Raw genomic sequence first — 57,671 nt, forward strand, 5'->3', positions numbered from 1 at the left:
AACGCCAACGCCAACGCCAACGCCAACGCCAACGCCAACGCCAACGCCAACGCCAACGCCAACGCCAACGCCAACGCCAACAAATTGTGCATTAACTTATGATCAATGGTTACAACTAAAAATGGGAGATAGTCTGGCTCAAAGCAATACTAAGCTAGGATGTAATGGAGTATGGAAATCCGATACTGTTGTCGCAAATGGAGTCACCCAAAGTAACTATTTATGGGGTGAACTGACTAAAACTAATAGTGTTTCAGCAAATTTTCAGAATAATCGGATAACAGGTAAAACCTTTGTACCAGAACGACAACCAGAATCTAGCTGCTTCCCAACAGGTGCTGCTCTCAATCAAATAAAAACCGGTTTAAATCGTGGTGAAGTAGAACAAATTATTGGCTGTAAAGGTCAAACAGGCAATAGTCTTTCAGTTTCAGATAATACAATACAAACAAGCTATAACTGGGGAACTGCAAGCAAACAATTTCTCGTGTTAAATTTTGACAATAATCGATTAACAGGACTTTCTTATAACAGCTCAAATCAAAACTCTAGCTGTGAACCAAACCAATCTGCATGGAGCAATATCCGCATCGGTGACAACTATCAAACAGCAATGACTAAAATTGGCTGTGAGGGGATTTTACTGAATATTACGGATGTCGGTAGCACACCAAAACTCACCTATCACTGGGGTAATTTAATCAACCAGAACTATGTTCAACTTGGTTTCAGTAATGGACAAGTCACAACCAAATCATTTACTCCTAAATCTGGTAGTGTCTCAAGTTGTACACCGACAACAGAACAATGGATGAACGTGAATCTAGGTTCCGATTACAATACAGCAAGAAGCCAATTGGGCTGCGAAGGCGTTTTACAAGGCGCTGTGGCTGTGAGTAATAGTGAGTCTAAGCTTACCTATAATTGGGGGCGTGTTGGGTCACAATTCACACTATTTAGCTTTGATAATGGTAGTCTTTCTACTAAATCCTATAATAACTCAACACAGCGTTTCAACTGCGAACCTACTCAGCAACAGTTCAATCAAGTACAAATTGGTCAATCTATAAGTCAGGCTACATCTTATTTTACTTGTGCTGGCGCAATGAATAGCATGATACAAGTTTCAGCTAACGTAATCACCCGAAGTTATTCATGGGGACAAATTACAAAAACCAACTTTGCTTTAATTAATACAGATAACGATATCGTAACAGCGAAAAGTTTCCATCCTAAATAACCAGATTGCCCTTTGCATCATCTAGATGCAAAGGGCTTGTTTGTTGAGATAAAAATCAACCATGCAATTTTTCAACAATCGACTTCACACGTTTTGCATAAAGTTTCGCTGTTTCCAAGTCCCCTGTCGGAATCTCATCGGTACTCGCATCCGATGGTGACTGAACCAGCAATCCAACCGAGCCACCTAAGTTGTTTACATCTTCACGTTTTGCATCTTTGGTATTGGCTGGTAATAACCCCAAACTCACCCAAATACCGCCATGCTGAGAGGCCAAGGTTTGCAATTGAATCAAAGTCACTTGCTTATCACCATTCAAACTCGCGCTGTTTGTAAAACCTGCAAAGACTTTATCTTGCCAACCACGGGTAAACCAGATTTTTGAAGAAGCATCAGCAAATTTCTTAAATTGCCAAGGGGTTGCCGCCATATACGTCGGTGCGCCAAAAACAATACCCTGTGCATCATTCAAAGTCTGCCAGTCTTGCTCTGTGATCTCACCATTCTGATCAATTTCAATCAAAGCTGCATCAATTGCACCTGCAAAAGTTTCAGCAACCACTTTGGTATGGCCATAGCCAGAGAAATATACAACTGCAATTTTTGTCATGGGATTATCCAAAATTTTTCAAAAGTTCGATTTAATGATATATTTTAGAAACTAGGTGTCAATTAGTTACCTATTGGTAACTACGGGCATCATATTGTAGAAATGAGGGTTGTCGCCATGAATCAGGCATTAAAATATGATATTTATCAACAACATTGTCCTGCTCGTTTATTTTTTGAAAAAATTGCAGACAAATGGGTTTTATTGATTATCAATACACTCGCCCGAGATACCCAACATTTCAATTTACTCAAAAAGAGCATTCAAGGCATCTCACCTAAAGTATTGTCACAGAAACTAAAAATGCTGGAACGTGATGGCTTTATTCAAAGACAAGTACAAGATACGGCACCGATTCGAGTCGATTATTCACTCACCCCACTCGGTCTGGAAGTTGCAGAAATGGCGTACCAACTCAAAGATTGGGCTGAAAGTAACATCGAACAAGTAATATACGCTCAACAACGTTTTGATACGATACAGCAACAACAATTCGAATAATTTCGTGAGATGCATATGTACCCACAGCCTTTGATTGCGGTGGCCGATGTCGAGAAAACCAGCCTGTGGTATCAAACGGTACTGGGTTTAAAGAGCGGACATGGTGGCAGAGAATATGAACAATTGCTGTTTGAGCAGTGCATGGTGCTGCAATTGCATCAATGGCAAGCCCATGACCACTCACATATCGGAGACCCGAAACGGGTAGTTGGTAACGGCGTTTTACTTTGGTTTGAAAGTACTCAATTTGATGAGATTGTAGAGAATTTACAAACCCATCAAGTCGAAATTTTAGAAGGCCCCAAATACAATCCCAATGCACATCACCGAGAGATTTGTTTTAAAGATCTGAATGGTTATACGTTGGTTGTGGCCAGCCCGTATGGTGATCTCTAAGCTGCGAAACTAGAGTTGTTTAAAACCTTGTTGTCGCCACGCCTCATAGACAATCACGGCAGTTGCATTCGAAAGGTTTAAGCTTCTTGAATTTTCCGCCATCGGCAAACGAATCCATTGCTCTTGCGGGAACATCAAACGCACCTGCTCTGGCAGACCACGGGTTTCAGGCCCCATCAACAAAGCAACTGGGCGATTCAGATTAACCGTATGCGGTGTCGCTGTCCCTTTGGTGGTAAGCGGAAAGACATGCTCAACGCCTTTGGTTTTTAAGTCGGCAAGACAAAGTTCGATATTGTCCCAGATTTGCATTCTCGCCCACTCGTGGTAATCCAGACCTGCACGCTTCAACTTCTTATCATCCAGCTCAAAACCCAATGGTTTGACTAAATGTAGCTGCGCACCTGTATTGGCACATAAACGAATGATATTACCTGTATTCGCTGGAATCTCAGGCTCATATAGAACGACATGAATCACAAATTTTCTCTACTTTAAAATCTCCCCTAGCCCCTCTTTAAAAAAGAGGGGGACTCCTCCCTTTTTTAAAGGGAGGTTGGGAGGGATTGCCATTTTAACTGTTCACGTAGACTCACCACTTCACCAATAATGGTTAAAGTCGGCGCCACGATCTGATGTTCAGATACTTTGGTTGCGATGTCTGCCAATGTACCTACCACCACTTTTTGCTCAGGGGTAGTACCTTTGGAAATTAAGGCCACAGGCATGCTTGGACGCTGGCCATGGGCTATCAATTGCTCACAAATACGTTCCAAACCGACCAGTCCCATATAAAGGACTAAAGTTTGGTTTTCGTAAACCAGTTCATTCCAAGGTAACTCAGGTGAGCCTTCTTTTAAATGCCCTGTCAGGAAACGCACACTTTGCGCATAATCACGATGCGTTAGTGGAATACCCGCATAAGCCGAACAACCTGAAGCTGCGGTAATCCCCGGCACAACTTGGAACGTCACATTGGCTTCCACCAACTCTTGAATTTCCTCTCCACCACGCCCAAAGATAAAAGGATCACCACCTTTTAAGCGGCATACACGTTTACCTTGTTGCGCATAATCTACCAATAAGGCGTTGATACCATCTTGTGGAACAGAATGATTAGAACGTGCTTTACCCACATAAATCTTTTCAGCATCACGGCGACACAAATCTAGAATCGGTGCTGACACCAAACGGTCATAAATCACCACATCGGCTTGTTGCATCAAACGTAAGGCTTTTAAAGTCAGCAGTTCTGGATCACCCGGCCCTGCTCCCACCAGATACACCTCACCTTTCGGCGCAGTCCATTCTGTTAAAGCCTGCTCAATCAGATCATTGGCTACATCGATATTATCATTGAAAACCTGTTCTTTCAGCGGGCTGGCATACAGGTTTTCCCAGAAGACACGGCGTTCGTCTGGATTGGCAATTTTGGCTTTGACTTGCTTACGCCACTGGCCTGAAAATTCAGCCAATTTGCCCATACCATGCGGCACAATGGTTTCGATCTGAGTACGTAGCTGTCTGGATAACACGGGTGATGCGCCATTGGAAGCCACCGAGATTACCAAGGGCGAGCGATCAATAATCGCAGGCACCATAAAGCGACAATGCGGAATATCATCAACACTATTCACCAGCAGATGACGCTGTTCACACTGTTCAAATACACTTTTATTGACTTCGGGCTGATCTGTCGCAGCAATCACCAAGCGATAAGGCATTGACAAAACATTTTCAGAAAAAGGCGCTTGAATATATTGCCCTGTCGATTGCTCAACCAGTTGGCGTAATTCAGGAAGGATGTCTGGTGCAATCACATCGACGATTGCACCAGCTTTGACGAGCAGGCTTGCTTTGCGGTAGGCAATATGCCCACCACCCACAATCAGACCACGTTGCTGCTGCAACTTTAAAGAGATTGGGAAAATTTCCACATCACGCCTCTATATTTTCAATCTGACTGAGCTCAAGCAAAAACGATGCACACACATTCGATGCAAAGTTTAGTCGATATAGCTAACACCGCCCATATATGGACGTAAAACTTCTGGAATCTCGATTGAACCATCAGCACGTTGATAGTTTTCCATCACCGCAAGCAAGGTACGACCCACCGCTAAACCTGAACCATTCAAGGTATGCACCAATTCGATCTTCTTCTGATCGACACGGTAGCGTGCTTTCATACGGCGTGCTTGGAAATCGCCCATATTTGAGCAGCTTGAAATTTCACGATAGGTATCTTGGCTTGGTACCCAGACTTCTAGGTCATAGGTTTTAACTGCGCCAAAGCCCATGTCACCACCACAGAGCAAAATCTTACGGTACGGTAAGCCCAATGCCTGCAAAATACCCTCTGCGTGTGCAGTCAATTCTTCAAGTGCCTGCATAGAGTGCTCTGGTTTCACGATTTGCACCATTTCGACCTTGTCGAATTGGTGTTGGCGAATCAAACCACGGGTATCACGACCATAAGAACCTGCTTCGCTACGGAAACATGGGGTATGTGCAGAATATTTCAGTGGTAAACGATCAGCATCAATAATTTCGTCACGAACGAAGTTGGTTACTGGCACTTCAGCCGTTGGAATCAGGTAATACTCTTTTTCACCTTGTAGCTTGAATAAATCTTCTTCAAACTTAGGCAGTTGACCTGTACCACGTAAGCTGTCTGCATTGACCAAATATGGGACATAAGCTTCGGTATAGCCATTTTTAAGCGTATGTGTATCCAGCATGAACTGAGCCAAAGCACGTTGTAAACGCGCCAAAGGACCTTTCAAAACACTGAAACGTGAGCCTGTTAATTTGGTCGCAGTTTCAAATTCCAGACCACCCATCATTTCACCAAGGTCGGTATGATCTTTAATCTCGAAATCAAATTGACGTGGTGTGCCCCATTTTAAGATTTCAAGGTTATCGCTTTCATCTTTACCAAAGGGAACAGATTCATCAGGCAAGTTTGGAATCGCCAATGATTTTTGCTCAAGCTCGGCTTGCAACTCAGCTAAAGCCACTTCCGCAGCTTTAATCTCATCACCAATGGCTGCCATACGCGCCATGATTTCAGAAGCGTCTCCACCCGACTTTTTGATTTGACCGACTTGCTTGGCACCCGCATTACGCTCAGCTTGCAAGTTTTCAGCTTTGGATTGCAAATCTTTACGGCGAGCTTCTAAATCAGCCCACTCTTGCACATTTAGCTGAATACCACGTTTTGCCAAAGCAGCGTTGACCGCTTCGATATTATTTCTAAGTAATTTTGGGTCGATCATAATCAATCATGAATAGAGAAAAAAACTGGCTATAGTGTAAGGCTTTAACCTAAAAAAATACAGCGATTGGCAACAAAGTCTCAGCATCTACACCTGAGATGTAGATGCTGGAGAAGAACTAGTTTGGATCTTTAGGCAGGCTCGGTAAATATTCCGCCTTCACAAACTGTTTGGCAGCATAATATGGCAACGTCAATTCACTCATGCCTTCAGCATAGGACGCCAGTTCATACAGCGGATAAACAAATACGATACCATTCACACCATAATAATAGTTATCGCTGACCTGGAGTTGCTCTTTCTTGATGCTATGGTCTTCGAGCCAGTTTTGATTGGATGCATACAGTTCATCACGCAGTTTGGTATTCATATCAGGCTTGAGCAATTCACTGACCGTGATATGTTTTTTATTGCTCAAATCAAAATTCACAAATTCTTGATGTGACATACCATGTGCCGCCCCCGCAGAGTAGGAATAAGTCTGGATCGCAAAAGTCGCTAGATTATAATTTTGCCCAATAAAACGCACATAAGTACTGCTTTCACTTTGCGATGGCTCATCCGCTGGAACTTTTACTTTTTGATCCGCAATATTGGAAAATGCATTTGGCTCGGCCTTTTTCATTCGGTTTACGAAATAGTCATCAATCCATTTCTGATTAGTTTCAACTGTTTGTAAATCATAAGTAGTGCAGCCATCCTCTAGACACACTTTTTGTTTTGGCAGTTTAACCGCCACGACTTTTGCATGAATCAATGGAATATCCACTTTTTCCGTTGTCGCTGAACTGTCCTTTTTGGGTTGGCAACCCGCAAGTGCAACAACTGTCAGAATTGGGAGCAGTGGAATCATTTTTGATAATTGTGAAGTCTTCATCGTCATGCAAGTCTCTGATGTTTTTCTTCACTATACAAAGCCTTGCCCAGAGATGAAATTAAAAAATGTATCCAGAATTCGCCCAGAAAAAAAGCCGCAACAGTTGCGGCTTTTTAGAGGAGGCAATCGATTACTGATCAATAATATCGGTGCCTTTAGGTGGGGTAAAATTAAACACCGAAGCTGGAATCGGCTGATTCACTTTCAGGTTGCTAAAACGCACATAAGTGGTCTGACCTAAAGAGTCCTGTAATACCATCAAGTTTGGCGCTTTATTCGCTCCAAAACTAATGGTCAGACTTTGGAAAGCCCCATCTTCCTGTTTTGGATACAAGGTGTAATACAACTTGGTGCGGTCAGGCTGAGTCACACGATATGTTTGCATGATCTGATTGGTATTACCTGACAACAACAAGGCAGGCGTATTGGCAATTTGGTCATCCAGACTTTGACGTACCGCTTGCTGTAAGTCTGGATCATAAATCCACACCACTTTACCTGTAGTCACGATCGTTTGTTTTGCCGGACTCGTGGTCTCCCAATAGAACTTCCCGGGACGTTCAACTTTCATCGTCCCCTTAAAAGCCTGATTCATATGTTGAGCAGTTAAACCCTTTTTTTGTACTGCTTTATTACTGGTTGCCACTTTTGTGGTTTGTTCAAAATCTGCGGTGAATCGTTGCAAGCCAGATAGCTGTTGAACCAAACTGGTCGTGGCTTGCTGGGCCGATGCAGCGACTGGTGCAGCGAAGACCTGACTACTCACAACAGGAGCAAGTGTCATTGCACTTAACGTTGCAGCATAAGCCATTTTTTTTACGAAATTCATAAAAACAACCTTCTATCAGATTTCTACTGGTATGACGACATCTTACTGTTTTTGATCATTAAAAAAATGAAGAAAAGCAATGATTTTGTGTAATTCGTGTCGCAAAGTTCTGCATTATGTATGAAGTTACAGCCTTTATGTAGAGATTGTAAGAACGAAAATTAACTTTTCGACCATTCACCAGTGGCATTCGTCAATGTCCGATCAGGGAAAATTATTGATCAGCTTGAATCTAGACGAATCATCAACATTTGCTAAGCTAAAAACCAATGATTTTAACCTGTATCATTCATGAAAAGTCTTGCCTTTATCCATCGCAATGACACTCGATTTGCGATTGGTGATTTTTATCCAGCTCTTTCCGTGTTTTCTTATCAAGAGCTGGGCAATACCACCTCCCCCTTTTTATTGCTAGATCACCTAGGGCCAGGGCGCTTGGCGCCAAAAAGCAGTAAAAAAGGCGTGAATGAACATCCACACCGTGGTTTTGAAACGGTGACATTTGTGTTTGCGGGCGAACTACAACACCAAGACTCAACCGGGCAAGGCGGAATCATCGGCCAAGGTGATGTGCAATGGATGACTGCAGCCTCTGGCATTCAGCATACAGAACATTTTAGCCCTGCCTTTCGTGAACGGGGCGGATACTTTGAAATGCTGCAATTATGGGTCAACCTTCCCGCAAAAGATAAGATGTCTCCACCGCGTTATCAAAGTTTATTGAATCACACCATCCCTAAAGTACCACTCGAACAAGATGCAGGCTATGTGCGGATTGTGGCGGGACAGTTTCAAAATATTCAGGGCATAGCACAAACATTTAGCCCGATGCAGGTCTTAGACGTTCATTTAAATAAAGGGCATCCGTTAATACTTCCTGCCCAGCATGGCGACAGCACTTTAATTTATCTCCGTAAAGGTAAGCTTCAATTCACTGAACATGAAGACATTTTGGAAGAACAAGCCTTAGCGGTAATGTCGAGCTTTGATACCGATGTTTCAATTACGGCATTAGAGGATAGTGATCTGTTATTTTTATCTGCACCACCCTTGCAGGAGCCGATCAATGGACATGGCTTTTTTGTGATGAACAGTTATGCGGAAATTTTACAGGCCTATGAGGATTTAAAAAGCGGGGCTTTCGGAAAATCTTAAAACCAATACATACTGCAAAAATCCAGTACATATAAAAAAACCCGCTAAAAGCGGGTTTTTTCGAACTATTAAAACTTAAGCTTCAACAGTTACATAGCGACGGCCAAATTGACCTTTCACTTCAAATTTTACTACGCCGTCAGCAGTAGCAAATAAAGTATGGTCACGGCCCATACCAACATTTGCACCAGCGTGGAATTCTGTACCACGTTGACGAACGATGATGTTACCAGCAGTTACAGTTTGACCACCGTAAACTTTAACACCTAACATCTTAGGATTCGAATCACGACCGTTCTTCGTCGATCCACCGGCTTTTTTAGTTGCCATGTCTATTTACTCCTCGTATTAGCCTGCGATACCAGTAATTTTCAACTCGGTAAACCATTGACGGTGACCTTGTTGCTTACGGTAGTGTTTACGACGACGCATTTTGATGATGCGGATTTTGTCGTGACGACCATGGCCAACTACTTCTGCAGTTACTTTTGCGCCAGCTACAACTGGAGCACCGATTTGAATGTTGTCACCGTTAACAACCATTAATACGTCATCAAACGTAATAGTCGCGCCAGTTTCAGCTTTCAATAATTCTACTTTAAGGGTTTCACCCTCAACAACACGGTGCTGTTTACCACCGCTTTGGATTACTGCGTACATAATGTACTCCAACTTGCCCGTGTCGTCGTGTCGATAAAGGGATATACCGATCTTAAGACGAACGCCACTGGGGTTATACAAGGGGACAAATTTTAAGTGAAAATTGATCAAACAACAAGTGATTTTACATAAACATATGGATATCGTTAACTTGTTTGAATTTTTGAGCAAAATCAATTAGATTGATGACGAACTGTTTTGATTGCTTCTGATCAAAATTTGAAATACATTTAAAAAAACAAATTGCAACTATAACAAGCTGTGTTTTTACAACGCCATAATTAAAGTGATGGCATTCGGTGGGAAACTCCCTTTTCTGTCTAAATTAAGACCAAAAAACTCACCATCGTGTCTTAAATGACGGATTACACAGTCTGTATAACTGTTAAGTGGCCGATTAATTGATACACTTGGCAACATTACCCACCTATACGAGGTTTTTCTTCATATGGTTATCGATTTTAAGCAAGACATTCTCTCCCCTGTTGCGACAGATTTTGCTGCGATGGATCGCCTCATTAATGAAGGAATTAGCTCTAAAGTCGGTTTAGTGATGAGTGTCAGCAAGCATGTCGTAGAAGCAGGCGGTAAACGTATGCGTCCGATCATGTGCTTACTCGCTGCGCGTGCCTGCGGTCTAGCCAATATGCAACAAGCACAACACTTGGCAGCCGTGATTGAAATGCTACATACCGCGACCTTGGTGCATGACGATGTCGTAGATGAATCGAGCCTACGCCGTGGTCGCCCCACTGCAAACGCAACCTGGAACAACCAGACTGCTGTTTTGGTCGGTGACTTTCTGATTTCAAGAGCTTTTGATTTATTGGTCGATTTAAATAATATGACCTTATTAAAAGATTTTTCAACAGGAACCTGTGAAATCGCAGAAGGTGAAGTATTACAGCTGCAATCTCAGCACCAGCCAGAAACCACTGAAGAAACCTATTTAAGAATTATCCACGGTAAAACCTCCCGTCTATTTGAGCTCGCCACCGAAGGCGCAGCCATTTTGGCAGGGACGGAAGAATATCGTGAACCTTTGCGTCGCTTCGCAGGTCATTTTGGTAATGCCTTTCAAATTATTGACGATATTTTAGATTACACCTCTGATGCAGAAACATTAGGTAAAAATATTGGTGATGATTTAATGGAAGGCAAACCGACTTTACCGTTAATTTCAGCATTAGCTCATTCAACTGGTGATGATCACGAGATCATTCGTCGTAGTATTGCAACGGGTGGTGTGGAGCATTTAGATAAAGTGATTGAAATTGTTCATCACTCAGGTGGCCTAGATTACTGTCAAAAACGTGCACAACAAGAAACGGATGCCGCTTTAGAGGCGTTAAAAGCGCTACCAGATAATGAATATCGCCAAGCACTGATCAATTTGACTTTAATGGCTTTACATCGACTACAATAATTTTCTGACTATCTATGCAATTAACTGTATCTGATCTTTTTTTAAAAATGCAGGAACAGCTTGATCAACCTCAAGCTGTTCTTGATGAACAACTGCTGATTGAACTGGTCAATCGGATACGCCCAAAAAATTCCAATGATGCAGATGAAGTCAAACAACGTATTCATGCGTTGATCAAAATATTATTGCTGACACCAACATCAGCAATTCTCGTACAGAATTTTTTACTGAAACTGATCAGCCAATATAAACAGATTAGTTTATATGCCGATAGCGGCATTCTCTCGCTGGATGGCTTCTGGAATCAGTTAGGACAACGTTTAGGCGCACATTTCCTTCCTTTAGTCGAAGATGGCCAACAACTCAAAACCTTGATTGGGAAAGTCTTTCATCAGGAAAATGACAGTGAATGGCTCGATCTGATTGACAACCAGGACTGGATTACGCTCTTTAACCTGTTAGGTGAAAGTCAAAGCAATACTACTGAAAAACAGATTTCAAAGAATGAGCTCATTAAAGCCATTACGGTACTATCTTATCGGATCAGTGGGATCGGCTTATATCCTGAATTTATCAATGCACAACCCGATATTACGGAATATGAATCTCCTTTTCTGGTACAAAACCGAGAAATTGTAGAGTTCATTGAAAAATATAAAAAACAGATTGATGACCAAGATGCGGTTGCAGTTTTACCGCCACCAGATGCCTCTCAAGCCTTTGTAATGCTGGATCAATGTCGTGAAGTCGTACTGAAAATTCGCCGTGCCACTAAACGGATTGGTGTCAGTATCAGTCTGACCTATTTATTGTCGCTACTAGAGCAAGCCATTGACCGTATCGAACTGTTACTGACCTTACTGGCCAGCAAGAATGACGCTCGATACACGGCATTAGGTGAGTTAATCACTGACTTAACCAAAGCGCATTATAATGAGAAAAGTGTCCGTCATTTACTCACCTCAACCAGTGAGTTAATTGCCTTACAGGTGACGGAAAATGCCAGTAAAACAGGTGAACATTACGTAAGTACAGACAAAGCCGGCTTCTTTGGCATGTATAAAGCAGCGGCTGGTGCTGGTGCGATTATTGCCACCATGGCAACACTCAAGATTTTAACAGCCCGTTTGGTACTGGCGCCGTTTGGTCATGCTTTTTTATACAGCATGAACTATGCGCTTGGTTTTATGCTGATTCATGTGTTGCACTTTACCGTTGCCACCAAGCAGCCAGCCATGACTGCAGCTGCTCTGGCTTCAACCGTACAGCAACAAAAAGGCAGCAAAACCGCACAGATTGCAGAACTGGCCGCATTGATCATTAATATTATCCGAACCCAGTTTATCGCCATTTTAGGCAATATCTCGATTGCCATACCAACTGCAGCATTAATTACCTATTTATGGCAATACAATTTGGGCGAACCTTTACTCAATCATGCCAAATCGGCCACACTCTTACACAGCCTGAATCCATTCACCTCTTTAGCTGTTCCACATGCGGCAATTGCGGGTGTGTGCTTATTCTTCTCTGGTCTAATTGCAGGTTATTTCGATAACTTGGCAGTCTACCGTAAAGTCGGTCCTCGTTTAAAACAGCATCGAAGCCTAAAACGCTGGATGGGGCAAAAACGCTTAGACAAGTTTGCCAATTATATCGAAACCAATCTCGGGGCATTGGCTGGTAACTTTCTGTTCGGGATTATGCTTGGCAGCATGGGAACCATTGGATTTATTTTAGGCTTGCCTTTAGATATTCGTCACATCGCCTTTGCTTCAGCAAACTTTATTCAAGGTTTAATGACCATTGGCAGTCCTGACATTGGTTTGATTTTAGTCTCATTTCTTGGTGTGATGCTGATTGGTTTAACCAACTTATTTGTTAGCTTTACCTTGACCATTATTGTTGCACTTCGTGCACGACGTGTGCGTTTTGCACAATGGAAGCCCTTAGCAAAATTAGTAACCACCCACTTTCTGACTCGACCAAGTGATTTTTTCTGGCCTCCAAAGCAACCCGTCGAGGTTGAAGAGCAAAGTAAAAATAGTCCAACACCCCACTAAGCTTTTACAGACAAAGACCTCAAAGTAAAAGTCTAACCTTTGAACTATTTTTGCGTATAATCAGCCAACCAAAAATAGTTTAAATGGGTTGGTATTCCCTACATCTATTAATCAATAGACCTCTGCTCTGTCACGGTATCGCCTTTGATCAGGAGAGACTATGACCTCAACGCCTACGTCTCTCAAAAGAAATGGAAAGATTTAAGTTATACCAGCTCATTTCCCCGCTTGGTTAGTAACCTGACACTGTTAACAGATAATTAGTACTTCATTTCTAAATGCTGTACTTGAAGCCTAAAAGTCGATATAAATCTATATGTTCTAATTGGGTTGAATTACACTTTTAGAAGATCCTCTACAATATTAACTAGAGCATTTATGATAAGTAGAACCTCTTTTAACAGATGAAAAGATCAAAGTAAAAATGAGATATACATCAAATTTTGTTATGTTTTTTTACTACATCTTAAAAAAACATAGAAATGAAATTATCATAAAATTTCAAGACTTGACCAAAAGTGTACTCGCGAGTACACTTTCAAACACTCAACACCCCCTAAACATCGGTTAAGCAAAAAATGAGTAGCGGATGCCTTACCTATTGCTTTGTATTGGTTGCTTTTTTTTAGGACTTGGTGTGATTGGATTAATCAATCCCAACGCATCAACTTTAGATCTTTTGAGTGTTCAAGCTTTTTTTGAGCACCGTTCATTTACTCTTAATCATGTAACAATTCTGCTTTCCAGACTCGGTGGGATGCCTTTTTTACTATTTTTAACCACATTTTTGTGTCTTTACCAAACTTGGATTAAAAATTATAAAAATTTGATATTTATCTCTTTTAGTGTGACTGGCAGTATTGCGATTGGTTGGGTTCTGAAATGGAGTATTGATCGGCCAAGACCAATGGAGTTTTATCACTTGGTTCAAAGTTATGGCGCATCCTTCCCAAGTGCCCATAGCCTTTATGCTGCAACCCTTGCGAGTTTAGCCATATTGTTGTGTCAACAATATAAACATCGCAACAGTGTCATTTTAGTATCTACTTTATGGTTTATCTTCATGGGGATATCTAGAGTTTACGCTGGGGTTCACTACCCAACTGACGTACTTGCCGGTTGGGGAATTGGGTTGATTTGGACTTCGTTGCTTTGGTTTTGGCTGTATCAAAGCACTTTCAGCAACAATTTGTTTTTAGATAAAAAATCTAAATTGAGGTGGAATAATGATGTCGGCTAAGCTTTGGGCTCCTGCCCTAACTGCTTGCGCATTAGCAACAAGCATTGCGCTTGTTGGTTGTAGCAAAGACCCTAAAAATGCACAGCAAGCTGCTGCTGCCCAAAAGATGCCGCCTCCAGAAGTGGGTGTCATTGTCGCTCAACCACAAAGTGTTGAACAAAACGTCGAACTGTCAGGGCGAACCTCAGCATACCAAGTTTCGGAAGTTCGTCCACAAACTGGTGGCGTGATCTTAAAACGATTATTTGCTGAGGGTAGCTACGTTCAAGCAGGTCAAGCACTTTATCAAATTGATGCCAATACCAACCGTGCCACAGCAGACAATGCTCGTGCAACCTTATTGCGTCAACAAGCAAACTTAAATGCCTTACGCGTGAAAGAAGGTCGTTATCGTCAACTGGTTGGAACCAATGCGGTTTCTAAACAGGAATATGATGATATCAATGCGCAAGTGAAATTGGCTGAAGCTGATGTTGCAGCATCTGAAGCAGCATTGAAAAATGCAGAAATTACTTTAGGTTACTCAACAGTTCGCGCGCCTATCTCAGGCCAGTCTAGCCGTTCTTCGGTGACGCCAGGTGCATTGGTCACTGCAAATCAAGCAGATCCTTTGGTGACAATTCAACAACTTGATCCAATCTATGTTGATATCAATCAATCGAGTGCTGAATTACTGCGTCTACGCCAACAGTTAAGCAAAGGCAGTTTAAACAACAGCAACAATACCCGTGTCAAGATCACGCTTGAAGATGGTTCAGAATACCCAGTTGAAGGTCAATTGGCTTTCTCTGACGCCAGTGTAAACCCAGATACAGGTACGGTGACATTACGGGCAGTGTTCTCCAATCCAAACCACTTGCTCTTACCAGGGATGTATGCAACGGCTAAAATCTCACAAGGCGTTTTGCCAAACGCATACCTAATTCCACAAGCAGCTGTATCTCGTTTACCGACAGGTCAAGCCGTTGCTTTAGTGGTCAATGCCAAAGGCACAATTGAGACTCGTCCAATTACAACCGTAGGTGTAAAAGGTCAGGACTGGATTGTAACTAATGGATTACAAGCTGGTGATAAAGTTGTTGTTGATGGTGTAGCCAAGGTGAAAGAAGGACAAGAAGTGTCTGCCAAACCTTATCAACCAAAAGCAGCTGAAGGTCAAAATACAGCGCCAAAAGCAGCTGAACAACAAAAAGCCAATTCACCAAAAGCTGAACAAAAAGCAACTGCAGAAGCTTAAGGGGTAGATTGCATGGCTCAATTTTTTATCCATCGCCCAATCTTTGCTTGGGTGATTGCACTGGTCATTATGTTGGCGGGTATTATCACGCTGACAAAAATGCCTGTTGCACAATATCCAACAATTGCTCCCCCCACGGTAACAATCTCTGCAACTTACCCTGGGGCATCTGCTCAAACTGTTGAAAATACCGTTACCCAGATCATTGAACAACAAATGAATGGTTTGGATGGTTTACGTTATATTTCTTCAAACAGTGCAGGTAATGGTCAAGCATCGATTAACCTAAACTTCGAACAAGGTGTTGATCCAGATATCGCCCAAGTTCAGGTTCAAAACAAACTGCAATCAGCAACAGCACTTTTACCTGCTGACGTGCAACGTCAAGGGGTCAAGGTAACCAAGTCTGGCGCAAGTTTCTTACAGGTTATTGCATTCTACTCTCCAGACAACAGCCTATCTGCCTCTGACATTAAAGACTACGTGAACTCAAATATTTCTGAGCCACTCAGTCGTGTTGCAGGTGTAGGTGAACTCCAAGTGTTTGGTGGTTCATATGCAATGCGTATCTGGTTAGATCCAGCAAAACTCACCAGCTTTAACTTGACGCCAAATGATGTTGCAACAGCCATTCGTGCCCAAAACTCGCAAGTGGCGGTTGGTCAGCTCGGTGGTGCACCGTCAACGGCAGGTCAAGTACTCAACGCAACCGTGAATGCACAAACCATGTTGCAAACACCTGAACAGTTTAAAAACATCTTCCTGAAAAATACGTCAGGTGGTGCTCAAGTTCGTTTAGGTGATGTTGCACGTGTGGAATTGGGTTCTGATAACTACCAATTCGACTCGAAATTTAATGGTAGTCCTGCAGGTGGTGTTGCAATCAAACTGGCAACAGGTGCCAATGCACTGGATACCGCTGCCGCAGTTGAAAAGCGTTTATCTGAGTTACGTCATAACTATCCAAGCGGTTTAAAAGACAAGCTTGCGTATGACACGACGCCATTTATTCGTCTATCAATTGAAAGTGTTGTCCATACGCTCATTGAAGCAGTCGTATTAGTATTTATCGTGATGTTCTTGTTCTTACAGAACTGGCGCGCAACGATTATTCCAACATTGGCTGTACCTGTGGTGGTACTCGGTACATTTGCCGTGATCAATATCTTCGGCTTCTCAATCAACACCCTCACCATGTTCGCAATGGTACTTGCCATCGGTCTCTTGGTGGATGATGCCATCGTTGTGGTCGAAAACGTTGAACGGGTGATGCAGGAAGAACATCTGGAACCTGTGCCTGCGACTGAAAAGTCAATGAGTCAGATTTCGGGTGCCTTAGTCGGGATTACCAGTGTGTTAACCGCGGTATTCGTACCGATGGCATTCTTTAGTGGAACCACTGGGGTCATTTACCGTCAATTCTCGATCACGCTGGTTACTGCGATGATCCTGTCTTTGATCGTAGCATTAACCTTTACCCCTGCCCTGTGTGCAACCTTGTTAAAACAACACGATCCAAACAAGCAAGAAAGCAACAACATTTTTGCGCGTTTCTTCCGTTGGTTTAACCGTAGTTTTGAAAAACTTTCAGAGAAATACCAAGGCGGCGTCAATCGTATGACCCACCACAAGTTATTCTCTCTTTTACTTTATGCAATTGTGATTGCAGGCTTGGTTGGCATCTACAAGATGTTGCCATCTTCGTTCTTGCCAGAAGAAGACCAAGGTGTAGTGATGACATTGGTTCAATTACCGCCGAGCGCCAGCTTGGAACGAACCGATAAAGTCATTGATACTATGACTGGCTATTTCTTGAATAAGGAAAAAGAAAATGTAGAGTCAATCTTTACAGTTGCTGGCTTCTCATTCACAGGGGTAGGTCAAAACGCGGGTCTTGCCTTTATTAAATTGAAAGACTGGAGTGAGCGTACTTCACCTGAATCACAGATCGGTGCCATCATTCAACGTGGTATGGCATTGAATATGATTGTAAAAGATGCGTCTTACATCATGCCTTTACAATTACCTGCAATGCCTGAATTGGGTGTGGCTTCAGGTTTTGATATCCAGTTGAAGGATGTTAGCGGTCAAGGGCATGAAAAACTGATTGCTGCACGTAATGCAGTATTGGGTATGGCATCTCAGGACAAACGTCTTGCGGGTGTACGTCCAAATGGTCAAGAAGATACACCACAGTACCAGATCACCATTGATCAAGCGCAAGCAGGTGCAATGGGTGTCAGTATTGCAGATATTAACAACACCATGAGCATGGCTTGGGGTGGCTCATATATCAATGACTTCGTTGACCGTGGTCGTGTGAAAAAAGTTTATGTCCAAGGTGAGGCGGATACCCGCATGATGCCTGAAGACTTGAACAAGTGGTATGTTCGTAACAACAAAGGCGAAATGGTTCCCTTCTCTGGCTTTGCCAAGGGTGAATGGACTTATGGTTCACCTCGTCTAGAACGTTATAACGGCGTATCATCTGTCAACATCCAAGGTACTCCAGCACCAGGTGTCAGCTCGGGTGATGCAATGTTGGCGATGGAACAAATTATTGGTAAATTACCCTCAATGGGCTTATCAGGTTTCGACTATGAATGGACAGGTTTATCTTTAGAAGAGCGTGATTCTGGTAGCCAAACAGCGCCATTATTGGTTCTTTCACTCTTAATCGTGTTCTTGTGCCTTGCAGCACTCTATGAAAGCTGGTCAGTCCCCGTTTCTGTATTACTGGTTGTACCTTTAGGTATCGTCGGTGCATTTACATTAACATGGTTAGGCATGATGATTAAAGGTGATCCAAACTTATCCTTTAACATTTACTTCCAGGTTGCGATTGTTGCCGTAATTGGTCTATCTGCGAAGAATGCGATCTTGATCGTCGAATTCGCAAAAGAATTACAGGAGCAAGGCGAAGAACTATTTGAAGCAACCTTACATGCTGCGAAAATGCGTCTACGTCCGATCATCATGACCACACTTGCATTCGGTTTCGGTGTTTTACCACTTGCGCTTGCAAGCGGTGCTGGCGCAGGTAGCCAACACTCGGTCGGTTATGGTGTACTAGGTGGTGTAATTTCTTCAACACTTTTAGGTATTTTCTTCATCCCTGTATTCTTCGTGTGGATTCGTAGTATCTTTAAGTACAAACCTAAAACTTTAAATACTCAGGAGCATTGATCGTGATGCAAACTGTATGGTCTATTTCCAGTCGTGGCATTGCAATCTCTGCACTCGCGCTGTCTTTGGCTGCCTGCCAAAGCATGCGCGGGCCAGAGCCTGTTGTAAGCTCAGATATTCCTGATAGCTACGCGTCTTATGGCAATGCTTCTGGAACATCAATCGCAGAACAAGGTTACAAAGATTTCTTTGCTGATCAACGTTTACTGCAAGTGATTGATCTGGCGCTTGCCAATAACCGTGATTTACGTACTGCGGCTTTGAATATTCAAAAAGCGCAACAGCAATACCAAATTTCGGAAAACAACCAATTACCAACGATTGGTGCAAGTGGCAGTGCGGTTCGTCAAGTTTCTCCAAATGTGAACCCAAATAATCCATATTCAACTTATCAAGTCGGCTTAGGCCTTACTGCATATGAGTTGGATTTCTGGGGTCGTGTACGTAGCTTGAAAGATGCAGCTTTGGATAGCTATCTTGCAACGCAGAGCTCACGTGATGCAACGCAAATCAGCTTGATCAGTCAAGTGACTCAAGCTTGGTTAAACTATTCTTATGCCAATGCACATTTAAAATTGGCTGATCAGACGCTGAAAGCTCAACAAGATTCGTTTAACTTAAACAAGAAACGTTTCGATGTTGGTATTGATAGTGAAATCCCAGTGCGTCAGGCACAGATTTCAGTAGAGACTGCCCGTAACGATGTTGCAAATTACAAAACCCAAGTCGCACAGGCACAAAACCTGTTGAACTTACTTGTGGGTCAGCAAGTGCCTCAAAACTTGTTGCCACAACAACAGGTCGCACGCATTACCCAAAAAGGTGCTTTAAGTGCAGGTTTACCAAGTGATTTGCTCAACAACCGTCCTGATGTTAAAGCTTCTGAATACCAATTAAGTGCTGCAGGAGCGAATATTGGTGCTGCTAAAGCGCAATTGTTCCCAACCATTAGCTTAACCGGTTCCGCGGGTTATGCCTCAACTGATTTAAGTGATCTGTTCAAGGCTGGTCATGGCGCATGGTCAATCGGACCTAGCTTAAATATTCCAATTTTTGACTGGGGTACACGTAAAGCCAATATCAAGATCTCTGAAACCGATCAAAAAATTGCACTGGCTAACTATGAAAAGTCAGTACAGTCGGCTTTCCGTGAGGTGAACGATGCTTTGGCGACGCGTGCCAACATTGGCGACCGCTTAACGGCTCAACGTCGTTTAGTCGATGCGACCAATACCACCTATAAACTTTCTAATGCCCGCTTCCGTGCAGGTATTGATAGCTATTTAACGGTATTGGATGCGCAACGTTCGGCTTATTCGGCTGAACAAGGTTTATTGTTATTACAACAAGCAGACTTGAACAACCAAGTCGAGCTGTATAAAACATTGGGTGGTGGCATAAAAGCGACGACCAGTGAAACCATAACGCATCAGCCTTCTAGTTCACAACAGCATTACGCAAAAAAATAATTTTTATCTTTTGCAATAAAAAAGCTCACTTCGGTGAGCTTTTTTATTGCAACAATTGCGAATATTTCTTATCTTCAAAGTAAATAGATTAATGATTTTGAAAATACAATGTTACTAAGCAGTTTAGAGTCTGTACCGGGTCACGAAATTTTACGTCAGCTTGATGTGGTTTATGGCAGCACCGTGCGCAGTAAACATGTCGGCCGTGATCTCATGGCTGGTTTAAAAAATATCGTGGGTGGTGAATTGACAGGTTATACCGAACTGCTGGAGGAATCACGTCAGGAAGCGACTCAACGTATGATTGACAAGGCTCAAGCTTTGGGCGCGAATGCGATTGTCGGGATTCGCTTTTCAACTTCAAATATTGCCCAAGGCGCCTCTGAACTGTTTGTCTACGGTACCTCTGTGGTAGTGCAACCGGTTGCCCCTAAATTGCCTGATCCATTTGCTGCATAGGCAACGACATGGAAGGATTAATTTTTCAGATTGTTCTGTTTCTGATTCTCTTCGCAGTTGGCTGGGGCTTTGGTCGTCATATCGAACAAAAACACTTGCGCGAACTGGAGCAGAAAGAAAAACAATTTGCACATATTCGAATTGATACCAATCGTTTTGTGCAAACCACAGCGCGTGGGCAAATGATCAGCAGTAATGTAGTGATCTCACATGACTATTTTAAATATGTGTTGGCCACCATTCGAAACTTTTTCGGCGGGCGTTTAGTCAGCTATGAAAGTGTGGTGGAACGCGCACGCCGTGAAGCTGTGATTCGTCTTAAGCAAGAAGCCCATACCATGGGTGCCAATCAGATTATGGGCGTTCGACTCAGTACCACTGAATTGGGGATGCAAGGTGGGATGGTTGAAGTGTTTGCTTATGGAACAGCAATCATCAACACACATTAAAAAAATCCTGTGTATGACACAGGATTTTTGCTTAGGATTCGGCAAAGATCGCTTGCCAATAATGATAGGTTTTCTCTTCCCCATCTTCTAACTTAAACTCGTATGACATCTGACGAGTTTCAGCAATTTCAAATTTAACAGGATGTTTAAATAAACCGCCTGCATAAGCAAAGGTATGGTACTCGCCGTTTTCACCACAGACATCAACTTCGCTTGGCATCCGTTCTATCAAATTTGCATCGATATCTTGGCCAATAAACGATTCATCTAGCTTACTGGCATCGGTCACGATGATTTTGGTTTGAATGCCTGAATCCAAGAAGTCTTGCATCACTTCAGTCGAGTTCAGGTTCCAGATTGGCTCAACCACTTCAATGCCTAAAGGATGCAAACGGTCTTCACGATATTTTCGTACATCGCTCAGGTAAATATCACCAAAGATAAAGTGCTCAACCCCCTGTGCCTTAAAATGATGGGCAGCATCCAACATACGTTGCTCATAGACAGGTAGATTTTTCGGCAAAAACACTGGATAAAGTGGAATGCCAATACTTGCAGCTTGCTTTTCAAGCAATGCATGTGGAATGGCATGCATGGACGACAACTCTGTTTCTTCATTGACCGTGGTTAATAAGGCAACCACCTCAAACTCATTTTGTTGTAACACCGTATAAAGTGCTAATGCCGAATCTTTACCACCGCTCCAGTTAAACACAGCTTTCTTGCGATTGTTCACACTTATTTCACTTTCATTTTGCGAATCATCTTATACAACAAGTTGGGTGACAATCGAGAGACCAACACACCCAATTGTTCTTTTTTCCCACCGACGACAATATATTGCTCGCCGGCCATTAAGGATTCCACCACCCGTTCAGCAAAAACATCGGCATCGAGACCATTTTCAATGGCTTCATCCTGATGCCCTTGGGGTTTTCCTTCACCATTCAACGCATTAAAAGAGACATTGGTTTTAACAAAACCAGGAAAGACCACCGAGACTTCAACACCATCATTCGCTACTTCAGCACGCAAACTGTTGGCCCACATATGAATCGCCGCCTTAGCAGCAGAATACGTGGCGCGATATTGTGTACCCAATAAGCCCGCGACACTGGAAACAAACACCACCCGACCTGATTTTTGTTGCAGAAAAGTGGGTAATACGGTTTTAGTAAAGAAGACTTGGGAAAAATAATCTACTTCCATAATGGCACGTTCAGTATGCATGGTGGTGTCTTGAATCAGGGCCCGTTGACTCAAACCCGCATTATTGATCAGCCAGTCAATCCGTCCCTTACAGGCCAAAACCTGTTCATGGGCATGGCGGACCTGAGCTTCATCAGTAATGTCTGCTGCAATCGAAAGGTGTTGTTCAGGTTTAAGTAAACCCACCCGTACCGCTTCCAGTTCATCATAACGACGTGAAGTCAGGACTACCTGTGCGCCTTGCAAGGCACATTCCCGTGCCAAGGCTTTGCCTAAACCGGAAGAAGCGCCTGTAATCCAGACCACTTTATTTTCAAGCGTTTTGAGTTTTGCCATTTTGATATTCTACCTATGCTTGCTGACGCATAAACTTAAGAAAGTAATCCACATATGTTGCAGCCAACTGCTGATCAATTTGCGAACCTAATTTTTCTAGACGCTTATAACCAAGATGAGTGGTCATATTAATCACTCCATTTAAGGTTTTATCGACCACAAAATTGAACTTCAAACATTTCTTCGGTTCGCGGATTAAATGAGTCACCCCAACATCAATCACTTCGGTTAATAATTTCAATGCTTTTAAAATCTCAGCATGCTCACCCTGTATAAGTTTCTGGCTGGATGCTTGGATCTGCTCAGCCAATTGCTGCTTAACAGGATAAGTCATATAAATACGTTCATCTTCAAGATATAAGGTTTTAGAAAGATATTCGACCAAAGGAATTAAGCGGTCATTGCCAAAGAACGAGATTGACCATGGCATATACTTGCGAATAGCCTCTAAAATTTGTTGTATGACTTTTTCAGATTCACCCGTTTGTGAATGCTGTTGGTTTTGTTGTAATAGCACTATAAAAACCTGTTCAATCACTTCACAAGCCATTTCAGATAAAACATTACCTAAAGCATTGGCCTGACTCTCTTTATTTCCTTGTAATAACTGCGTCCGAATATGTGCAAATCTTGCATAAGTATCCGCATGAATATTTAAAAAAACGGCGGTCTTCATTCTAATAACCCTAATTTTTAGATCACATAAAAAAGAGCTTGTGATACAAGCCCTTTTATCAGATCAACTTTTCTATCATTTTTTGCATTGTACTTGCCGAATTTAGCACACTCTATTCTGTATCGACATGCATAAATGCTAAAAAATGCTTGACGCAATCTGTTGCCGCATCACTATCCACCTGATTGCCCATTTTCTCTAAACGCTTATAACTTAAATGTGCCGTCATATTAATCACTCCATTTAAAGTTTTATCCACTACAGTATTAAAATTCAGACATTTTTTCGGTTCACGAATCAAGCTGGTCACGCCTAAATCGACAATTTGAATCAAGGTTTGGAACACATCAACCATCTCACTGATTTCATTATTTTTCAGTTGCGTAACGAGCGTATGTGCTTGCTGAACCAATTGTCGATCAATCGGATAAGACACATAGACCAGCTCATCGTGATACTTGATCATATTGGAAAAATAATTGGCAAATGGACAGAGACGCTCATTGCCAAATAAGGCAATCGACCATGGCATATATTTGCGTACCGCAGCAATAATCTGTTGAATCACTTTCTCAGATTCAGCCGTATATTTTTGGGTTAACTGATTCGGTTGGCGATTTTGGATCAATAACACGGAAAAGACCTGCTCGACAATCTCACAGGCAATTTCTGACAGCACTTCACCCAAGATACGAGACTGGCTTTCATGCGTGCCTGCATTCAGTTGCTGACGAATGCTTTCAAATTGTCCATGTGTAACGTCATTAATTTTCAACAGGATTGAATAAGTCATGAGCAGCACCTTTTTTAGTTTTTCGCATTTTTATATTGTTGTTTTAAGCATCAATATTTTTAAGTTATGTGATGCATTAGACAAATCTAATCCTATTTGTATAAAAATCCAACGCCTTTCATCGGCTTTTTTAGAAAAAAATGAAGTCTATAAAGATGTTATGGTAATTGAGTAGCCAATTAGCGGTAATCAAAACCATTTTATGAAGATGTACTAAACACCCTTCTATAACAGTTCAAAAAACCGCAAATTAGTCATTCTTTAAGCGGCTTTTATCATTCACATCCGCTCAGGCTGAAATGCCTACAGAAGCGAGGATTTTTTGCTACAATAGATCTAATTTTTTATTCAATTTTAATCTTCTGTACTATGACTGACGCTCAATCTGCTCAAAATATTGCAACCACTTACGATCCAACCGAGATCGAAAAGAAATGGTATCAAATCTGGGAACAACAAGGTTATTTCAAACCCTCAGGTCAAGGTGAATCATTCTGTATCATGATTCCGCCACCGAACGTCACGGGTAGCCTGCACATGGGGCATGGTTTTAACAATGCCATCATGGATGCACTGACCCGTTACAACCGTATGATGGGTAAAAACACCTTATGGCAACCCGGGACTGACCATGCAGGGATTGCAACGCAGATGGTGGTCGAGCGTCAATTGGGAGCGCAAGGTGTCAGCCGTCATGACTTAGGTCGTGAAAAATTCATCGAAAAAATCTGGGAATGGAAAGAGCAATCAGGCAATACCATCACCCGTCAGATCCGTCGTTTAGGTTCTTCAGTAGACTGGTCGCGTGAACGCTTCACGATGGATGAAGGTCTATCCAATGCAGTCAAAGAAGTCTTCGTTAAACTGCATGAAGATGGCTTAATCTACCGTGGCAAACGCCTCGTCAACTGGGACCCGAAACTACAAACGGCCCTGTCAGATTTAGAAGTTGAATCAGATAAAGAAGAAGCAGGTTCATTGTGGCACTTCAAATATTTCTTTGAAGATAAAAACCTTCGTACCCATGATGGTAAAGACCATATCGTTGTCGCTACGACTCGTCCTGAAACCTTGTTAGGTGATACTGCGGTTGCTGTGGCACTGGATGATGAACGCTATACACACCTTGTGGGTCAGAACATTATCCTACCAATTACAGGTCGTGCTGTTCCAATCGTTAAAGATGAATATGTCGATAAAGAATTCGGTACAGGCTGTGTAAAAATCACCCCTGCACACGACTTTAACGACTATGAAGTCGGTAAGCGTTGTGAATTGCCAATCATCAATATCTTCAATAAAAATGCAGAAGTATTGGCTGAGTTTGAATACATTGCCAAAGCAGGCGAGCAAATTTCTAAAACCATCCCTGCTCCTGCGGACTATATTGGTTTAGAGCGTTTTGCAGCGCGTAAAAAACTGGTTGAACAAGCTGAAGCTGAAGGCTGGTTAGATCAAATTCAACCTTATACGCTGAAACCACCTCGTGGTGACCGTTCAGGTGTGATCGTTGAGCCATTATTGACAGACCAATGGTATGTAAAAATTGCACCATTGGCACAACCTGCAATTGAAGCGGTTCAAGATGGTCGTATCAAGTTCGTTCCTGAGCAGTACAGCAACATGTACATGGCGTGGATGAACAACATCCAAGACTGGTGTATCTCGCGTCAGCTTTGGTGGGGTCACCGTATCCCAGCTTGGTATGATGCTGAAGGCAACATTTATGTCGGTCGTAACGAAGCTGAAGTCCGCGCTAAAAACAACATCCCTGCGGATGTTGTGTTAAACCAAGATGAAGACGTACTGGATACGTGGTTCTCTTCTGCGCTGTGGACCTTCTCAACCTTAGGTTGGACGGGCGATGCCAAGAAAGATGCGGAAAACTATTTCCTCAATACGTTCCACCCAACTGATGTATTGGTGACTGGTTTTGACATCATCTTCTTCTGGGTTGCTCGTATGATCATGTTTACGATGCACTTCATGAAGAACGAAGATGGTACGCCACAAGTCCCGTTTAAAACGGTTTATGTACACGGTCTGGTTCGTGATGGCGAAGGCCAAAAAATGTCGAAGTCTAAGGGTAACGTGCTTGACCCATTAGACCTGATTGACGGTGTTGATCTTGAGACTTTGGTACAAAAACGTACGACGGGTCTGATGAACCCGAAACAAGCGGCGAAGATTGAAAAATCAACCCGTAAAGAATTCCCAGAAGGTATTCAAGCTTATGGTACTGACGCGGTCCGTTTCACGTTCTGTGCACTTGCCAATACGGGTCGTGACATCAAGTTCGACATGAAACGTGTTGAAGGCTACCGTAACTTTGCCAACAAAATCTGGAACGCTACCCGTTTCGTATTGATGAATGTTGAAGGTCAAACGGTTGCTCAAGAAGCGCGTCCAGAGCTGTGGGAACTTCCAGAAAAATGGATCATGAGCCGTCTGCAAAAAGCAGAAGCTGCGGTACATCAAGCATTCGCTACGTATCGTTTAGACCTTGCTGCGCAAGCGATCTATGACTTTATCTGGAATGAATACTGTGACTGGTATGTTGAGTTAACCAAACCTGTTCTGAATGATGCCAATGTCTCCGAAGAGCGTAAAGCCGAAGTTCGCCGTGTGTTACTTGCGGTGATGGAAGCATCTTTACGTTTGGCACATCCGTTGATGCCGTATTTGACTGAAGAAATCTGGCAAACCCTTGCGCCAATGTTAGGCAAAGGCGGCGCGACGATTATGACTGCGCAGTACCCTGTACCTGATCAAGCAAAAGTGAATGATCAAGCTGAAGCAGATATGCAATGGTTACAAGGTTTGATTGGTGCGGTACGTAATATTCGTGGTGAAATGGGCTTAGGTAATGCGCGTTTATTGCCTGTATTACTTAAGAACATTTCTGATGCTGAGCGTGAGCAAATCATCCGTATCGAAGCTTTATTCAAAGCATTGGCGAAAGTTGAAAGCATTGAGTTCTTAAGCAATGAGCAAGAACCACCGTTGTCTTGTTCTAGCGTTGTCAGCCATGCTTCGGTATTTGTACCAATGAAAGGCTTAATTGATCCTAAAGCTGAATTGGGTCGTTTGCAGAAGGACTTGGATAAAGTTCAAAAGCAACATGATCAAATTGCCAATAAACTTTCGAATGAAGGTTTTGTTGCCAAAGCACCAGCAGCGGTTGTTGAGGGTGAAAAAGTGAAATTGGCTGAGTTTGCTGATCAGTTAGCGAAAATTAAGCAAAGTATGGAGCAAATTGCTGCGCTGTAAAGTGTTGCTTGTTTGATCTAATTTAATGTATAAAGGGCTGATCATTCAGCCCTTTTTATTAAAAATAAATTCAAGTTTTAAGTTCTTAGATTCCTTTCAAATTACAAAATATTGCCCTATACCTAATATGCAGTATTCCCTCTCCTCATAGGAGAGGTGTTTTTCTTTTTAAATGCGAACAAACATTCCATAAATCATCCAACACTCTCTCAGTATTTTTTAAAATCTCATGATTCCAATATCTCACTACTTTTAAATCCAAAGCTTCTAAAAACTTCGTTCGCTCAAAATCATAAGCTCGACCATCATCTGTATTATGTTGACTACCATCTAACTCAATGACCAAACCCAGTTCATGACAGTAAAAATCTACAATATATGATGCAATCACATGCTGCCTACGGAATTTTAGATTCATAAATCGTTTGGCACGTAGTATTTGCCACATCAGATGTTCTGCATCTGTCGCATTACTGCGCATGGCTTTAGCGAATTCTAATAATTGTGGGTCTAGTTTCATTTTTTCTCCTATTTTTAATTTCCCTCACCCCAGCCCTCTCCCAAAGGGAGAGGGAGCATCCTTTGTGAATTAATTTATAATTTGATACGTGACATTCCCTCTCCTTCTAGGAGAGGGTTAGGGAGAGGTTACAACACCCCATGCCCCAACAACATCTCCACCCCACTCACCTTTTTCATATGCTTTAAACGCTCTTTTTCCCACTTCAACTTCTGTTTTAACTCAGCACAATCCGCATCTATGGCTTTATACACATCACCAATATGCAGATGCTCAGCTTTGACTTTCTTCGCCAACTGAAAAGAATCTAAAATTTCGTCAATTTGGCTTTCAAGTTGCTGACTTTGCGCATCCAACGCCAGTTTATAAAACTTCACCTGCTCAGCCGATAACTCTTTGCTACCAACACCTTTGTTCTGTTCAAGCTGTAATTGAAGCTTGAGCAAGTAAAACAAATCCTGCTGTTCATAGGCCTGACTCGCCTGTTGGAACAACTCAGTTTTTTCTTCTTTCTTGGTCTCGTCTTGCTCACGGTCGGGGTGAATCATCGCAGCAATTTTTAAATACACGGTTTTCAGCGACTGTGCTGCCATCTGCTCAGCTTGTTCACGTTTCTGCTGTTGTCGAAGTTGCTTGGCTTGTTCACGGGCTTGTTGCTGCTCGGCAGCATATTGCTCAAAATCATCTTGTTCTAATGCTGCATCCTGCTCAAAATTTTCATCCTGTTCAAACTTGGCTGACTGTAGTTTTTTATTCTTTTTAGCCGATTGCTGTGCATGCTGCTGATAAAAAGTATCGATCTGCTTGACCAGCTTTAACTGTTCATCCTTCAACATCTTGGAACGCTTTAACATTTGGGCAAGCTGGGCAATTTTTTCATCCAGTTGCTGCATATCCACTTTGGAAAACGCATGCTGCTGTAACAGCGTCCAAAGTTGATCTAACTGCTGAAACAAGATTTCATGCAGTTCACTATACACAGGCATCAGCTTTTGCCGTGTATGTTGTTGAATCTCGGCTTGGGCATTCTGCCATGCGGCAAGACTGATTTTTTGCTGCTCTATTAGATCAATCAGGCGATTCAGCTTTTTCTGCTGTGCAGATGGTTCAGCCCTTTGCTTTAAACTGACTTTGAGATCAAAAGACATAATGCATCTGCCTAAAAATAAAAAAGTGTAGCAATAATCAGACGGCGAAAGTAGCGTTCGACAATCAATGAACTGCATCAAAAAATAAAGCCGCTCAATTGGGCGGCTTTTCAATCACATAAACAGATTACTGTGCAGTATAACCACCATCCATCACCACCGCCTGCCCTGTGATTCCTGCGCCTTTGTTACTGGCTAGGAAAATCGCATAGTCGGCAATTTCTTCAACACTGAGTAAACGCTTCTGTGGCACCATGGCTAAAATCACATCTTCCAAAGCACTTTCCAGACTCACATTACGGGTTTTGGCCAAGTCGGCAATTTGCCCACGTACCAACGGCGTATCCACATAACCCGGACATAATGCATTCACGGTAATGCCATCACGGGCACATTCCAAAGCCGCCACTTTGGTCAAGCCGATCACGCCATGCTTAGCACTGTTATACCCCGCCTTACCAGCAAAGCCAATCAATCCATTGATCGAAGACATATTGATAATACGACCATATTGTTGTGCTTTCATAATTGGAAACGCATGTTTAATTCCGATAAATGAACCTGTCAGCATCACCTGTACCAGTTTCTGATAAATATCCGTTGAGAAATCTTCAATTGCTGCAACATGCTGAAAACCCGCATTATTGATCAGGATATCCAAACGCCCAAAAGTTTGTGTAGTCAAATCAATCGCGGCTTTATAAGCTTGTTCATCAGTTACATCGCAAGGTGCTGACAGGGCTTCAAAACCCTGCTGTTTTAACTGCTCCACGGCTTGCCGACATTTCTCAGCATTGACATCAGAAATCACCACTTTGGCACCTTCCTGCGCAAATTTTTTCGCAATTTCCAAACCAATACCGCTCGCAGAACCCGTAATAAAGGCCACTTTGGCTTCGAGTTGTTGAGTCACTGTGCTACTCCTGTTCTTGATCATTTTGATTGCTCACCTGTCAAAACGGGCAAGCTGAAATTAAAATTTGCCTTAGACAATACCAAACCATGTAAATGCAGCAATCACCACAAATACCGCCAAGGTTTTAATAATCGTCACTGCGAAAATATCTTTATAGGATTGCTTATGGGTTAAACCTGTGACCGCAAGTAAGGTAATCACTGCGCCATTATGCGGCAGTGTGTCCATACCGCCCGATGCCATCGCCACCACGCGATGCATCACTTCAGGGGGAATACCCGCTGCTAAAATCGCTGCATTGTAGGTTTCTGCCATCGCGCTCAAAGCAATACTCATTCCACCCGAAGCAGACCCTGTAATCCCAGCCAGCACCGTCGTGGTCACTGCACCATTGACCAGAGGATTGGTAAACGTCGTCCCCAGTGCATGGCTAATCAAAGCAAAGCCCGGTAATGCCGCAATAATCGCACCAAAACCATACTCCGATGCAGTATTCATCACCGCCAATAATGAACCACTGATACTGGCATTCACACCTTCTTTAAAGTTAGTTACCACGCGCTGATAATCAAATAAAATCGCCGCAATAATGCCAACAATCAAGGCCAAACCGACTGCCCAAATCGCCCCTGTTTTTGCTACATCAACAGTGTAGTTGGCGAGACCAATTGCATTAAAATCAAAGCCATTTGGATACCATTCTTTGATGGCTGTGGATAGATAACGGTTCATCACCGCAACCAGAATCAATGGCACAAAGGCCATACCTTGACGTAACACTGAACCGTTGCTTTGCTGAGATAACTCTACATCAGCAGTCGTTGGCGTGGCTGCATCTTCAGCAGCAAAACCTGCATAGCCTTCACCCACACGAGCAGCAGCTTTACGACGTGACTCCAGATACAACAGCCCCATGCTTAAGACGAAGATCGCCCCAATTACACCCAAAAACGGTGCTGCATAGATATTGGTACCAAAGAAGGTGGTCGGAATCACGTTCTGAATTTGTGGTGTACCTGGCAAGGCATCCATGGTGAATGTAAATGCGCCTAAGGCAATGGTGCCAGGAATCAAACGTTTTGGAATATTGGCCTGTTGGAACAACTGATTGGCAAATGGATAAATCGCAAATACCGCCACAAACAGACTGACACCGCTATAAGTCAAAATGGCACCCAGTAAAACCACCGTTAAAATGGCTTTCTTTGCACCAATCAAATTGACAATGGTACGGGCAATCGATTCGGCAATACCTGACATTTCCACCACTTTGCCAAAGATCGCACCCAGCAAGAACACCAGAAAATAGTCTTTAATGAAATTAACCATTTTCGGCATAAAAACGCCCGAATAAAACGGCAATACATTGGCGGGGTTAATCAGAAAAACCGCCAGCAATGCACATAACGGTGCCATCAAAATCACGGAAAAACCGCGATAGGCCGTGTACATCAGCAAGCCTAAAGACAGCAGAATGACAAATAAGTCCCACATATTCTTTTACTCCATTCCAAAGAATATATGTCAGGGTCAACCAAATTATTTTTTTTATACTATGTGGTGGTTATCCTAACCATAAACAAAATTAAAATACTGCGAACTGCAGTACAGAATCTAAAGCAAAGACGCATGCTAAAACGTATTTTAAAATAGCATTAAAATCATAAAAAACAATATCATTAAACCAAAATCAATCATTTAAATTAATCATAAAAATCATACAGATACAAAAACAACACTCAAATAATTTAATTGATTAATAAAACAAATTAACTATTCAAAAATACTCATTAATCCAATCAAAGTATATTTAGCTTATTATTTTAATCATCTATTTTTCGATATTGAGATAAAATAATTCAATAATCATTTGCCGATTTTTTAAAAATAAACAGCTTGGCTCGCATCAGCGAATTAACAAAAATGCCAGTCACAATGTGCTGTTTTTTTTATAAATTACAGCATATAAATCAAAAACTTTCCGCATAGGTCGTCCACCATGACTTTAAAGCAACTCAAAGCATTTCTGGCTTTGACTCGTACCCTGAATTATGCAAATGCCTCTGCTGAATTGCATCTCAGTCAATCTGCTTTAAGTCTAAGTATCAAATCACTGGAAGAAGAACTCGGTGGCAAACTATTTAAACGCAATACCCGTCGGGTTGAGCTGACACAAGAAGGAAAATCCTTGATTCCCTATGCCAAGAAATTACTGGCCAATTGGGAAGATATGGAAAAAGACGTCAAACAACGTTTTAAACTCAATCGCGGAACATTGAATATTGCTTCGATGCCCTTTGTCACCCATGCGATTTTGCCGCAAGTGATTCATAACTTTTTAGCCAAACATCCCAATATCAGCTTTTCCATTCATGATATTCCCAATGAAAAAGTACTGGAAAACGTTCAGGATGGCATTTTTGAAATAGGGATCTGCTTTGAACCGCCACGCAATGATCAATTGGAGTTTAAGCCCTTATTTGAGGAAGATTTTCTTGCGCTCTTACCAAAAACACATCCTTTGGCAAGCGCGGATTCGATCAGTTGGAAACAACTGTGTGCCAATCCCTTTGTGACCTTGCAACATCCCTCGATTGTTCGGCATTTGATTGAAGAAAACTGTCTTAAAAACCATCTGACATTAGATTTAAAAGTTGAATGTCATCAGATCAGTTCCCTCTCCAGCTTTGTGGCATTAGATATGGGGGTCAGTGCGATACCGCGCCATTTTCAGAATTTCATCGACAAGGAACATAATGTGCTGATTGAAATTGAAGATGGCAAACTGCCGCAAGCGATTGGCATTGTGTATAAGAAGGACTTTGAGCTTTCCAATATCTCAGCCGAGTTTATCGAGATCTTGCTACAACATGATTTTGGCTAAGCCCTTTCGGCTGATACGCCAAAACAGATTCGCCCTGTTATCGTGCCCTGTTGAGTGAATTAGATGAAATTTATTGTATTAATGAGTTTCCCTCATTAATCCTTTAGAAATTTAAACTTCTGTAAATAACCCCTGAGTGCTAAAACTATTAGAAACCAAGGAATTTACAGGTGAAAAAATGAATAAAGTCTATTCAAGCGCAGCACTGGCACTACAAGACGTGGTGCAAGATCAGCAGACTTTTGCGGTTGGCGGTTTTGGCTTATGCGGTATTCCTGAGGCCTTGATTCAGGCGCTGAAAGAAACAGGTGTCACAGGCCTGACTTGTATCTCCAATAATGCAGGTATTGATGATTTTGGCTTGGGTGTGTTGCTCAAGACCCGACAAATTAAAAAAATGATCTCTTCCTATGTGGGCGAAAATAAAGAATTTGAACGCCAATATCTAAATGGTGAACTCGAAGTTGAGCTCACCCCACAAGGCACATTAGCGGAAAAACTACGCGCGGGCGGTGCTGGTATTCCTGCTTTTTATACTGCAACAGGTGCAGGTACCTTGGTGGCTGAAGGTAAGGAACAACGCGAATTTAATGGTCGTACCTATATTCTGGAACCCTCTCTTACCGCAGATGTGGCCTTGGTCAAAGCCTATAAAGCGGATAAAGCCGGCAATCTGGTGTTCCGTAAAACCGCTCAAAACTTTAACCCTGAATGTGCAATGGCAGGAAAAATCACCATTGCTGAAGTGGAACAGATTGTAGAAATTGGCGAACTGGATCCAGATGAAATCCATTTAGCAGGGATTTACGTCAATCGTGTGGTGCTGAATGCCACGCCAGAAAAACGAATCGAACAAAAAACCCTCAAAGCACAGGACGCATAATCATGGCATGGACACGTGAACAAATGGCACAACGTGCCGCACAAGAATTACAAGATGGTTTCTACGTCAATCTGGGTATAGGCCTGCCAACCCTAGTTGCCAACTACATTCCAGAGGATATGGATGTGTGGCTGCAATCGGAAAATGGTCTGCTCGGCATTGGTGAGTTTCCAACCGAACAGCAACTTGACCCTGATCTAATCAATGCCGGCAAACAGACCGTTACCGCGCGTTCAGGTGCAGCCTTTTTCTCCAGCAGTGAATCCTTTGCCATGATTCGTGGCGGGCATGTCAACATTGCCATTTTGGGTGCCATGGAAGTCTCTGAGCAAGGTGACTTGGCCAACTGGATGATTCCGGGCAAGAAGGTCAAAGGCATGGGTGGTGCGATGGACTTGGTTGCAGGCGTACAGCGTGTGGTGGTGTTAATGGAACACAATGCCAAAGATGGGACTGCCAAAATCGTCAAACAGTGCAGCTTACCACTCACAGGTCAAAAAGTGGTGCATCGCATTATTAGCGACTTAGGTGTTTTGGATGTTGTTGCTGAAGGCATCAAACTGGTGGAGTTAGCGCCTGATGTGACTGAACAGCAAATTCAAGCTGCTACAGGTGTTGAGCTGTTGATTGAAGCCAAAGCTTAACCCTACACACCCTTTTATTTTTCTCGTTGAAGTGATGCTGTAATGGCATCACTTTTCGCTGTTTTCGGGAACAGCACATTCATTTAGGACAAATGGATGAGATACAACAAAATTAAAAATGGATGCTCAAGATGAATAAACAACCTGCCGTGTTAGAACGGTTTGCCCTGCGGATTAGTAACTGGTCGGAAAAATGGTTTCCTGACTCCTATATTTTTGCTCTGCTCGGTGTGATTATCGTTTCCTTTGCTGCCATCGGCATTGGTGCATCGGTACAAGATGTCGCAAGCTCCTTCGGGAATGGTTTCTGGAGTTTAATCCCTTTCACCTTACAAATGACCATGCTGATTATTGTCGGTTATGTGGTTTCGGTTTCTGCACCTGTAAAAAAACTGATTCAGAAAATGGCACGTATCCCGCACTCAGGTCGCAGTGCCATTGTCTTGGTCGCCACGGTCAGCTTATTGATTTCTTTGGTCAATTGGGCAGTCAGTACCATTTTGACCGCATTGTTGGTAATTGCGTTGGCAAAACGAAAAGAGCTACAGATGGACTACCGAGCTGCCGCCGCCGCTGCCATTATTGGTATGGGCGCAACGTGGGCACTTGGCATCAGTTCGTCTGCGGCACAATTACAGGCCAATAAAGCCAGTTTGCCTGAATCCATCTATAACCTCACAGGTGTGATTCCATTTACCGAAACCATCTTCCTGTGGCAATCCATGCTGATGACTCTGATCTTGGTGATTGTCTCGATTGCGATTGCCTATTGGTCTGCCCCCAAAGGTGACAATGTCAAAACCATGCAAGATTTTGAGCTAAACTTTGAAGAAGAAGAAAAAACTGAAGTTAAATCAACCCGACCGGGAGACTGGTTGGAAAATTCCCCTTTATTGACCATTATCGTGGTGGCATTAGGCTTGATCTGGATGTTCATCGAGTTTTCTAAAACCAATCCCATCATCGCCATTTCCAGTCTCAATACTTATAACTTTGTGTTCTTGATGCTCGGTCTGGCACTACACCGTACCCCGCGAAACTTCCTCAATGCTGTGAGTCAGGCGGTGCCTGCGGTGTCGGGGATTCTGATTCAGTTTCCGCTCTACGGCAGTATTGCCTTTATTATGACCCAAGCGCTGAATGGTCAGGATTTATCCCTATCGCATTATATTGCTGAATTCTTTGTTTCGATTGCTTCAAAAGAAACTTTTGCGATTGTGATGGGGATTTATTCTGCAGTGCTAGGGTTCTTTGTTCCCTCTGGTGGTGGTAAATGGATTATTGAAGCGCCTTATGTGATGCAAGCAGCCAATGATTTACAAGTGCATTTAGGCTGGTCAGTGCAAATTTATAATGCAGCCGAAGCCTTACCAAATCTGATCAATCCCTTCTTTATGTTGCCAATGTTGGGAATTCTAAAACTCAAAGCCAAAGACGTGATTGGCTTTACTGTCACCCAATTAGTGTTCCACCTGCCTTTAGTGCTGTTCTTACTGTGGATTTTAGGCCGTACCCTCACCTATAGCCCACCAGTCATGTAACTACACAGCTCCGTCAGCGCCACTTTTTATCTTGAAACTCTTGAAGATGAAAAGTGGTGATCCCTGTTGCTTACTACCAATCATCTACCGATTTTCATGCGAGTTCTCTCGGCTCGCTTTATTCAGCAATGTCCAAAACCATGCTATTTTTAAGCAAATTGCACCACTTTTCACCAAAATTAAAATTTAACCTCTAAATTGGTGCGTTTTTTGCTTTAGATATTTCATCAAATTAAGTTGTTGCAATACAGCTTGAGTTTCTAGATTTACTAAATCCATTTTGGTGCAGAAAACGAATCAAATATTTGCATCAAAATAAAATTTAGCACTTTTTTTGAGCACCACTATGCAAAACGTAGATCTATTTTTTTTACTGCTCGGGGCAGTACTGGTATTGGCAATGCACGCTGGCTTTGCGTTCTTGGAATTGGGCACCGTGCGCCATAAAAACCAAGTCAATGCATTGAGTAAAATCCTCACCGATTTTGCCATTTCAGCGATTGCCTATTTCTTTGTAGGCTATTGGATTGCATATGGTCAAAACTTTTTCCATGCTGGCAGCACCTTAGCCGCCGATCATGGTTATAACCTGATGCGCTGTTTCTTCTTACTGACTTTTGCTGCGGCGATTCCTGCGATTATTTCAGGCGGTATCGCTGAACGTGCCAAAATGCGTGCGCAAGCCATTGCCACACTGATCTTGGTTGCCCTGATCTACCCTTTCTTTGAAGGCATGATCTGGAATGGTAACTACGGTCTGCAAAAATGGTTAGAGAACTCTTTTGGTGCAAGTTTCCATGACTTTGCAGGTTCCGTTGTGGTGCATGCCATGGGTGGCTGGATTGCCCTCGCTGCGGTGATTTTACTGGGTGCCCGTCATGGTCGTTACAAGAATGATGGTCGTGTCAGCGCCCATCCACCCTCATCTATTCCATTCCTTGCTTTAGGTTCATGGATTCTGATCGTGGGCTGGTTTGGCTTTAACGTGATGAGTGCACAACGGGTTGAAGCCATCTCTGGTCTGGTGGCAATTAACTCACTGATGGCAATGGTCGGTGGTACTTTGGCAGCCAACTTTATGGGCCGAAATGACCCTGGCTTCTTACACAATGGTCCATTAGCAGGTTTGGTCGCCATCTGTGCAGGTTCCGATATTGTGCACCCAATTGATGCATTAGTTATTGGCGGCACGGCGGGTGCACTGTTTGTTTACCTGTTTACCTATACTCAGAATAAACTGAAAGTTGATGATGTGTTAGGTGTCTGGCCATTACATGGGGTATGCGGTGCCTTGGGTGGTATCGCAGCAGGCATCTTTGGACAACAGGCGCTCGGTGGTCTCGGTGGTGTTTCCATCATCTCGCAAATCATTGGTACGGGTCTCGGTATCATCATTGCCTTGCTTGGTGGTTTTATTGTCTATGGCCTGTTAAAAGCCACGATGGGGATTCGTCTTTCGCAAGAAGATGAATATCGTGGTGCAGATCTTTCCATTCATAAGATTTCAGCCAACTCTGAAGAGTCCATGTTCTAAATCTAAACCCTTTTAAGCGACGGCAACGTCGCTTTTTTTATATTGAACAGATCGCAATTGCATTCCAATATATCGAATTAATTTCAACTCAATTGCGCTGTTTATGGAGATCAGCACCCCAATCGGGCTTCCAGACCGCTCCCCGCCGTCACTCAAATCCAGATGGTAATCATGGCACATATCATGCTTTATATTTCTTGCAATTTTTACGGTAATTTACAACTTTTAAATTACGCCACTCATCCACATTACGATTAACAAAACCGTAAAAAATATCGCTTGAGCATGTGCATTCAACTCCATTAAGATGAAAAATAATGTTTTTTAATACACCAAAAAGAACACATTATTTTTCATAAAAATGAACGGTTAAACCGCAACAATGACGCATGTGATCATAACGATACAAAAGGAGTTTTGTACATGATTTATAAACGCACCATGACCTCTCTGCTTTGTGCAGGCACTTTGATATTTGGACTCAGTGCCTGTAGCGATAACAAAGCGCCAACGGCTGGCGACAAAGCGACTGAAGGCAGTGCATCGGCTTCAGGAACATTAAACAAAATCAAAAGTTCTGGCACGATTGTGCTAGGTTATCGCGATTCATCAATTCCCTTTTCATATATTGCCTCTACCCCAAACCAACCGGTTGGTTATGCACATGATCTGCAACTAAAAGTCGTTGAAGCTGTGAAGCAGAAGCTGAATATGCCAGATCTGAAAATCCGCTATAACTTGGTCACCAGTCAGAACCGGATTCCGCTGGTCTCGAATGGCACGGTAGATCTGGAATGTGGCTCCACCACCAATAATAAAGAACGCCAGCAGCAAGTCGATTTCTCTGTCGGTTTCTTTGAAGTGGGTTCACGCTTACTAACCTCTAAAAATTCGGGCATTAAAGACTTTGCCGATTTAAAAGGTAAAAAACTGGTCACCACTGCGGGTACGACGTCTGAACGCTATATCCGTCAACACCAACAAGAACTTGGCATTGGCGAAATCATTTCTGCCAAAGACCATGCTGAATCATTCTTAATGCTACAAAATGGTCGTGCTGTCGCGTTTATGATGGACGATATCCTGCTGGCAGGAGAAAAATCCAAAGCTAAAGATCCGAATCAATGGGAAATTGTCGGCACAGCACCCATCCATGAAATTTATGGTTGTATGCTGCGCAAAGGTGATACAGGCTTTAAACAGGTGGTTGATGATGCCATTAAGGCAACCTATGCGTCTGGTGAAATCAACAAGATGTATGAAAAATGGTTCCAGCAACCGATTCCACCAAAAAATATTAATTTGAACTTTGCCATGACCGATCAGCTCAAAGCCTTAATCAGCAACCCACATGATCGCGATCAGTAATTCGCTCCCCTTATCGCAACAATAGTATTGTGGGGTCGGGAAACAGAGGATGTTGTCCCGACTCTACTCAGGAGTTGTTATGAATTATAGCTGGAACTGGGGTGTTTTGTGGCAATCAACAGGCATCGGCGATACCACCTACCTGAACTGGATTGTCACGGGCCTCGGATGGCTCATTGTGATTGCTGTGGTTGCATGGAGCATTGCCCTACTGCTCGGCAGTATTCTTGGCATCATGCGCACACTTCCCAATAGAACCGCCAGAGCAATCGGTACGGCCTATGTGACGTTATTTAGAAATGTGCCCTTACTGGTTCAATTATTTATTTGGTTTTATGTCGTTCCCAACTTCCTGCCCGCACCGATTAAAAACTGGTGGATCAATGATCTGGGCGCCAATACCACCGCGCTGATTTCCGCCAGTGTCGGACTCGGTTTATTCACTGCAGCACGTGTATGTGAGCAGGTTCGAACAGGCATTGAAGCTTTACCCAAAGGGCAAATCAATGCTGGCTATGCTATGGGATTTACTACGACACAATTGTATCGCTATGTCATTCTACCGCAGTCTTTTCGTACCATTTTGCCGCCACTGAGTTCTGAACTGACCAACTGCGTGAAAAACACCTCGGTCGCCTCATTAGTTGGGGTGGCAGAACTCATTTCACAGATGAAAACCATTAGTGAATATACCCAGAACACCATCGAAATTTATACCTATGTCACACTGATTTTTATCGTGATCAACATCTGCCTCATTTTTAGTATGAACCTTCTGGAAAAACGCCTGCGTATTCCTGGTTTAATCTCAGGAGGCAAGTAATATGGATGGATTCACTTCTTTTCTGAATGACTTACAGCAGTCTGGCCCCGCACTCTGGTATGGATTCAGCATCACCTTAAAAGTGGTGGTGATTGCCACTATTGGTGGTATCGCCATCGGTACGCTACTGGCAATGATGCGTTTGTCTTCAATCAAAATTCTGAATTGGATTGCACAGGCTTATGTCGACCTGTTCCGTTCCATTCCCTTGCTGCTGGTCTTGATGTGGTTCTATTTTGCTGTGCCATTTTTTTATACCGCAATTACTGGACAATACCTGACTATCGATACCGCTTTGGTTTCAAGTATTGTCGCCTTCATGCTATTTGAAGCAGCGTATTTTTCTGAAATTGTCCGTGCAGGGATTCAGTCCATTCCCAAAGGTCAAGCTGCTGCTGCTTCAGCATTGGGTATGAGCTATGGCCAATCTATGCGACTAATTATTCTGCCTCAGGCGTTTAGGAAAATGACCCCGTTATTACTGCAACAGACCATCATCCTGTTTCAAGATTCCACTATGGTTTATGCGATTGGACTACTCGATTTTTTCAGAACAAATTATGTTCGTGGCGATTTAATGTCTCTGCTTACCCAATATATTTTATTTGCAGGGTTGGTGTACTTCACTATCAGCGCTCTCGCGACATTCGCAGTGAAACGTTTACAAAGGAGGTTAAGTGTATGAGTGACAATAAAGTAATGATAGACCTCCAAAATGTCAGTAAGTGGTATGAACAATTTCAGGTACTGACTGAATGCAGTACTCAAATTTGCCAAGGTGAAGTGGTGGTGGTTTGTGGCCCATCGGGTTCAGGAAAATCCACCTTGATTAAGACAGTGAATGGGCTTGAGCCATTTCAGCAAGGCAAAATCTTTGTCGATGGCGTGCCTGTGCATGAATCCAAAACCGATATGACCAAACTGCGGAGTCGAGTCGGTATGGTATTTCAGCACTTTGAACTGTTTCCGCACTTAAGTATTACCGAGAATCTGACCATTGCACAGATCAAAGTGCTTGGACGTTCAGAAGCGGAAGCCAATAAAAAAGGACTCTCCTATCTGGATCGGGTTGGACTGAGCGCACATGCCAATAAATATCCCACCCAGCTTTCAGGGGGGCAACAACAACGTGTAGCAATTGCGCGTGCCCTCAGTATGGACCCGATTGCGATGCTATTCGATGAGCCCACTTCTGCGCTTGACCCTGAAATGATCAATGAGGTCCTTGATGTAATGGTGGGATTGGCCAAAGAAGGCATGACCATGATGTGTGTCACCCATGAAATGGGCTTTGCCCGCCAAGTCGCCAATCGTGTCATCTTCATGGACCAAGGAAAAATTGTTGAAGACTGCTCTAAAGATGAATTCTTTGGTGCGCCACGTGGGGAACGAGCTCAGCAATTTCTGGATAAAATTCTGCATTAAGTTTTTCATACATCCCCAATGTAAGCAGTCTCAATGGCTGCTTATATGATACAACAACTGAATAAACGTCGTGATATGCCCTGTTCCAGATATTTAGCAGGTTTGAATAACCAAGCTTTGAAAATATAAAAATTTTTGCTAGTTTTTTATTTTATCAATATCCTCATTTGGTACTTTTTTAGGTATATTTAAGAGGTTATTAAGCTTGTTCACATTAAATAACACAAATTTTCATCTGATTTTAATAATAGGCTCAATGATTCTGAAAACACCTTTTTTTGCACTAACCAGCTTTCTCTTAATGCTTAGCTTTTTCATCTTATTCTTCGTGTTTCCAATCGGTGGCATAATTGATTTAGATCTGATTCAACCTTGGGTCAGTTTACAAGGGACATTCCCTTACAAAGATGACTGGTTTCTAGATAAACTCAACCATAGCTATGTCAAAAACCTACTCATAGCAGTGTATCTGATCTTTTTCTTTTTATGGTGTGCCTCATTTAAAGTTGAAAAACTCAAAGCAAAGCACTGGGAATACGGTTATATGTTTTGGGTGAGCATCCTGTGTACCGCTGTGGTTGGATTCTTCAAATCACATTCGGCTCATGCCTGTCCTTGGTATATGACCCATGAAACAGCAACAGGCTTTATCTGGGATTTTTCAGCAACAGCAGGACACTGCTTTCCAGGTGGACATGCCAGTACAGGGTTTGCCTTGGTCACAGGCTATTTTGTTTATCGTTTAAGTCATCAGAGACGTGCATGGTTCTATCTTTTTGCTGGAATGGTTATTGGTTTTGCCATGGGCTGGGCGCAAATGATGCGCGGCGCTCATTTTCTTAGTCATAACTTGTGGACGGCATGGTTCTGTATTGCGGTGAATCTTGTTATATATGCAATCACCTATAAACGTCATCAACAAGCTGCAAATCATAAGGCAGTACCGATAACAACAGTTGATGTGGTAAAGTGAGCCCAGCACCAAAATCCATGATGCACTTCACGACCACTTTAGGATATTTTTTCTTCCATATGACTGACTTTCAAACCTTTTTAGAATCCACTTTACCAACGCAGCAATCATCTATTCAATCTTATGAACTAGATTCCCATAAAGTATGGTTAAAAAAAGCATCTGAACGTCATGGGCTATGGCTATATACGCCATTAAAATGGTTAGCAAAAATATTTAACTTAGGCTCAATAACCCCTGTTCCAAATCAAGGTGGAGCAACTGCAATTGAATGCGAATTTAGCAGAATCCAGCAACTCAATGCACTAGGAGTCTCAACACCCAATGTTTTGGCTGTATCAAAAAAAGGTATTTTATTGGAGGATGTCGGCGCTCAACGTCATAGTCAGGTAGATCAGCTCGATCAAAAGATTGCCAGTTTAAAAGACCATCCCGAAGTACAGTTTGAGTTATTTAATCAAGCCATTCAATCTATTCGTAATATTCATCAACAAGAAGGTTATTTGAGCGAAGCATTTGCTCGTAATATTTTGGTCGATGAACAAAATCAGTTTACTTTTATTGATTTTGAAACCGATCCCAAAGATGTACTCAGCCTACATGACTGTTTTGTACGTGATTGGTTGCTCTTTATCTTTTCAACCGCTTACCACTTTGAATTTGAACAACTTGAGCAAGCAAGCAAGTTACTCTATCAGGCACTCGTAGATGAACCTCAAGTCTATAAAGACATTTGTAAAGTTGGTAAACGCTTAAATTGGGTATTGCATTTTAATGTCAGTAAAGTTGGCAATGATGGCAAACGTATTCAAAAATGTGTACTTTTCTTACGCTATTTAAAAGACCAAGCACTAAACAGCTCACATTAATCTTTAATGACTATAGTCGTGATGGGCTAGTTTTTTCGGGAGTTTGACCAATACACTCAACCCTCCTAATTCGATACTGCGAGACAAAGTCAAAATACCACCTAAACGTTGCGTTGCCTTATCGACTATCGATAAACCAAGTCCACTCCCGACTTCTAAATGATGATGTACACGATAAAAGCGTTTCAGTACCTTATCATATTGCTCAGGATCAATGCCTGTCCCACTGTCTTCGATCTGGATATAGGCAAAATCATCCGCATCACTGTACACCGAGATATTAATAACTCCCTGATTCGGGGTATATTTAATTGCATTATCAATCAAATTGAAAATAATCGAATGAACTGTTGATTCAAGACTTTGCATTTCAATAGGATCATTACGCTCAAATCCCAAATCAATCTCTTTTTGCATGGCTAAATTCACCAATTGCTCAACACAATTTAATGCCACATCATTCAAACGAAAATTAGTATTTGGTTCAATTAAACTAAGTGCAACATCCTGCTTTGCCAACGCTAACAATTGAGTGACCAAATGTTGAATACGGGCTAGTCCTTTACTGAGATTTTGCAAAGATTCATGTTCAGGCAACTGACTGATCAAGATCCGGGTTTGTAAATTTAATGCTGTGACAGGTGTTCTGAGCTCATGGGCAGCATCGGCAATAAATTGTTTTTGTTCGGTTTGAGCATGCTGAATGCGCTCAAATAGACGGTTCATTTCTTCAATGGTCGGCAACAACTCTTGCGGATAATTTTGGCTGTCTATGGGTGCCAATCCATCTGAGTCACGTTGGGTCAACTCTGTTTTAAAATCTTCTAAAGGCTTTAAACTCAAGCGAATAATGAAAGCGAGAACAAAAATAGCAATTGGCAGCAGCAAGATATAAGGAACAAACATGCTGCCAGCTAACTCCCATGCAAAAGCATGACGTACCTGTTCCTGCTGACTGACTTGAACCTGATAGTCCTGCAAAGGCACAACATACACACGCCATTTGCCCTGTGGTGTGTCCTGCGTATAAAAACCAGCTTGTTTCACTGGAGGAATCAATAATTGCGTTTGGTGCCATAAATGACTTTGATCTTTATAGGCCCATATATCAATCAACAAATCTTCTTCATGATATGTTCGATGCAATTCAACCCGACTTGAAACAGGCAGAATCGGTTGCGAAATTGATCGCTCTGCCATGTATTGCATTTGAGTATCCAGAATCTCATCAACTTCGTGTAATGAAATCTGATACGCCGCTAAAATTAAAAAACAGCCGAGCACCACACTAAAAATGGAAGTACCCCAAATCAACCTTTTCTTAAGTGAATAATGCTTTGCTGTTTTCATAAATTTAAGATTGTCCTAGACGATAACCTAAACCACGGATGGTACGAATAAAGTCTTTACCTAATTTGGCACGCAAATGATGCACATAGACTTCAATGGTATTGCTGGTCACTTCACTATCAAAATCATACAGCTTATCTTCTAAATTGGCTTTAGAAAAAATCTTGTTTGGATGTGAAACCATCGGAATCAGGATCGCCCACTCCCTATTTGACAATTCAATTTGTTGCCCTTTAAAGGTCGCCAAATGTTGCTCTACATCCAGTATTAGTTCGCCGCTTTTAAGTAACTGAGATTGGCTCTTAAGCTGGGCTGCTTCATTACTGCCACGACGTAGTAAAGCATTAATGCGGGCCAACAACTCATCAAACTCATAAGGTTTAATAAGATAATCATCTGCCCCCTGATTCAGCCCATCGACACGATTCTGCAACTGATCTCTTGCAGAAATGATTAGAACAGGCAATGAACTACGCTGACGGATCTGTTTGAGGATTTGCATCCCATCCATTAAAGGCAAACCCAAATCCAATAATACTAAATCAAAGGATTGCTTGGTGAGTAAAGCCAATCCATCCACCCCGTTATTGACCCACTCTACGTCGAATTGATGGTATCTCAATAAAGTCAATGTCGACTCTGCAATCATAAAATCATCTTCTATCATCAAGATCTTGGTCATGATTTCATTTCACCTTAAGGGTTAGGACATGTTTGCAACATGTCATCTTTGGAGTTAATTACTTTAGTTTTTACATCAAGCAGGCTCAGCATTGTTGGAAACAAATTATCTTGGCTGAGCTTAGTATTACTTTGTTGTTTCAGGCATTGCATCTGTTTAGCTGCATGTTGTTGCCATGTATTTGAAAACCACATCAGCATTGGGATATGGGTCTGCTGAGAGGGTGCGATGGCATAAGGTGCACCATGCAAATACATGCCACTCTCACCTGTCGACTCACCATGATCAGATAAATACCACAAACCTGTTTGATACTGCGTTGTTGGTTTTAATGTTTCGATCAATGAATCTAAAATATGGTCGGTATAAAGCAAAGTATTGTCATAGCTGTTGACCAAAGCTTCTTTACTGCACCCCTGAATAGCATTGGTATCACATGTCGGCTTGAACACACGATAGGCTGGTGGTACACGCTTATAATACGCTGGGCCATGGCTCCCCATTTGATGTAATACCACCAAATGTGGTCGGGTATCATCTTTTGGAATCGTTTCAATATACGCTTTTAGGCTATCAACCAGCATCTCATCTAAACACTCTCCATCTTTACACCACTTTTTCTGAATCGGTTCAGGAATCTGGAATTGTTGCACGCGATCACAAGTACCTTTACAACCAGAATTATTGTCAATCCAAGTCACTTGATAACCTGCTCGTTGGGCAATATCAAGTAACCCCTCACGATGACTTGCAAGGCGCTCATTATAATCTTCTCTTGGCATACCAGAGAACATGCAAGGAACCGACACAGCTGTTGCTGTACCGCAAGAACTGACTTGGGAAAAGTTGATAATGTCTTGCTTTGCTAATTTAGGATTGGTTTGTTTGCCATATCCATTTAGTGAAAAATTTTCTGCACGTGCTGTTTCACCCACAACCAATACCATCAGCTTAGGTAAACCTTTTGCCGCTTCTACATGCTGTGCATCTTCACCATAAGTCACCAATGGGAGATTTTCTTTCGGAGCTTTCTTTTTATAATATGAAATAAAAGATCCGATCATATTTTGAGGAGAAATCATTCCTTTCAGATCTCTGTTCTCACGAAAAATTGCTGCAAAATCAACATAAAAAACAAATAAAAGCCCAGCAACCATAGCTAAAGAAAGTACAGAAGCAATCACCTTTTTTAATAATTGGCGTAGTACAGGTTCAGGTTTAATCTTCACCAACAAGATTACAATAATCGGCAAGATGGTCATACCTAATGTCCATACCACAAGATGCCATGACCAGGTATCTCGTGCTTCTGCAACATTGGTTTGCATCAAGTTTTGAATTTGGTCAGAGGTAATCCAGACACCTAATGTATTGACCGTATAAGCAGCAAAGCCTCCAATAAAAACCAAGGCAATTGCAAGTGGTTTTGCAGTCCATTTCCAGCTTAGAAGCTGGAAAAGAAAGTTATATATGGCAACAACGACCAATATAGAAGCCAATACAAAAAAACCAGCTTTCATTCCAGTATATGGAGTAAGAGACTCCATTTTTTTATAAAAAGCAAAATTTAAAAATACACCTAACCAAATAGCAACTAAGGCATTAAAAGTTAACAGCGAGATAGGTCTTGTCTTGAGTTTCTGTAGCAGCATGGTCATCATAATCTAAAAATAAACTTCTTAGTGTCTCTAAGATAAAAATTAAAACTTAAAAATGACTTAAACTAAATAATAATAGGCGCAATAATATCTGCAATTCGGTTCTAGATTTACTTACAAATCGAGGGAGACATTTAATTTCACATCATCCCGCTGATTTGTGATCTCTCCATTACGTACCCTAGTTTTATTCTTAAAAAAATCATTCAATGTAGTGGATTTACTATACTACAAGTCATATCCCATACAAACAAAAACACCCTTTAAGGTGTACTTAAAGGGTGTTCAGTAAGAAGGATAATTTAGAATTTAAATTCTAAGCCTAGACCTGCAACAGGTTGCTTATCCTTTTTGCTTGCTTGCTCAAGCGTTAGATAACCAGCATAACCATAGGTTCTGACTTGTTTGTTAAATGCATAGTCTGCGCCTGCAATAACTTGTTTTGCTTTAAAATCAGCTGTATTGGTTTTAAAGCTAGTATCATTTTGGCTGTATTGACCTTTTACTGTCCAGTTCTTCGCTTGAGGAATATTATATTCAGCACCCAATAACCAGCCTTGCGCGTCATCAATATTTTCTGAACCTGATGCATTGCCAGCAACCGCGTCAACTTTAGAGGTCTGATAAAGTGCTTTAAGCGCTAAACCTTCAACAGGATTAACTCGACCAATGGCACGGACGGTATTGGCAGCTGCAAATAGACTTCCACCAGAAATCGCAGGTTCAGCCGCATTTAAGAAACCACGACCAAGGAAAGTGCTTGGAATCGCTTTGTCATAACCGATACCCGCAACCAGCAATGGGTTTTCATAGGTGACTGTCGCTGACCATGCATCTCCCAAACCACCACCTGCAACTTTTGCGCCGCCGCTGGTCTGTTTAATACCAGAAGACTCACCTGTTGCAAGTAAAGCATTGAATTTAAAAGCACCATCTAATAACTGAACTGCTGGCGACTCATAGATCACAGCATTATCAATACGGTTTTCACCTGTGAAAATACCCGTGATATCCGCCTTGTTTGCGACATAGTTATTGAAGGTATCAACGACACTCGATAACTGTTTAACTGGCGTATCATGCTTACCAATTTTTAAAGTACCTAATTGGGAATCTTTTAAACCGACAAAACGATTACGCTGTGTCCAGTCACTGCTATCGCCATCCGCACTAAACCCCCACTCGATTGCATAGACTGCACTTAAACGCTCAGTGAGTTTTTCATCACCTTTAATTCCTATAAATGAACTGTTTGAACTAATTTCCCAAACATCTTTATTTGATTTAGTCGCATTTTTTTCTGGTAAATAATCAACGCTGGCATCGATTTCACCATACAGTGTTGGCGCTGCAAATGTGGTTGTTGCAAGTAAACTGAGCACTGCTGCTGTTACAATTTTGATTTTCATTGTTTACATCCTGGTTAAATTTGTAACAAATCCTACACAGTAACTTTATATGACAAAACGATTAAAATCTTATTTATTTATTCTAATTTCGACTAAAGTTTAATTTGCAGCCAGTGATAAACTCTGCCACAGATTTTAAACCATATTTTTATATTTTAAAAAATTATTTTATATATCAAACCATTAGAAAACAAATTAAGTACTTTTCATAATCACATGGCGATATTCAAAAAAATAAAAAATCCGACGAAGAGCATTCAATCTAGAGATAAGCATAAGGACTTAACCCTATTTGTCATTTCACATCTGTTCAGTTTAGTAAAAAAACGGTAATAAAAATATGCTTTCATCTTACATAATTTTTCCAGTAAATAATTGGCCACAAACAAAGCACAGCAATCATGCAGATGACAATCAAATAATGAAAATATCCGAGCCAATCCGCAACGACTCCACTCCATAAATAAAGAAAGCCACTGACAGTCGCCATAATCGAGACTTGAAAGGTAAAATCTGTGCCAGCAAATTGTTTACGACTGTATTGCATAACCAAGGTTAACATCACCACTAACAGCATGGCAGAGCAGGCATCTTCAACCGCATTGACCACATAAAGCCAGATTGGAGAAATTTCATGCCCAGCTTCGTAAGCATGAGCCAAAATAGTATAAGCCCCCAAACTCAAGATCTTAAGCAGTGAAAAAACAATCAAACTTTGCGTTCTGGAAAAATACTTCAATAATAAGCCTGCAATTGCAGCTCCTAACAATGCAGCAACTGCACCAAACATGGTAATAAACACCCCAATCTGGGTGAAATTCAAGCCCATATCCACCATTAAAGGTTTTAACAAAGGTCCTGCTAAACCATCAGCCACTTTAAAACTAATTAATACCAGCAACCATGCTTTTAGTTCTGAAGAAGACTGAAAATAAGCGAGATAAGCTTTGATCGCCTGTACTAAAGAAACGCTATCAGCGATATTAGCTACCCCTTTACTCATGTGTTGCGGTTCACGATAAAACAAAACAGGCAGCGTATTGAGCAAGACCAGTGCTGCCAAAGCCAGAAAGGTCTTTTGCCACTCCAGCCAATCAAGACACCAAAGTACTGCCCCTCCGCCTACAATAAAACCTAAACGAGATCCGATCACTTGAAAGGTGTTGCCCCAGTGTTGTTGATCACTTTTCAGTAAATTGACTGCCAGACCATCTGTCGCTATATCCTGCGTTGCGCCAGCTAAATTCATAAGGAACAGTAATGCAAAAAAAATCAGCAAATAATAGGGTTGGTTTAAAGCCTGAATCGGGAAAAATGACAAGACAATCAGAATCAGTACACTCGCAAGTTGAGTAGGAAGAATCCAACTGCGGTAATGGCCTAATCTTGAGATGGCAGAACGATCCACATAAGCCGCCCAAAAAATTTTAATCGACCAAGGCAACATCAATAAGCCAAAACCACCAATGTGCGCCAAGGACACCCCCTGTGCCCTTAAAATCACAGGCAGCGCATGGGTCATAAAACCTACAGGTAAGCCCTGCGCCCAGTATAAGGAAAACAATAAAATGTAAACCTGACGAAGATTAAGCATTTTCAGTTTTCCATAACCGTAGATGAAGAGGAGCTCAAGTATCCAATCCTTTCATCGGCATAGCAATAAAATCTTATTTTTTGCCAATGCAGTGTCGATCATGAGCGTTTAACATCATTGTAATTGTCATTACATATTATAATTTATGTCGCAGGATTTTCCAGATTTACCCCCGTTAGTACCACAACGTGGATCGCTTTATAGTCGTACGTTATGTAAGAAAATTTTTTTAAGCCAAGGCTGGACTGTTGTCGGGGAAATTCCCAATCTTCCCAAGGCTGTTGCGATTATTTCTCCACACACCTCCAATATTGACGGCTGGTATGGCTTTCTCGCTATCGGCGGGCTAGGGTTAAAAATTACTGTACTGGGTAAAGACAGCTTATTTAAGCCACCATTGAAGCCACTGTTAAACTGGGCAGGACTCATTCCTGTACATCGAGATAGTGCACATGGCCTCACCGAGCAAGTGGTTGCCAGCATTCGCCAACACGATAAAATCTGGATTGGAATGGCACCTGAAGGTACGCGTAAAAAAGCCAAAAAAATGAAAAGCGGTTTTTACCATATCGCCCATGCAGCAGGTATTCCGATTGTGATGTTCGCCTTTGATTATGACCATAAAACCATTTATTGTTTAGGTGCCTTTATTCCAACGGGACACTATCAACAGGATCTTGAACAGATCATGCAATGTTATGTAGGTCACTTCTCTCCCAAGAACCCACATTGGCTGGCAGCTCCCTTACAAAAACTTGTGAAAAAAAACTAGAAAAATAGAGGCAAATCTGCTCTGATGTGCCCATCTTTTTTGTACATTTTATCTGCATTCGATATGAAAATTGCTCGACTGTCTTGCTTGGCTGTTCTTGGCTTCGCATTATTGGGTTGTGATCAAACCGCAAAGAAAGCCCCCTCTACGATGGCGATTAAAGCACGTGAACCAGTAATCGCACTTGCACTCGGTGGTGGAGGTGCTAAAGGTTTCGCCCATATCGGTGTCATTAAAGTACTAGAGTCACATGGGATTAAAGCAAAAATTGTTACAGGGACCAGTGCTGGTAGTTTTGTGGGTAGTATTTATGCCAGTGGGCAGACACCTTATCAAATGCAAAATCTAGCCCTGAAATTACAAGAATCGGATTTGCGTGACTTAACCTTAAATAGTCAGGGTATTATTCTGGGGCAGAAACTTCAGAATTACGTCAACACGCAGGTTGGCAATAAACCGATTGAACAGTTCCCAATCCGTTTTGCCGCAGTTGCAACACGTTTAGACAGCGGTAAAAAAGCAGAATTTATTAAAGGTAATGCAGGTCAAGCAGTACGTGCCTCATGCAGTATCCCTAATGTCTTTGTTCCTGCTGTCATTGGCAATACCAAATATGTAGATGGTGGCTTGGTCAGTCCAATCCCTGTTAAAACTGCAAAAGATATGGGTGCGGATATTGTGATTGCCATCGATATTTCTGCTCGTCCAGTTGGAGGTAAGCCTTTAAGCATGTGGGGCTTATTAGACCAAACTATTAATATTATGGGTCAACAAAGTATTAATGAAGAGCTCAATCAAGCCACTGTGGTGATTCAACCTAAAGTTGGCCATCTTGGCGCATTAGACCTTAAGTCTAGTAATGAAGCTATTTTAGAAGGTGAAAAAGCAGCTCAAGCCAAGATCACAGCAATCCAAAATGCGATCACAACGTTTAAAAATTCTCCTGCTGCACTGAAACCAGCTCCAAAATCTAAATTCTAATTAGAATCTTGGGCAGTTGATCTTAAAAAAATATCATCTGCCCCTTCCTAACTAAAAAAACAATCTTTGTATATTCATCAAGATAATCATCTGCTACAGTGCTTAAAGTGAATATTTTTTCACCTCCACTCCATTTAATGAGACGAGCAAATCTATGGAATTTGTAGTTGAACCTTGGCACTGGTTTGTATTAGGGATTTTACTGATTCTTTCAGAATTGATTTTGCCTGCTTTTGCTGCATTATGGTTTGGTATAGCAGCAGTTATGGTTTGTATTTTACTGTGGCTTTTCCCCATGATGGGCTTTACCACCCAAGTAATCACTTGGGGTATTTTATCTATTTTATGCACGATTCTTTGGTTCAAGTTTATTAAACCACTGTCTATTGACAAAACCAAAGCTGGGCTCCCTCGCGAAGCAACCATTGGTCAGGTTGGTATGGTTATCCAGACCGGACTTGAACATGGGCAACTGATTGTACGCTTCTCAATGCCTGTTTTAGGTTCTGATGAATGGCATTGCCGCTGTTCTGTTCCAGTACAAGTGGGTGATCGCGTTCGCGTGGTTGATATTTTGGGTAATGATTTGGTCGTTCAACCTCATACGTCATAAACACAAAGAGGGTTTCTAATGTCTGTCGGTACGATTGTTGTTTTAGCTTTTTTAGCTTTTATCGGTGTTACTATTTTTAAAGGGGTTCGTATTGTTCCCCAAGGTTATAAATGGATTGTACAACGTTTAGGTAAATACCATACTACGTTGAGTCCTGGTCTAAACTTTGTCATTCCTTATGTTGACGAGGTGGCTTATAAAATTACCACCAAAGATATTGTTTTGGATATTCCTTCGCAAGAAGTGATTACCCGTGATAATGCCGTGTTGGTAATGAATGCCGTAGCATATATCAATCTCACTACACCAGAAAAGGCGGTGTACGGAATTGAAAACTATACTTGGGCCATCCAAAATCTGGTTCAAACTTCACTGCGTTCAATTGTAGGTGAAATGGATTTGGATGATGCACTTTCTTCTCGCGATCATATTAAAGCGAAACTGAAAGCAGCGATTTCTGATGATATTTCAGATTGGGGCATCACCTTGAAAACGGTTGAAATCCAAGATATTCAACCTTCACACACCATGCAAGCTGCGATGGAAGCTCAAGCAGCAGCTGAACGTCAACGTCGTGCGACGGTGACCAAAGCTGATGGTGAAAAACAGGCCGCAATTCTAGAAGCGGATGGTCGTTTAGAAGCATCTCGTCGCGATGCAGAGGCACAAGTGGTTCTTGCTGAATCATCACAACGTGCCATTGAAATGGTCACCACTGCAGTCGGTGATAAAGAAATTCCTGTGGCTTACTTATTGGGTGAGCAATATGTGAAGGCGATGCAGGATCTCTCTAAATCAAGTAACGCAAAAACTGTGGTGCTTCCAGCCGATGTGCTGAATGCCATTCGTGGAATTATGGGTAAACACTAAACCCATTGTTCCTGAAAAAAATAAAGCAGCGTTATCGCTGCTTTATTTTTTAGTGCTGTTGGAGCAATTTTCGCGTCTTAACGGGAAGTTTTGCCACCACTAAATCATAAGAATCTTGAATCAAGTCTTGCAGCAAATCGGCTGTCATTTCATGACCACTGGCAATTGAGATCCAATGTTTCTTATTCATATGGTAGCCTGCCGAAATTGAAGGATATAACTCCAGATATTCCAGACTTTTCTCAGGCTTACATTTAATCGTCACTAGCAACTTGCCCGAATAAGCCCCAATTAACATAAACACCTTATCGCAGATCTTGAATACCTCACAATCTGGGCCAAAAGGCTGTGACTGAATGGAAAAAGCCAGTTGCTGTCCGTATTCAAGTGCAAGTTGTTCTAATTGTTCATCATTCATATAACCGCACTCCATTGTTATTTATTATTCATCAAGTAGAGGGCTATCGCTTAGCTTAACTTTTACGTGCGAGCAAGAATTGAGAAATCGCAACGAGCTCTTTGGCATCTTCACCAAAATAAGCGAGGGCTTCAAAGGCTTGATCATGCAAGCTTTGCGCATAAACTTGTGCCTGCGCCAAGCCCATTAAGGCAGGATAAGTCGATTTTTGCATTTGCTCATCCTTGCCTGCTGTTTTACCTAAAGTTTCAGTGCTCGCCGTAATATCCAAAATATCATCTTGCACTTGAAAGGCTAGACCAATGCTCTGTCCAAACTGGCGTAACTTTGGAATCGCCTGATCAGTACCTGCAAAGATGGTTACGGCCCCCATCATGATCGCTGCTTGAATCAATGCACCTGTTTTATTACGGTGAATATTCTCTAATTCTGCTTGATCTACCTGTTTAGCCGCCCCTTCTGCCTGTAAATCAAGAACTTGACCACAGACCATTCTTGAACTGGCGGTTGCTAAAATCTGTACCTGCTTCAAGACAATCGCAGCCTCGGTTTCCTGTCCTTGTTCGTCAAACAAGCGGCTACCCAATACTTCAAAGGCCATCGATTGTAAAATATCACCCGCTAATAGAGCCGTGTCTTCACCAAAGGCGACATGACAGGTGGGTTGGCCACGGCGGAGCAAGTCATTGTCCATACAAGGTAAATCATCATGTGCCAATGAATAGCAATGGATTAGTTCAACTGCAACTGCGGCACGACGCGCCGCTGCAAAATTATGATTCGGCTGTAACGAAGCTGCTGCATAACAGAGTGCAGGACGAATGCGCTTTCCACCTAACATTACTGCATGATGAACGGCAGCCTTTAAAGGTTCTGGAATTGAAAATGCAGCCAATGCTGTCAATAAATCTTGTTGAATACGTTGTTGAGCTTGTATGAGAACATCCGCATTAACTTGAGAAATAGATGACACAATTGCCTCGGGAAATCTTGATAAAAGGAAGTTGACAAGACTTGTCAGAATGTCGACATCATAACACTTTTTATCGGAAAAAAAGGAGTTTGTGTTTTTATTCGATTCAAAATAATAAGGCCCTCAAATGAAGGCCTTAGCAATAAATTTAGAATGAAAAATTAGAAAGCATCGCCCGGTACACGTACCCAACCTTCCATCAATACACGGGCGCTGCGGCTCATGATGGCTTTTTTCACTGACCATGTGCCATCAATCAGCTCTGCCTGAGCACCAACACGTAAGGTTCCAGATGGATGACCAAAACGCACCGCTGCACGCTCGCCGCCCCCTGCGGCTAAATTCACCAAGGTGCCGGGAATCGCTGCCGCTGTTCCAATCGCCACCGCAGCAGTACCCATCATGGCATGATGTAACTTGCCCATCGACAAAGCACGTACCAGTAAATCGACCTCGCTTGCCGCAACCGCTTTGCCACTAGATGAGCTATAATTTTTCGGTTGGGAGACAAAGGCAATTTTAGGCGTATGCTGACGTGCTGCTGCTTCTGAAATATCCTGAATCAAGCCCATTTGTACTGCACCATAGGCACGGATTTTCTCAAAACGTGCCAATGCAGCGGTATCACCATTAATCTGATCTTGTAATTCGGTGCCCTGATAGCCAATCTCTTCGGCATTCAGAAAAATGGTTGGAATTCCCGCATTGATAAAAGTTGCTTGAAATGTGCCGACTTCAGGCACTTCCAGTTGATCCACCACATTTCCTGTCGGGAACATATCGCCCCCTTCCTCACCATCATCGGCAGGATCTAAAAATTCAATTTGCACTTCCGCTGCCGGGAAAGTCACCCCATCCAGCTCAAAATCACCGGTTTCCTGTACTTGTCCATTACTCACAGGAACATGTGCAATGATAGTTTTTTGAATATTCTTCTGCCAGATCCGTACTGTGCAAATACCATTTTCAGGAATCCGCGCTGCATCAACCAAACCATTTGAAATGGCAAATGAACCCACTGCAGCCGTTAAATTACCGCAATTTCCACTCCAATCGACAAAAGGCTGATCAATCGATACTTGACCAAATAAATAGTCGACGTCGTGTTCTGGCTGGGTGCTTTTTGCCAAAATGACGGTTTTACTGGTACTGGAGGTCGCCCCTCCCATGCCATCAATCTGTTTCCCATAAGGATCTGGACTCCCAATGACACGCAAGAGAAGTTGATCACGCGCTTTGCCTGCTACTTGTGCCGCTTCAGGTAAATCATCCAGTTTGAAAAATACACCTTTACTTGTTCCACCACGCATATAGGTTGCTGGGACTTTGATTTGCGGTACTGAGCTCATGTCAATTTCATCCTTTTATCATGTTCTTGGTGCAGCGATATTTTAGGTCTCAAGTTACTGCACAGCAGCCAAAAATACCATACGACCAATTACTGTTGGATCAGTCATCATGGGTAAAATCTGTACATTATATTGCGTATATTTCCAAGGCTTAACAATGGCATAAATGCAAATCTATCGGGCTGGAAAAACAAAACCCTGTTCAACTGTAGCAAGATAAAGCCGAGTCTATTTCAGAAAAAAAAGCAACAACATGATTTTAAACAACTTATTAAGACAACTTCACAGTCATGGGATTGCTGTACTTTTACTAGGCGAAAATCTTTGAATCTATTAGAATAATCCCGTTAATTCCTCGTCGAGCTCAGTCCTTTGAACAACGATTCTTCTCAACTTCAGCGTGGACTAAAAAACCGCCATATCCAACTCATTGCCATGGGTGGAGCGATTGGTACGGGCTTATTTTTAGGTTCTGCGCAAATTATCCAGTCTGCTGGACCATCCATTATTTTGGGGTATGCAATTGGCGGCTTGATTGTTTTTCTCATCATGCGCCACTTAGGTGAAATGATTGTGGAAGAACCTGTTGCTGGTTCATTTAGTCATTTTGCTTATAAGTATTGGGGTAAATTTCCAGGCTTTATCACCGGCTGGAATTACTGGGTTCTCTACATCCTTGTCGCCATGACTGAGCTAACGGCTGTAGGGAAATATATTAATTACTGGTGGCCGCAAATTCCGGCATGGCAGTCTGTATTATTTTTCTTTGTCGTGATTACGGCAGTAAACCTGACCAATGTTAAATTTTATGGTGAATCAGAGTTCTGGTTAGCAATCATCAAGGTAACTGCTGTGGTTGCCATGATCTTGTTTGGTTTGTTCCTCCTCTTCACTGCAGATGCCAACTCAACAGCCTCATTTAGCAACCTTTGGTCACATGGCGGCTTTTTCCCGCATGGCTTCGAAGGCTTGTTCTATATGCTGGCTTTCTTGATGTTTGCCTTTGGGGGAATTGAGCTGATTGGTATGGCTGCGGCAGAAGCCAAAGATCCAAAGACAACCATTCCTAAAGCGATTAACCAAGTGGTCATTCGTATTTTGGTGTTCTATGTCGGTTCGCTTGCCATTCTCTTATCACTTGTGCCTTGGAACCAACTCGATCTTGGTGGCTTAGATAAAAGCCCATTTGTCATGATTTTCAGTCAAATGGGAATTGGTTGGGCAGCACATTTACTTAACTTTATTATCCTGACAGCAGCATTATCCGTCTATAACAGCGGAATGTATGCCAATAGCCGTATGGTATTTGGCTTGGCTCAACAAGGTAATGCACCGAAAGTCTTTACCAAAACCAATAAACAAGGCGTCCCAGTTCCAGCGGTACTGCTCTCTGCGTTCCTGATCTTTGGTTGTGTGTTGTTAAACTACTTTGTGCCGGAAGATGCGCTCGGACATTTAATGTATGTCGTTGTTGGTGCACTCGTTTTAAACTGGGCCATGATCAGCTTGACCCATTTGAAATACAAACGTCATATCAAAACAGCACAAATCAAGACCTCATACCCGGCGTTATGGTCTCCGTTCAGTAACTATCTGGTTTTGGCATTTATTGGTGTAGTGCTGTATATCATGTGGCAACAAGGCTTTAAAGAATCTGTACTGATGATTCCGATCTGGATCGTCGCCATGTTTATTTTCTATAAGTTTTTAAATCGTAAAACTGAAGATTAACAGTTGATCGGTTTCATTAAAAAGTGATTGCTTATGCAATCACTTTTTTGTTTATAATCATAAAATTATGCGCTTATAGCTTAACTGGATAGAGCAGTTGCCTCCTAAGCGACCGACGTGGGTTCGAGTCCCGCTAAGCGCATACCCTATCAGGCTCCAATGTAAATAACGACAACCTGCTAAATATCCCAGTTTCTTTCTATACTGGTAATCTGGCTATAAACACTTTGATATTCGGCTTGCTTCACGGTACACCAAACATCGACAAATGCTTTGCCTAAATATTCATTCAGATTCCGATTCGCCTTCAATAGCCTCAATGCTTGCATTTGTTCAGTCGGTAACAGTATGTGCTCACTTTGCAGCTTTAACTCATGTGCCTGT

General features: G+C 42.2%; 55 protein-coding genes and 1 tRNA gene (1 of these 56 running past the window's edge). 31 read left to right on the forward strand and 25 right to left on the reverse strand.

What is annotated here, in order from left to right; all coding sequences use genetic code 11:
* Positions 1 to 1,240, forward strand: a 1,240-nt coding sequence (locus Aba26S_RS21145; RefSeq protein WP_171248942.1) for a hypothetical protein, incomplete at its 5' end; no start/stop codon positions are given.
* A gap of 55 nt (positions 1,241 to 1,295) precedes the next feature.
* On the opposite strand, the gene Aba26S_RS12170 is transcribed toward Aba26S_RS21145, so the two are convergent.
* Positions 1,296 to 1,850: a flavodoxin family protein gene (locus Aba26S_RS12170; protein WP_005269623.1), complete on the reverse strand. Its 555-nt coding sequence runs from the start codon at positions 1,848 to 1,850 to the stop codon at positions 1,296 to 1,298.
* Positions 1,851 to 1,967: 117 nt separating this feature from the next.
* Here Aba26S_RS12170 and Aba26S_RS12175 point away from each other — a divergent pair, with 117 nt between their 5' ends.
* Positions 1,968 to 2,351, forward strand: a complete 384-nt coding sequence (locus tag Aba26S_RS12175) for a helix-turn-helix domain-containing protein (protein WP_005243824.1) — start codon at positions 1,968 to 1,970, stop codon at positions 2,349 to 2,351.
* 15 nt (positions 2,352 to 2,366) lie between these two features.
* Positions 2,367 to 2,747 carry a VOC family protein gene (locus Aba26S_RS12180; RefSeq protein WP_043972278.1) on the forward strand — a complete coding sequence of 127 codons (381 nt, stop codon included), beginning with the start codon at positions 2,367 to 2,369 and terminating at the stop codon, positions 2,745 to 2,747.
* A gap of 9 nt (positions 2,748 to 2,756) precedes the next feature.
* On the opposite strand, the gene Aba26S_RS12185 is transcribed toward Aba26S_RS12180, so the two are convergent.
* From Aba26S_RS12185 to lolA, 5 genes are all read right to left on the reverse strand, one after another.
* Positions 2,757 to 3,227, reverse strand: coding sequence for a tRNA (cytidine(34)-2'-O)-methyltransferase (locus Aba26S_RS12185; RefSeq protein WP_005243828.1), 471 nt, complete (start codon positions 3,225 to 3,227; stop codon positions 2,757 to 2,759).
* Positions 3,228 to 3,292: 65 nt separating this feature from the next.
* Positions 3,293 to 4,684: a siroheme synthase CysG gene (gene cysG / locus Aba26S_RS12190; RefSeq protein WP_043972282.1), complete on the reverse strand. Its 1,392-nt coding sequence runs from the start codon at positions 4,682 to 4,684 to the stop codon at positions 3,293 to 3,295.
* Positions 4,685 to 4,753: 69 nt separating this feature from the next.
* Positions 4,754 to 6,025 (reverse strand): serine--tRNA ligase, encoded by a 1,272-nt coding sequence (gene serS / locus Aba26S_RS12195; protein ID WP_004803122.1) that lies wholly within the window; start codon positions 6,023 to 6,025, stop codon positions 4,754 to 4,756.
* A 118-nt stretch (positions 6,026 to 6,143) separates the two neighbouring features.
* Complete coding sequence (locus tag Aba26S_RS12200) at positions 6,144 to 6,908, reverse strand: RsiV family protein (RefSeq protein ID WP_005243832.1); 765 nt, start codon at positions 6,906 to 6,908, stop codon at positions 6,144 to 6,146.
* 124 nt (positions 6,909 to 7,032) lie between these two features.
* Positions 7,033 to 7,731 (reverse strand): outer membrane lipoprotein chaperone LolA, encoded by a 699-nt coding sequence (lolA, locus tag Aba26S_RS12205; protein WP_005243833.1) that lies wholly within the window; start codon positions 7,729 to 7,731, stop codon positions 7,033 to 7,035.
* A gap of 291 nt (positions 7,732 to 8,022) precedes the next feature.
* Between lolA and Aba26S_RS12215 the strand changes: the two genes are divergently transcribed.
* A complete protein-coding gene (locus Aba26S_RS12215; protein ID WP_043972288.1) occupies positions 8,023 to 8,886 on the forward strand; it encodes a pirin family protein in 864 nt (287 codons plus the stop codon).
* A 75-nt stretch (positions 8,887 to 8,961) separates the two neighbouring features.
* Here Aba26S_RS12215 and rpmA read toward each other — a convergent pair whose 3' ends face one another.
* Together rpmA and rplU are read right to left on the reverse strand one after the other, a co-directional pair.
* Positions 8,962 to 9,216 carry a 50S ribosomal protein L27 gene (gene rpmA / locus Aba26S_RS12220; RefSeq protein ID WP_004640422.1) on the reverse strand — a complete coding sequence of 85 codons (255 nt, stop codon included), beginning with the start codon at positions 9,214 to 9,216 and terminating at the stop codon, positions 8,962 to 8,964.
* Positions 9,217 to 9,234: 18 nt separating this feature from the next.
* Complete coding sequence (rplU, locus tag Aba26S_RS12225) at positions 9,235 to 9,546, reverse strand: 50S ribosomal protein L21 (RefSeq protein WP_004652230.1); 312 nt, start codon at positions 9,544 to 9,546, stop codon at positions 9,235 to 9,237.
* Positions 9,547 to 9,994: 448 nt separating this feature from the next.
* On the opposite strand from rplU, the gene sdsA reads away from it, so the two are divergent.
* The 8 genes from sdsA (at position 9,995) to Aba26S_RS12265 (ending at position 21,075) form a co-directional block, all read left to right on the forward strand.
* The gene (gene sdsA / locus Aba26S_RS12230; protein WP_005269593.1) at positions 9,995 to 10,972 is read left to right on the forward strand and encodes an All-trans-nonaprenyl-diphosphate synthase; all 978 of its coding nucleotides are present in this window, start codon (positions 9,995 to 9,997) and stop codon (positions 10,970 to 10,972) included.
* Between the two features lie 14 nt (positions 10,973 to 10,986).
* Positions 10,987 to 13,035 (forward strand): site-specific recombinase, encoded by a 2,049-nt coding sequence (locus tag Aba26S_RS12235; protein ID WP_043972292.1) that lies wholly within the window; start codon positions 10,987 to 10,989, stop codon positions 13,033 to 13,035.
* Between the two features lie 589 nt (positions 13,036 to 13,624).
* Positions 13,625 to 14,275: a phosphatase PAP2 family protein gene (locus Aba26S_RS12240; RefSeq protein WP_043972295.1), complete on the forward strand. Its 651-nt coding sequence runs from the start codon at positions 13,625 to 13,627 to the stop codon at positions 14,273 to 14,275.
* Positions 14,262 to 15,512 (forward strand): efflux RND transporter periplasmic adaptor subunit, encoded by a 1,251-nt coding sequence (locus tag Aba26S_RS12245; RefSeq protein WP_005243845.1) that lies wholly within the window; start codon positions 14,262 to 14,264, stop codon positions 15,510 to 15,512. The genes Aba26S_RS12240 and Aba26S_RS12245 overlap by 14 nt, the downstream gene beginning before the upstream one ends.
* Positions 15,513 to 15,524: 12 nt before the next feature.
* Positions 15,525 to 18,698, forward strand: coding sequence for a multidrug efflux RND transporter permease subunit AdeJ (gene adeJ / locus Aba26S_RS12250; protein ID WP_043972298.1), 3,174 nt, complete (start codon positions 15,525 to 15,527; stop codon positions 18,696 to 18,698).
* 5 nt (positions 18,699 to 18,703) lie between these two features.
* Positions 18,704 to 20,167 (forward strand): multidrug efflux RND transporter AdeIJK outer membrane channel subunit AdeK, encoded by a 1,464-nt coding sequence (gene adeK / locus Aba26S_RS12255; RefSeq protein ID WP_005243849.1) that lies wholly within the window; start codon positions 18,704 to 18,706, stop codon positions 20,165 to 20,167.
* A gap of 108 nt (positions 20,168 to 20,275) precedes the next feature.
* Positions 20,276 to 20,626, forward strand: a complete 351-nt coding sequence (locus Aba26S_RS12260; RefSeq protein ID WP_043972300.1) for a YbjQ family protein — start codon at positions 20,276 to 20,278, stop codon at positions 20,624 to 20,626.
* Positions 20,627 to 20,634: 8 nt separating this feature from the next.
* Positions 20,635 to 21,075 carry a YbjQ family protein gene (locus Aba26S_RS12265; RefSeq protein WP_043972302.1) on the forward strand — a complete coding sequence of 147 codons (441 nt, stop codon included), beginning with the start codon at positions 20,635 to 20,637 and terminating at the stop codon, positions 21,073 to 21,075.
* A gap of 31 nt (positions 21,076 to 21,106) precedes the next feature.
* Here Aba26S_RS12265 and Aba26S_RS12270 read toward each other — a convergent pair whose 3' ends face one another.
* The 4 genes from Aba26S_RS12270 to Aba26S_RS12285 all read right to left on the reverse strand — a co-directional run bounded on the left by Aba26S_RS12270 (position 21,107) and on the right by Aba26S_RS12285 (position 24,089).
* On the reverse strand, positions 21,107 to 21,817 hold the full coding sequence (locus Aba26S_RS12270) for a diphthine--ammonia ligase (RefSeq protein ID WP_043972304.1): 711 nt from the start codon (positions 21,815 to 21,817) through the stop codon (positions 21,107 to 21,109).
* Complete coding sequence (locus Aba26S_RS12275; RefSeq protein ID WP_043972306.1) at positions 21,814 to 22,620, reverse strand: SDR family NAD(P)-dependent oxidoreductase; 807 nt, start codon at positions 22,618 to 22,620, stop codon at positions 21,814 to 21,816. Before Aba26S_RS12275 ends, Aba26S_RS12270 begins: the two co-directional genes overlap by 4 nt.
* 13 nt (positions 22,621 to 22,633) lie before the next feature.
* Positions 22,634 to 23,296 (reverse strand): hypothetical protein, encoded by a 663-nt coding sequence (locus tag Aba26S_RS12280; RefSeq protein ID WP_043972308.1) that lies wholly within the window; start codon positions 23,294 to 23,296, stop codon positions 22,634 to 22,636.
* Positions 23,297 to 23,408: 112 nt separating this feature from the next.
* Entirely contained in the window at positions 23,409 to 24,089 is a 681-nt protein-coding gene (locus Aba26S_RS12285) for a hypothetical protein (protein ID WP_005243860.1), read from the reverse strand.
* On the opposite strand from Aba26S_RS12285, the gene Aba26S_RS12290 reads away from it, so the two are divergent.
* On the forward strand, positions 24,088 to 24,264 hold the full coding sequence (locus tag Aba26S_RS12290) for a hypothetical protein (RefSeq protein WP_155770354.1): 177 nt from the start codon (positions 24,088 to 24,090) through the stop codon (positions 24,262 to 24,264). The genes Aba26S_RS12285 and Aba26S_RS12290 overlap by 2 nt on opposite strands.
* Before the next feature lie 194 nt (positions 24,265 to 24,458).
* On the forward strand, positions 24,459 to 27,359 hold the full coding sequence (locus tag Aba26S_RS21255) for a valine--tRNA ligase (protein ID WP_005243862.1): 2,901 nt from the start codon (positions 24,459 to 24,461) through the stop codon (positions 27,357 to 27,359).
* Positions 27,360 to 27,504: 145 nt separating this feature from the next.
* On the opposite strand, the gene Aba26S_RS12315 is transcribed toward Aba26S_RS21255, so the two are convergent.
* The 4 genes from Aba26S_RS12315 to Aba26S_RS12330 form a co-directional block, all read right to left on the reverse strand.
* Complete coding sequence (locus Aba26S_RS12315) at positions 27,505 to 27,879, reverse strand: endonuclease domain-containing protein (protein ID WP_043972310.1); 375 nt, start codon at positions 27,877 to 27,879, stop codon at positions 27,505 to 27,507.
* 128 nt (positions 27,880 to 28,007) lie between these two features.
* Positions 28,008 to 29,027: a molecular chaperone DnaJ gene (locus Aba26S_RS12320; RefSeq protein WP_043972312.1), complete on the reverse strand. Its 1,020-nt coding sequence runs from the start codon at positions 29,025 to 29,027 to the stop codon at positions 28,008 to 28,010.
* A 127-nt stretch (positions 29,028 to 29,154) separates the two neighbouring features.
* Positions 29,155 to 29,940: a 3-hydroxybutyrate dehydrogenase gene (locus Aba26S_RS12325; protein WP_043972315.1), complete on the reverse strand. Its 786-nt coding sequence runs from the start codon at positions 29,938 to 29,940 to the stop codon at positions 29,155 to 29,157.
* A gap of 72 nt (positions 29,941 to 30,012) precedes the next feature.
* Entirely contained in the window at positions 30,013 to 31,437 is a 1,425-nt protein-coding gene (locus Aba26S_RS12330; RefSeq protein WP_043972318.1) for a GntP family permease, read from the reverse strand.
* Between the two features lie 505 nt (positions 31,438 to 31,942).
* On the opposite strand from Aba26S_RS12330, the gene Aba26S_RS12335 reads away from it, so the two are divergent.
* From Aba26S_RS12335 to Aba26S_RS12385, 11 genes are all read left to right on the forward strand, one after another.
* Positions 31,943 to 32,827, forward strand: coding sequence for a LysR family transcriptional regulator (locus tag Aba26S_RS12335; protein ID WP_005243871.1), 885 nt, complete (start codon positions 31,943 to 31,945; stop codon positions 32,825 to 32,827).
* Positions 32,828 to 33,005: 178 nt separating this feature from the next.
* Complete coding sequence (locus Aba26S_RS12340) at positions 33,006 to 33,710, forward strand: CoA transferase subunit A (RefSeq protein ID WP_005243873.1); 705 nt, start codon at positions 33,006 to 33,008, stop codon at positions 33,708 to 33,710.
* Positions 33,711 to 33,712: 2 nt separating this feature from the next.
* On the forward strand, positions 33,713 to 34,354 hold the full coding sequence (locus Aba26S_RS12345; protein WP_043972319.1) for a CoA transferase subunit B: 642 nt from the start codon (positions 33,713 to 33,715) through the stop codon (positions 34,352 to 34,354).
* Positions 34,355 to 34,485: 131 nt separating this feature from the next.
* Positions 34,486 to 35,895 carry a short-chain fatty acid transporter gene (locus tag Aba26S_RS12350; protein WP_043972322.1) on the forward strand — a complete coding sequence of 470 codons (1,410 nt, stop codon included), beginning with the start codon at positions 34,486 to 34,488 and terminating at the stop codon, positions 35,893 to 35,895.
* A 346-nt stretch (positions 35,896 to 36,241) separates the two neighbouring features.
* Positions 36,242 to 37,429, forward strand: a complete 1,188-nt coding sequence (locus Aba26S_RS12355) for an ammonium transporter (RefSeq protein WP_043972325.1) — start codon at positions 36,242 to 36,244, stop codon at positions 37,427 to 37,429.
* A 423-nt stretch (positions 37,430 to 37,852) separates the two neighbouring features.
* Positions 37,853 to 38,797: a transporter substrate-binding domain-containing protein gene (locus Aba26S_RS12360; RefSeq protein WP_043972328.1), complete on the forward strand. Its 945-nt coding sequence runs from the start codon at positions 37,853 to 37,855 to the stop codon at positions 38,795 to 38,797.
* A 79-nt stretch (positions 38,798 to 38,876) separates the two neighbouring features.
* On the forward strand, positions 38,877 to 39,620 hold the full coding sequence (locus Aba26S_RS12365; protein ID WP_043972330.1) for an amino acid ABC transporter permease: 744 nt from the start codon (positions 38,877 to 38,879) through the stop codon (positions 39,618 to 39,620).
* A 1-nt stretch (position 39,621) separates the two neighbouring features.
* Positions 39,622 to 40,305 carry an ABC transporter permease subunit gene (locus tag Aba26S_RS12370; protein WP_043972333.1) on the forward strand — a complete coding sequence of 228 codons (684 nt, stop codon included), beginning with the start codon at positions 39,622 to 39,624 and terminating at the stop codon, positions 40,303 to 40,305.
* Positions 40,302 to 41,045 carry an amino acid ABC transporter ATP-binding protein gene (locus Aba26S_RS12375; protein WP_043972336.1) on the forward strand — a complete coding sequence of 248 codons (744 nt, stop codon included), beginning with the start codon at positions 40,302 to 40,304 and terminating at the stop codon, positions 41,043 to 41,045. Before Aba26S_RS12370 ends, Aba26S_RS12375 begins: the two co-directional genes overlap by 4 nt.
* 256 nt (positions 41,046 to 41,301) lie before the next feature.
* Positions 41,302 to 42,018: a phosphatase PAP2 family protein gene (locus Aba26S_RS12380; protein WP_043972340.1), complete on the forward strand. Its 717-nt coding sequence runs from the start codon at positions 41,302 to 41,304 to the stop codon at positions 42,016 to 42,018.
* Positions 42,019 to 42,077: 59 nt separating this feature from the next.
* The gene (locus tag Aba26S_RS12385) at positions 42,078 to 42,887 is read left to right on the forward strand and encodes a hypothetical protein (RefSeq protein ID WP_005243890.1); all 810 of its coding nucleotides are present in this window, start codon (positions 42,078 to 42,080) and stop codon (positions 42,885 to 42,887) included.
* A gap of 3 nt (positions 42,888 to 42,890) precedes the next feature.
* Here Aba26S_RS12385 and Aba26S_RS12390 read toward each other — a convergent pair whose 3' ends face one another.
* From Aba26S_RS12390 to Aba26S_RS12410, 5 genes are all read right to left on the reverse strand, one after another.
* On the reverse strand, positions 42,891 to 44,237 hold the full coding sequence (locus Aba26S_RS12390) for an ATP-binding protein (RefSeq protein WP_043972342.1): 1,347 nt from the start codon (positions 44,235 to 44,237) through the stop codon (positions 42,891 to 42,893).
* 4 nt (positions 44,238 to 44,241) lie between these two features.
* Positions 44,242 to 44,919 (reverse strand): DNA-binding response regulator PmrA, encoded by a 678-nt coding sequence (locus Aba26S_RS12395; RefSeq protein ID WP_005243900.1) that lies wholly within the window; start codon positions 44,917 to 44,919, stop codon positions 44,242 to 44,244.
* Positions 44,920 to 44,933: 14 nt separating this feature from the next.
* Positions 44,934 to 46,571, reverse strand: coding sequence for a phosphoethanolamine transferase (locus Aba26S_RS12400; protein WP_043972358.1), 1,638 nt, complete (start codon positions 46,569 to 46,571; stop codon positions 44,934 to 44,936).
* Positions 46,572 to 46,879: 308 nt separating this feature from the next.
* The gene (locus Aba26S_RS12405; protein ID WP_043972344.1) at positions 46,880 to 47,986 is read right to left on the reverse strand and encodes a porin; all 1,107 of its coding nucleotides are present in this window, start codon (positions 47,984 to 47,986) and stop codon (positions 46,880 to 46,882) included.
* Between the two features lie 346 nt (positions 47,987 to 48,332).
* On the reverse strand, positions 48,333 to 49,580 hold the full coding sequence (locus Aba26S_RS12410; RefSeq protein ID WP_043972347.1) for an MFS transporter: 1,248 nt from the start codon (positions 49,578 to 49,580) through the stop codon (positions 48,333 to 48,335).
* A 145-nt stretch (positions 49,581 to 49,725) separates the two neighbouring features.
* Between Aba26S_RS12410 and Aba26S_RS12415 the strand changes: the two genes are divergently transcribed.
* The 4 genes from Aba26S_RS12415 to Aba26S_RS12430 all read left to right on the forward strand — a co-directional run bounded on the left by Aba26S_RS12415 (position 49,726) and on the right by Aba26S_RS12430 (position 52,816).
* Positions 49,726 to 50,352, forward strand: a complete 627-nt coding sequence (locus Aba26S_RS12415) for a lysophospholipid acyltransferase family protein (RefSeq protein WP_043972350.1) — start codon at positions 49,726 to 49,728, stop codon at positions 50,350 to 50,352.
* Between the two features lie 63 nt (positions 50,353 to 50,415).
* Entirely contained in the window at positions 50,416 to 51,333 is a 918-nt protein-coding gene (locus Aba26S_RS12420; protein WP_043972361.1) for a patatin-like phospholipase family protein, read from the forward strand.
* Between the two features lie 154 nt (positions 51,334 to 51,487).
* On the forward strand, positions 51,488 to 51,946 hold the full coding sequence (locus tag Aba26S_RS12425; protein WP_005243912.1) for an NfeD family protein: 459 nt from the start codon (positions 51,488 to 51,490) through the stop codon (positions 51,944 to 51,946).
* Positions 51,947 to 51,964: 18 nt separating this feature from the next.
* Positions 51,965 to 52,816 (forward strand): SPFH domain-containing protein, encoded by an 852-nt coding sequence (locus Aba26S_RS12430; RefSeq protein ID WP_005243918.1) that lies wholly within the window; start codon positions 51,965 to 51,967, stop codon positions 52,814 to 52,816.
* 49 nt (positions 52,817 to 52,865) lie between these two features.
* Here the strand turns inward: Aba26S_RS12430 and Aba26S_RS12435 are convergent, their stop codons facing one another.
* The 3 genes from Aba26S_RS12435 to prpF all read right to left on the reverse strand — a co-directional run bounded on the left by Aba26S_RS12435 (position 52,866) and on the right by prpF (position 55,556).
* Entirely contained in the window at positions 52,866 to 53,234 is a 369-nt protein-coding gene (locus Aba26S_RS12435) for an MmcQ/YjbR family DNA-binding protein (RefSeq protein WP_005243920.1), read from the reverse strand.
* A gap of 55 nt (positions 53,235 to 53,289) precedes the next feature.
* Positions 53,290 to 54,207 carry a polyprenyl synthetase family protein gene (locus tag Aba26S_RS12440; RefSeq protein ID WP_043972352.1) on the reverse strand — a complete coding sequence of 306 codons (918 nt, stop codon included), beginning with the start codon at positions 54,205 to 54,207 and terminating at the stop codon, positions 53,290 to 53,292.
* Positions 54,208 to 54,368: 161 nt separating this feature from the next.
* Positions 54,369 to 55,556, reverse strand: coding sequence for a 2-methylaconitate cis-trans isomerase PrpF (prpF, locus tag Aba26S_RS12445; RefSeq protein WP_005243924.1), 1,188 nt, complete (start codon positions 55,554 to 55,556; stop codon positions 54,369 to 54,371).
* Between the two features lie 372 nt (positions 55,557 to 55,928).
* On the opposite strand from prpF, the gene Aba26S_RS12450 reads away from it, so the two are divergent.
* Both Aba26S_RS12450 and Aba26S_RS12455 read left to right on the forward strand, forming a co-directional pair.
* Complete coding sequence (locus Aba26S_RS12450) at positions 55,929 to 57,287, forward strand: amino acid permease (protein ID WP_005243926.1); 1,359 nt, start codon at positions 55,929 to 55,931, stop codon at positions 57,285 to 57,287.
* Between the two features lie 69 nt (positions 57,288 to 57,356).
* Positions 57,357 to 57,429 (forward strand) — tRNA-Arg (locus Aba26S_RS12455).
* A gap of 37 nt (positions 57,430 to 57,466) precedes the next feature.
* Here the strand turns inward: Aba26S_RS12455 and Aba26S_RS12460 are convergent.
* Positions 57,467 to 57,671, reverse strand: the final stretch of a protein-coding gene (locus Aba26S_RS12460) for a glutamine synthetase family protein (protein ID WP_043972355.1). 1,208 nt of this gene lie beyond the right edge of the window; only the last 205 of its 1,413 coding nucleotides appear in the window; its start codon lies off the right edge, out of view; the stop codon is at positions 57,467 to 57,469.

The sequence above is a fragment of the Acinetobacter sp. NBRC 110496 genome (assembly GCF_000876115.1).
Classification (GTDB): domain Bacteria; phylum Pseudomonadota; class Gammaproteobacteria; order Pseudomonadales; family Moraxellaceae; genus Acinetobacter.

Bases quoted from the DNA above. Each gene is read 5' to 3' on its own strand.
- Aba26S_RS12170 (WP_005269623.1), bottom strand. From the start codon at position 1,850: ATGACAAAAATTGCAGTTGTATATTTCTCTGGCTATGGCCATACCAAA.
- Aba26S_RS12175 (WP_005243824.1), top strand. From the start codon at position 1,968: ATGAATCAGGCATTAAAATATGATATTTATCAACAACATTGTCCTGCT.
- Aba26S_RS12180 (WP_043972278.1), top strand. From the start codon at position 2,367: ATGTACCCACAGCCTTTGATTGCGGTGGCCGATGTCGAGAAAACCAGC.
- serS (WP_004803122.1), bottom strand. From the start codon at position 6,025: ATGATCGACCCAAAATTACTTAGAAATAATATCGAAGCGGTCAACGCT.
- Aba26S_RS12200 (WP_005243832.1), bottom strand. From the start codon at position 6,908: ATGACGATGAAGACTTCACAATTATCAAAAATGATTCCACTGCTCCCA.
- lolA (WP_005243833.1), bottom strand. From the start codon at position 7,731: ATGAATTTCGTAAAAAAAATGGCTTATGCTGCAACGTTAAGTGCAATG.
- Aba26S_RS12215 (WP_043972288.1), top strand. From the start codon at position 8,023: ATGAAAAGTCTTGCCTTTATCCATCGCAATGACACTCGATTTGCGATT.
- rpmA (WP_004640422.1), bottom strand. From the start codon at position 9,216: ATGGCAACTAAAAAAGCCGGTGGATCGACGAAGAACGGTCGTGATTCG.
- rplU (WP_004652230.1), bottom strand. From the start codon at position 9,546: ATGTACGCAGTAATCCAAAGCGGTGGTAAACAGCACCGTGTTGTTGAG.
- sdsA (WP_005269593.1), top strand. From the start codon at position 9,995: ATGGTTATCGATTTTAAGCAAGACATTCTCTCCCCTGTTGCGACAGAT.
- Aba26S_RS12235 (WP_043972292.1), top strand. From the start codon at position 10,987: ATGCAATTAACTGTATCTGATCTTTTTTTAAAAATGCAGGAACAGCTT.
- Aba26S_RS12240 (WP_043972295.1), top strand. From the start codon at position 13,625: ATGCCTTACCTATTGCTTTGTATTGGTTGCTTTTTTTTAGGACTTGGT.
- Aba26S_RS12245 (WP_005243845.1), top strand. From the start codon at position 14,262: ATGATGTCGGCTAAGCTTTGGGCTCCTGCCCTAACTGCTTGCGCATTA.
- adeJ (WP_043972298.1), top strand. From the start codon at position 15,525: ATGGCTCAATTTTTTATCCATCGCCCAATCTTTGCTTGGGTGATTGCA.
- adeK (WP_005243849.1), top strand. From the start codon at position 18,704: ATGCAAACTGTATGGTCTATTTCCAGTCGTGGCATTGCAATCTCTGCA.
- Aba26S_RS12260 (WP_043972300.1), top strand. From the start codon at position 20,276: ATGTTACTAAGCAGTTTAGAGTCTGTACCGGGTCACGAAATTTTACGT.
- Aba26S_RS12265 (WP_043972302.1), top strand. From the start codon at position 20,635: ATGGAAGGATTAATTTTTCAGATTGTTCTGTTTCTGATTCTCTTCGCA.
- Aba26S_RS12275 (WP_043972306.1), bottom strand. From the start codon at position 22,620: ATGGCAAAACTCAAAACGCTTGAAAATAAAGTGGTCTGGATTACAGGC.
- Aba26S_RS12280 (WP_043972308.1), bottom strand. From the start codon at position 23,296: ATGAAGACCGCCGTTTTTTTAAATATTCATGCGGATACTTATGCAAGA.
- Aba26S_RS12290 (WP_155770354.1), top strand. From the start codon at position 24,088: ATGAGCAGCACCTTTTTTAGTTTTTCGCATTTTTATATTGTTGTTTTA.
- Aba26S_RS12285 (WP_005243860.1), bottom strand. From the start codon at position 24,089: ATGACTTATTCAATCCTGTTGAAAATTAATGACGTTACACATGGACAA.
- Aba26S_RS21255 (WP_005243862.1), top strand. From the start codon at position 24,459: ATGACTGACGCTCAATCTGCTCAAAATATTGCAACCACTTACGATCCA.
- Aba26S_RS12315 (WP_043972310.1), bottom strand. From the start codon at position 27,879: ATGAAACTAGACCCACAATTATTAGAATTCGCTAAAGCCATGCGCAGT.
- Aba26S_RS12320 (WP_043972312.1), bottom strand. From the start codon at position 29,027: ATGTCTTTTGATCTCAAAGTCAGTTTAAAGCAAAGGGCTGAACCATCT.
- Aba26S_RS12330 (WP_043972318.1), bottom strand. From the start codon at position 31,437: ATGTGGGACTTATTTGTCATTCTGCTGTCTTTAGGCTTGCTGATGTAC.
- Aba26S_RS12335 (WP_005243871.1), top strand. From the start codon at position 31,943: ATGACTTTAAAGCAACTCAAAGCATTTCTGGCTTTGACTCGTACCCTG.
- Aba26S_RS12340 (WP_005243873.1), top strand. From the start codon at position 33,006: ATGAATAAAGTCTATTCAAGCGCAGCACTGGCACTACAAGACGTGGTG.
- Aba26S_RS12345 (WP_043972319.1), top strand. From the start codon at position 33,713: ATGGCATGGACACGTGAACAAATGGCACAACGTGCCGCACAAGAATTA.
- Aba26S_RS12350 (WP_043972322.1), top strand. From the start codon at position 34,486: ATGAATAAACAACCTGCCGTGTTAGAACGGTTTGCCCTGCGGATTAGT.
- Aba26S_RS12355 (WP_043972325.1), top strand. From the start codon at position 36,242: ATGCAAAACGTAGATCTATTTTTTTTACTGCTCGGGGCAGTACTGGTA.
- Aba26S_RS12360 (WP_043972328.1), top strand. From the start codon at position 37,853: ATGATTTATAAACGCACCATGACCTCTCTGCTTTGTGCAGGCACTTTG.
- Aba26S_RS12365 (WP_043972330.1), top strand. From the start codon at position 38,877: ATGAATTATAGCTGGAACTGGGGTGTTTTGTGGCAATCAACAGGCATC.
- Aba26S_RS12370 (WP_043972333.1), top strand. From the start codon at position 39,622: ATGGATGGATTCACTTCTTTTCTGAATGACTTACAGCAGTCTGGCCCC.
- Aba26S_RS12375 (WP_043972336.1), top strand. From the start codon at position 40,302: ATGAGTGACAATAAAGTAATGATAGACCTCCAAAATGTCAGTAAGTGG.
- Aba26S_RS12380 (WP_043972340.1), top strand. From the start codon at position 41,302: ATGATTCTGAAAACACCTTTTTTTGCACTAACCAGCTTTCTCTTAATG.
- Aba26S_RS12385 (WP_005243890.1), top strand. From the start codon at position 42,078: ATGACTGACTTTCAAACCTTTTTAGAATCCACTTTACCAACGCAGCAA.
- Aba26S_RS12390 (WP_043972342.1), bottom strand. From the start codon at position 44,237: ATGAAAACAGCAAAGCATTATTCACTTAAGAAAAGGTTGATTTGGGGT.
- Aba26S_RS12395 (WP_005243900.1), bottom strand. From the start codon at position 44,919: ATGACCAAGATCTTGATGATAGAAGATGATTTTATGATTGCAGAGTCG.
- Aba26S_RS12400 (WP_043972358.1), bottom strand. From the start codon at position 46,571: ATGCTGCTACAGAAACTCAAGACAAGACCTATCTCGCTGTTAACTTTT.
- Aba26S_RS12405 (WP_043972344.1), bottom strand. From the start codon at position 47,986: ATGAAAATCAAAATTGTAACAGCAGCAGTGCTCAGTTTACTTGCAACA.
- Aba26S_RS12410 (WP_043972347.1), bottom strand. From the start codon at position 49,580: ATGCTTAATCTTCGTCAGGTTTACATTTTATTGTTTTCCTTATACTGG.
- Aba26S_RS12415 (WP_043972350.1), top strand. From the start codon at position 49,726: ATGTCGCAGGATTTTCCAGATTTACCCCCGTTAGTACCACAACGTGGA.
- Aba26S_RS12420 (WP_043972361.1), top strand. From the start codon at position 50,416: ATGAAAATTGCTCGACTGTCTTGCTTGGCTGTTCTTGGCTTCGCATTA.
- Aba26S_RS12425 (WP_005243912.1), top strand. From the start codon at position 51,488: ATGGAATTTGTAGTTGAACCTTGGCACTGGTTTGTATTAGGGATTTTA.
- Aba26S_RS12430 (WP_005243918.1), top strand. From the start codon at position 51,965: ATGTCTGTCGGTACGATTGTTGTTTTAGCTTTTTTAGCTTTTATCGGT.
- Aba26S_RS12435 (WP_005243920.1), bottom strand. From the start codon at position 53,234: ATGAATGATGAACAATTAGAACAACTTGCACTTGAATACGGACAGCAA.
- prpF (WP_005243924.1), bottom strand. From the start codon at position 55,556: ATGAGCTCAGTACCGCAAATCAAAGTCCCAGCAACCTATATGCGTGGT.